The sequence below is a fragment of the Bacillus sp. V59.32b genome, from assembly GCF_003429085.1.
In the GTDB taxonomy this organism is placed as follows: domain Bacteria; phylum Bacillota; class Bacilli; order Bacillales; family DSM-1321; genus Peribacillus.
The window spans coordinates 1-57671 of sequence record NZ_QVTC01000033.1 but is presented as its reverse complement, the minus strand read 5'-3'; the positions used below and the strand labels follow the sequence as shown (position 1 = coordinate 57671).

Annotated in this window: 42 protein-coding genes, 2 pseudogenes and 1 riboswitch (1 of these 45 running past the window's edge); of the genes and pseudogenes, 13 read left to right on the top strand and 31 right to left on the bottom strand. The window is 39.5% G+C overall.

Going from position 1 to position 57671, the window contains the following annotated elements; genetic code table 11:
- The 6 genes and pseudogenes from D0463_RS08875 to D0463_RS08850 form a co-directional block, all read right to left on the bottom strand.
- Positions 1 to 5, bottom strand: the 5' portion of a protein-coding gene (locus D0463_RS08875; RefSeq protein WP_117307067.1) for an EamA family transporter. It extends 292 nt beyond the left edge of the window; the window shows 5 of its 297 coding nt (coding positions 1–5); its start codon is at positions 3 to 5; the stop codon falls past the left edge of the window.
- 20 nt (positions 6 to 25) lie between these two features.
- Positions 26 to 373, bottom strand: a complete 348-nt coding sequence (locus D0463_RS08870) for an EamA family transporter (protein ID WP_254052749.1) — start codon at positions 371 to 373, stop codon at positions 26 to 28.
- A gap of 2 nt (positions 374 to 375) precedes the next feature.
- On the bottom strand, positions 376 to 2247 hold the full coding sequence (locus D0463_RS08865; protein ID WP_117307048.1) for a DUF6020 family protein: 1872 nt from the start codon (positions 2245 to 2247) through the stop codon (positions 376 to 378).
- A 56-nt stretch (positions 2248 to 2303) separates the two neighbouring features.
- Positions 2304 to 3236, bottom strand: a complete 933-nt coding sequence (locus D0463_RS08860; RefSeq protein ID WP_117307047.1) for a glycosyltransferase family 2 protein — start codon at positions 3234 to 3236, stop codon at positions 2304 to 2306.
- Positions 3237 to 3278: 42 nt separating this feature from the next.
- Positions 3279 to 4163: a UTP--glucose-1-phosphate uridylyltransferase GalU gene (gene galU / locus D0463_RS08855; protein WP_117307046.1), complete on the bottom strand. Its 885-nt coding sequence runs from the start codon at positions 4161 to 4163 to the stop codon at positions 3279 to 3281.
- Positions 4164 to 4992: 829 nt separating this feature from the next.
- Positions 4993 to 6355 (bottom strand): annotated as a pseudogene (locus tag D0463_RS08850) (polysaccharide pyruvyl transferase family protein).
- 1177 nt (positions 6356 to 7532) lie between these two features.
- On the opposite strand from D0463_RS08850, the pseudogene D0463_RS08845 reads away from it, so the two are divergent.
- Positions 7533 to 7874: pseudogene (locus tag D0463_RS08845) on the top strand (ATP-binding protein); the annotation flags it as partial.
- A 281-nt stretch (positions 7875 to 8155) separates the two neighbouring features.
- On the opposite strand, the gene D0463_RS08840 reads toward D0463_RS08845, so the two are convergent.
- Entirely contained in the window at positions 8156 to 9238 is a 1083-nt protein-coding gene (locus D0463_RS08840; protein ID WP_117307045.1) for an acyltransferase family protein, read from the bottom strand.
- A 770-nt stretch (positions 9239 to 10008) separates the two neighbouring features.
- Positions 10009 to 12045, bottom strand: a complete 2037-nt coding sequence (locus D0463_RS08830; RefSeq protein WP_117307043.1) for an SH3 domain-containing protein — start codon at positions 12043 to 12045, stop codon at positions 10009 to 10011.
- Positions 12046 to 12284: 239 nt separating this feature from the next.
- On the opposite strand from D0463_RS08830, the gene D0463_RS08825 reads away from it, so the two are divergent.
- The 7 genes from D0463_RS08825 to D0463_RS08795 all read left to right on the top strand — a co-directional run bounded on the left by D0463_RS08825 (position 12285) and on the right by D0463_RS08795 (position 23596).
- Positions 12285 to 15311: a S8 family serine peptidase gene (locus D0463_RS08825; RefSeq protein WP_117307042.1), complete on the top strand. Its 3027-nt coding sequence runs from the start codon at positions 12285 to 12287 to the stop codon at positions 15309 to 15311.
- Between the two features lie 166 nt (positions 15312 to 15477).
- Positions 15478 to 16506, top strand: coding sequence for a C40 family peptidase (locus tag D0463_RS08820; protein WP_117307041.1), 1029 nt, complete (start codon positions 15478 to 15480; stop codon positions 16504 to 16506).
- 227 nt (positions 16507 to 16733) lie between these two features.
- On the top strand, positions 16734 to 17390 hold the full coding sequence (locus tag D0463_RS20090) for a C40 family peptidase (protein ID WP_117307040.1): 657 nt from the start codon (positions 16734 to 16736) through the stop codon (positions 17388 to 17390).
- Positions 17391 to 17622: 232 nt separating this feature from the next.
- Positions 17623 to 19803, top strand: coding sequence for a YhgE/Pip family protein (locus D0463_RS08810; protein ID WP_117307039.1), 2181 nt, complete (start codon positions 17623 to 17625; stop codon positions 19801 to 19803).
- Between the two features lie 264 nt (positions 19804 to 20067).
- Complete coding sequence (locus D0463_RS08805) at positions 20068 to 20556, top strand: zinc ribbon domain-containing protein (protein WP_160118387.1); 489 nt, start codon at positions 20068 to 20070, stop codon at positions 20554 to 20556.
- Between the two features lie 27 nt (positions 20557 to 20583).
- Positions 20584 to 22173, top strand: coding sequence for a zinc ribbon domain-containing protein (locus D0463_RS08800; protein ID WP_117307037.1), 1590 nt, complete (start codon positions 20584 to 20586; stop codon positions 22171 to 22173).
- A 1-nt stretch (position 22174) separates the two neighbouring features.
- The gene (locus tag D0463_RS08795) at positions 22175 to 23596 is read left to right on the top strand and encodes a zinc ribbon domain-containing protein (RefSeq protein WP_160118386.1); all 1422 of its coding nucleotides are present in this window, start codon (positions 22175 to 22177) and stop codon (positions 23594 to 23596) included.
- A 150-nt stretch (positions 23597 to 23746) separates the two neighbouring features.
- Here the strand turns inward: D0463_RS08795 and D0463_RS08790 are convergent, their stop codons facing one another.
- From D0463_RS08790 to D0463_RS08780, 3 genes are all read right to left on the bottom strand, one after another.
- Positions 23747 to 24886 (bottom strand): S1C family serine protease, encoded by a 1140-nt coding sequence (locus D0463_RS08790; protein ID WP_117307035.1) that lies wholly within the window; start codon positions 24884 to 24886, stop codon positions 23747 to 23749.
- Between the two features lie 178 nt (positions 24887 to 25064).
- Entirely contained in the window at positions 25065 to 26798 is a 1734-nt protein-coding gene (locus D0463_RS08785; RefSeq protein WP_117307034.1) for a phospho-sugar mutase, read from the bottom strand.
- A 97-nt stretch (positions 26799 to 26895) separates the two neighbouring features.
- Positions 26896 to 27555, bottom strand: coding sequence for a DNA alkylation repair protein (locus D0463_RS08780; RefSeq protein ID WP_117307033.1), 660 nt, complete (start codon positions 27553 to 27555; stop codon positions 26896 to 26898).
- Positions 27556 to 27985: 430 nt separating this feature from the next.
- On the opposite strand from D0463_RS08780, the gene D0463_RS08775 reads away from it, so the two are divergent.
- The gene (locus tag D0463_RS08775; RefSeq protein WP_117307032.1) at positions 27986 to 29251 is read left to right on the top strand and encodes a sensor histidine kinase; all 1266 of its coding nucleotides are present in this window, start codon (positions 27986 to 27988) and stop codon (positions 29249 to 29251) included.
- Between the two features lie 1278 nt (positions 29252 to 30529).
- Here the strand turns inward: D0463_RS08775 and D0463_RS08770 are convergent.
- The 5 genes from D0463_RS08770 to D0463_RS08745 form a co-directional block, all read right to left on the bottom strand.
- Positions 30530 to 31126 (bottom strand): helix-turn-helix domain-containing protein, encoded by a 597-nt coding sequence (locus D0463_RS08770; protein ID WP_117307031.1) that lies wholly within the window; start codon positions 31124 to 31126, stop codon positions 30530 to 30532.
- A gap of 31 nt (positions 31127 to 31157) precedes the next feature.
- A complete protein-coding gene (locus D0463_RS08765; RefSeq protein ID WP_117307030.1) occupies positions 31158 to 31388 on the bottom strand; it encodes a hypothetical protein in 231 nt (76 codons plus the stop codon).
- A complete protein-coding gene (locus D0463_RS08760) occupies positions 31388 to 31615 on the bottom strand; it encodes a hypothetical protein (protein ID WP_117307029.1) in 228 nt (75 codons plus the stop codon). Before D0463_RS08760 ends, D0463_RS08765 begins: the two co-directional genes overlap by 1 nt.
- A 123-nt stretch (positions 31616 to 31738) precedes the next feature.
- Positions 31739 to 31824, bottom strand: a riboswitch (cyclic di-GMP riboswitch).
- Between the two features lie 295 nt (positions 31825 to 32119).
- A complete protein-coding gene (locus tag D0463_RS08755; RefSeq protein WP_117307028.1) occupies positions 32120 to 33553 on the bottom strand; it encodes a PAS domain S-box protein in 1434 nt (477 codons plus the stop codon).
- Between the two features lie 510 nt (positions 33554 to 34063).
- Entirely contained in the window at positions 34064 to 36055 is a 1992-nt protein-coding gene (locus D0463_RS08745) for a penicillin-binding transpeptidase domain-containing protein (protein WP_117307026.1), read from the bottom strand.
- 316 nt (positions 36056 to 36371) lie between these two features.
- On the opposite strand from D0463_RS08745, the gene D0463_RS08740 reads away from it, so the two are divergent.
- Positions 36372 to 37481 carry an AI-2E family transporter gene (locus D0463_RS08740; protein WP_367946577.1) on the top strand — a complete coding sequence of 370 codons (1110 nt, stop codon included), beginning with the start codon at positions 36372 to 36374 and terminating at the stop codon, positions 37479 to 37481.
- A gap of 187 nt (positions 37482 to 37668) precedes the next feature.
- On the opposite strand, the gene D0463_RS08735 is transcribed toward D0463_RS08740, so the two are convergent.
- From D0463_RS08735 to D0463_RS08700, 8 genes are all read right to left on the bottom strand, one after another.
- A complete protein-coding gene (locus D0463_RS08735; protein ID WP_117307024.1) occupies positions 37669 to 38232 on the bottom strand; it encodes a GNAT family N-acetyltransferase in 564 nt (187 codons plus the stop codon).
- Between the two features lie 105 nt (positions 38233 to 38337).
- Positions 38338 to 38805: a chemotaxis protein CheW gene (locus D0463_RS08730; RefSeq protein WP_117307023.1), complete on the bottom strand. Its 468-nt coding sequence runs from the start codon at positions 38803 to 38805 to the stop codon at positions 38338 to 38340.
- A gap of 10 nt (positions 38806 to 38815) precedes the next feature.
- Complete coding sequence (locus tag D0463_RS08725) at positions 38816 to 39778, bottom strand: HD-GYP domain-containing protein (RefSeq protein WP_254052751.1); 963 nt, start codon at positions 39776 to 39778, stop codon at positions 38816 to 38818.
- 71 nt (positions 39779 to 39849) lie between these two features.
- Positions 39850 to 40572, bottom strand: coding sequence for a methyl-accepting chemotaxis protein (locus D0463_RS20395; RefSeq protein ID WP_483295727.1), 723 nt, complete (start codon positions 40570 to 40572; stop codon positions 39850 to 39852).
- A gap of 1002 nt (positions 40573 to 41574) precedes the next feature.
- Positions 41575 to 42165, bottom strand: a complete 591-nt coding sequence (locus tag D0463_RS08715) for a magnesium transporter CorA family protein (protein ID WP_117307020.1) — start codon at positions 42163 to 42165, stop codon at positions 41575 to 41577.
- Positions 42162 to 43031 (bottom strand): hypothetical protein, encoded by an 870-nt coding sequence (locus tag D0463_RS08710; protein WP_117307019.1) that lies wholly within the window; start codon positions 43029 to 43031, stop codon positions 42162 to 42164. The genes D0463_RS08715 and D0463_RS08710 overlap by 4 nt, the downstream gene beginning before the upstream one ends.
- 100 nt (positions 43032 to 43131) lie before the next feature.
- Positions 43132 to 43533 (bottom strand): type II toxin-antitoxin system death-on-curing family toxin, encoded by a 402-nt coding sequence (locus tag D0463_RS08705; RefSeq protein WP_117307018.1) that lies wholly within the window; start codon positions 43531 to 43533, stop codon positions 43132 to 43134.
- Between the two features lies 1 nt (position 43534).
- Positions 43535 to 43777: an AbrB/MazE/SpoVT family DNA-binding domain-containing protein gene (locus D0463_RS08700; protein ID WP_254052748.1), complete on the bottom strand. Its 243-nt coding sequence runs from the start codon at positions 43775 to 43777 to the stop codon at positions 43535 to 43537.
- Between the two features lie 610 nt (positions 43778 to 44387).
- Here D0463_RS08700 and D0463_RS19340 point away from each other — a divergent pair.
- From D0463_RS19340 to D0463_RS08690, 3 genes are all read left to right on the top strand, one after another.
- A complete protein-coding gene (locus D0463_RS19340; protein WP_160118385.1) occupies positions 44388 to 44534 on the top strand; it encodes a hypothetical protein in 147 nt (48 codons plus the stop codon).
- 260 nt (positions 44535 to 44794) lie between these two features.
- Positions 44795 to 46417: a hypothetical protein gene (locus D0463_RS08695; RefSeq protein WP_117307016.1), complete on the top strand. Its 1623-nt coding sequence runs from the start codon at positions 44795 to 44797 to the stop codon at positions 46415 to 46417.
- Positions 46410 to 49328 carry a DEAD/DEAH box helicase gene (locus D0463_RS08690; RefSeq protein ID WP_117307015.1) on the top strand — a complete coding sequence of 973 codons (2919 nt, stop codon included), beginning with the start codon at positions 46410 to 46412 and terminating at the stop codon, positions 49326 to 49328. Before D0463_RS08695 ends, D0463_RS08690 begins: the two co-directional genes overlap by 8 nt.
- A gap of 244 nt (positions 49329 to 49572) precedes the next feature.
- Here the strand turns inward: D0463_RS08690 and D0463_RS08685 are convergent, their stop codons facing one another.
- From D0463_RS08685 to D0463_RS08650, 7 genes are all read right to left on the bottom strand, one after another.
- On the bottom strand, positions 49573 to 50481 hold the full coding sequence (locus D0463_RS08685; RefSeq protein ID WP_117307014.1) for an ABC transporter permease: 909 nt from the start codon (positions 50479 to 50481) through the stop codon (positions 49573 to 49575).
- Between the two features lie 11 nt (positions 50482 to 50492).
- Positions 50493 to 51497, bottom strand: coding sequence for an ABC transporter permease (locus D0463_RS08680; RefSeq protein ID WP_117307013.1), 1005 nt, complete (start codon positions 51495 to 51497; stop codon positions 50493 to 50495).
- Positions 51498 to 51581: 84 nt separating this feature from the next.
- Positions 51582 to 53174 (bottom strand): ABC transporter substrate-binding protein, encoded by a 1593-nt coding sequence (locus D0463_RS08675; RefSeq protein ID WP_117307012.1) that lies wholly within the window; start codon positions 53172 to 53174, stop codon positions 51582 to 51584.
- A gap of 60 nt (positions 53175 to 53234) precedes the next feature.
- On the bottom strand, positions 53235 to 54209 hold the full coding sequence (locus tag D0463_RS08670; RefSeq protein WP_117307011.1) for an ABC transporter ATP-binding protein: 975 nt from the start codon (positions 54207 to 54209) through the stop codon (positions 53235 to 53237).
- Positions 54184 to 55194 (bottom strand): ABC transporter ATP-binding protein, encoded by a 1011-nt coding sequence (locus D0463_RS08665; protein WP_117307010.1) that lies wholly within the window; start codon positions 55192 to 55194, stop codon positions 54184 to 54186. Before D0463_RS08665 ends, D0463_RS08670 begins: the two co-directional genes overlap by 26 nt.
- A 702-nt stretch (positions 55195 to 55896) precedes the next feature.
- Positions 55897 to 56847 (bottom strand): nucleotidyl transferase AbiEii/AbiGii toxin family protein, encoded by a 951-nt coding sequence (locus D0463_RS08655; protein WP_117307008.1) that lies wholly within the window; start codon positions 56845 to 56847, stop codon positions 55897 to 55899.
- Positions 56828 to 57466, bottom strand: a complete 639-nt coding sequence (locus D0463_RS08650) for a DUF6088 family protein (protein WP_117307007.1) — start codon at positions 57464 to 57466, stop codon at positions 56828 to 56830. The genes D0463_RS08655 and D0463_RS08650 overlap by 20 nt, the downstream gene beginning before the upstream one ends.
- Positions 57467 to 57671: the final 205 nt, after the last annotated feature.

Below are 57671 nucleotides of genomic sequence, written 5' to 3'. Positions count from 1 at the left end.
GTCATGGTAATCAATAAAAACCCGATCATTTTTTCACCCGTTCTTGACTTCCACTTATTCCCAGTAGAATCGCCCCTAATACTATACAAACATTGCCCATTAACTTATTTCTTGTTATATCCTCATTTAAAAACTGAATACCAATAATTATTGCAAAGACATAACCTAAACTAAGTAATGGATGGAGAACTGAAAGGCTACCATAACGAAAAGCAATAATCATTAATATAGCTCCCACCGCGTAACAGAAAAAACCCATATAAAGTTCCCAAGAAAACAATCCTTTTGTCGCTAATTTCCACAAAGCTTGTCCTGTTGCAGTAAACAAAGCAGAAAAAACCATAAATAATATTCCGTATGATAATCTATTCATAATCATGCATCTCTTTCAAAATTATTAATTTCTCTTGTTTTTCCATACAGAATTAGAAAAGGTATGCTAAAAATGAAGCTGAAAGTATAACGAAAATCAGTTGCAGGAAGAGCTATGGCAACTGTTAGCAATAGAAATAAAGCAGGAGCAAATACAATTAAACCTTTCTTACCATTTCTTATACATGATGAAACTACAGCCAATAGTAACAGAACCATCGGAATTGCACCTTTAGCAAAATAGTTCATTTTATAATTTATTAGGTTATAAAAACTTTGATCGAATTCTTTTTTCCAATTTTCTTGTTTTGATTCACTTTTCAAATTAATAAGTGACTTACTAACTGACTTTTTATATTCACTATATGAAAGAATATCCTTAGCAGGTAAATTTCCTTCTGCTTCACTCTTGTATAATGTATAACCGTTTTCTATCACAGATTCTTTTGGATTATAGTAGAATTTGTTTAAAGACGTTTCCGAAAATAATACACGTGTTTTAAGTGGATAGTCTTCTATATCAGTAGTAGAATTCACATATACCTTATAACCTTCAGGAGAATAAAATCTCCATAATACAGAAGTTTGATCTAGATACGCCTTGACGTAAATATCAAAATTTAACTGAAGCAATTTGGCCCAATTTTTTAGATACCTTCCAAAGTCTTCGTCTATGACTTTCGGATTATATAAAGGGTCATGCTTAATTGGATTAACAATATAAGGATTATATTTTTTTTTCCAATTCTCCTCAGGTAGAATTTGATTAAAATATGACTTTAATTCAGGAGTAAATTGTCCATTGAATTTATACGTCGCTCCTATTTGTTGAGAAGGAATAGCCAAGGCTTGGTTTAACGGATTTTCAATAACATGGAAAGATTTCGCGATAACACCATTAAAAATAAAATGAATTACAAGAATACTTATCAAAGTAAATATAGTTTTCTTTCTAATGGCTTTCATAAATATTATAAGAATTACAAAAGCAGCCAATAAGGCTAGAAAGCCATTATTTCTAAGATTCATTGTAATAAAACTCGCTAATATTAATAAGACTATATTAGATTTCTTATCGAGCCATTTTCCATTAGTTCTTACAATCAAAGTAAATATCGCTGTGATCAGTAAAATAAAAGCAGCGAAAGGAATATCTTTCCACATCGTCACCATATAATATCCATTAATTGGGTAAAAAGCATATAGTAGTGATAAAGTTATCACCAAGATTTTAGGTGTTCCTAAAGATTGTAAAATGTAAAGTGAATAACCCACAATAAGAGCTACCACAATTATCTGACTAATAATAAAAGTAGCTGGGGAATTGTATATCCAAGTAGTTGCTTCTATCCACCAAGTATGAAGAATCGGATGCCAAGAATGATAAGGTTTAACTCCATGAGCCATTGACCACTGCCAGAAAGAATCATTAGTCATTTTACCAGGATAGTATGCTAAAAAATATCTTGACCAACTAATTATCGGAATAAGAGTATAAATTGTAAACCAAAAAAAATTCGGCTTAGTCACTTCTTTCTGAAATGGTTGCTGAAGTTCTGAAATTAACAAATAAAAGAAAAAAGAAATTATTAAAGTTGAAGTAATCAAGATTATCAGTTGTAATGTGTCATTTGTTAAGTGACTTTGTCCATTATATGAACTATACAACCAAAAAATTGCTAGAATTAAACTTGCAGTAATGTTAATCCACGAAAAACATAAATTCGCCCAATTTCTAAGCAATAAAAGAAAGAAGAAGAAGATAAATAATGCAATTGGCCAATTTAATGTCAATGAATCAACATAATAAAAGTTTGTACAAACGATACCAATTACGGAAAAAAGGGCAACAATAATGATATTTCTGTACTTCACAGACTATACTCCTTTATAACAACTCAAGAGCTTATTTCTTGATGCTCTATAAATTATTATATTAATTTTTTGATCTTGATTAATTCCAACATATATAACTGTTTATGTTTATGTGCAATTGTATCTAAAATCAACCCACACATAAAAAACATCATCGATAGTAGCATTAAGCCCGTTGCCAAAATTGCAGTGGGCATCCGTTCAACTAGTCCGGTTTTAAGGTAATCAAAAACAACCGGAATCCCGCTGGCTAAACCTAAAACACAAAATATTGAAGCTAAAATCCCAAAGAAAAATAGTGGTTTTGTATTTTTGCAAAGCTTTAAGATTGTCATAATTACTTTATATCCATCAGAAAAAGTATTTAGTTTAGACTCACTTCCTATAGGCCTATCCCGGTAGTCGATCTCAATTTCTTTAATTAAAAAACGATTTTCAAGTGCATGAATACTCATTTCTGTTTCAATCTCGAATCCTGGGCTCAGCACAGGCATTGTTTTTACAAAATAACGATCGAAAGCACGATATCCAGTCATAATATCGTTAATATCACTTTTATATAACCAATTGATTAATTTTCTCACTAACACGTTTCCAAAGTTATGGAAATTCCTCTTGTTTTCTTCAGTATAAGTACCGTTTGATAACCGATCACCAATTACTAGGTTTGCCTCTTGAGCAACCAAAGGGGCGAGTAATTTTGGTGCAAACTCAGCAGGGTACGTATCATCTCCATCGGCCATTATATAATAATCAGCATCTATATCATTAAACATTGATCTAACTACATTCCCTTTGCCTTGACGGGGTTCAAATTTTACAACCGCCCCGTGTTCTCGGGCAATTTCAGAAGTACGATCTTTTGAATTATTATCATACACATAAATAGTAGCCTGTGGTAACACTCTCTTAAAATCATCAATAACTTTTCCGATTGTTATCTCTTCATTATAACAAGGTAACAAAACAGCAATTCTTGGTTCAGTCATTATTAATTCCGCTCCAATTCTAATGATTCTTGCTCACTATAATTACATATGAGTACGAATATAATTGTCATACATTTCCTCTATCATTTTCAAAACATCTTGCCTTAATTCTTTATGGGCAATTGCAAATTCCATAGTTGTACGAATAAAGCCCATTTTATCACCCACGTCATAGCGTTTCCCTTCAAATTCAAATGCATAAACTAGTTGTTCTTTATTTAATCGTGCTATAGCATCTGTCAATTGAACTTCTCCACCTGAACCCGGTTCCTGTGACTCTAAATAATGAAATATTTCCGGCGTCAATAAATATCTACCTAAAATAGCCAAATTGGATGGAGCTTCATTCGGACGGGGTTTCTCAATTAATGAATTCACATTATATAAACCAGATTCCACAACGTCGCTATATGATACGATTCCATAGCGATATGTTTCTTCACTCGGCACTTTTTGTACACCTAATACAGAACTGTTTGTTTTTTCGTATTGATCAATTAATTGTTTAGTGCAAGGAGTTTCAGCTTGAACTATATCATCTCCAAGCATAACCACAAATGGTTCATTACCGATAAATGCTTTAGCTTGGAGAATCGCATCTCCAAGACCTTTTGGCTTTGATTGTCGGATATAATGTATATTGATCTTCGTTGTTTCTTCTATTAAGTGAAGTAGATCCTGTTTTCCTTTTTCAAGTAAGTTTAGTTCAAGTTCCGGCACTGAGTCGAAATGATCCTCAATTGCCCTCTTTCCCTTACCTGTAACAATAATAATATCTTCAATTCCAGAATCTATAGCTTCTTCAATAATATACTGAATCGTTGGTTTATCCACAATTGGCAACATTTCTTTAGGCATAGCTTTCGTTGCTGGCAGAAATCTCGTTCCTAATCCTGCAGCCGGAATAACTGCTTTCCGAACTTTCACTTTAAAACATCCTTTCTGCTAATTAACAATACTAAAAAATATGTCGAAAAATGATTAACTAGCTTATGCTATTATAAGTTCTATTTATATATTTGTATAGTTCCATATTCAGCTATAAATTTATCTTTTTAAATAAATTTCATATCTTAAATATTTTTAGCATTTGGTGATGGTTTTTGAATTACTGTATACAAGAACCTTTTATTTGGTGAATTGTGTGGTGTAAGTATAATTCTACCTGTTAAGGCCATTTCTACATATAGACACACAAATAAGACCAAAATGCAATGCAATTTGATCTAATATAGACTAAAACTTAAACTAAATATGTTAATATACTTATAAATGTAATGTTATTTTAAAGGAGTTATTAATAAATTTTCTTTAGTAGAAGTTACTTTAAAAGTTCCTACGGTATTTTCATTCTTGATAAATCGAGAAAAGTATTTATTGAAATCATCATCACTATCATTTTTCAATCAAAGCCACTAAGCAAATTAAAACATAAGGCTTCATTTTTAAAAAAGCATCTCATGCTGATTTTCCAACCCTTTTAGTTTTTGTAACTAAACTAATATATAGCGGTTAGATTGATTATAAAGAAAATTCATAAAACCTCCCCAATTATTGGGGAGGTTTTATGAATTTTCCAGTTAAGGGCAACAATCCGCTACAAGTATTGTTTAAGCAGGAAAATCGCTATTAACAGAAACAACATTGCAAAACATCTTCAAAAGTATTACATATTATAGGCAATCTTAGCTAAGGTTTTTTATAGGGAAAGCTGAACATGATTATGTTCAAATATATGTTAAAATCGCTTTGAACATCATTTTAAACTTAACATATTTGCAGTTTTCAGAGCCAACCGTACCGATTTTCTATTTAATGTGCCCTGGTATTTTCTAATTTTCTTGTCTTTTTCAACTAACTCCTTTTTAAGCGTTTTATTACTATTTTCTAATTGCAAATTATAATTTTCCCAACGTTGCACCATTTCTTCTAAACTGGAGCTATTGATTGGAGATATGGGAGGAAGTAACTGAATTTCCGACAACTTCTTGTCAAATGGTACTCTAGCAGGCACAAGTTGCTCTTTATAGATATGATCCAAATTATTTTTATTTAAAAATCTTATAAAGTGATCGAAATTCTTTCCTTGATTTTTGACAGGTTGTTGAAAATCAGCTTTTTTCAATTAGTTCTGTTAGAGTAGTGTCATCTGACAGGTCATTTGCCATTACATGTGTCAGTTGATGGTATTCCGCCAGTTCTCTCATTCGAGCATCTTTAGGAATTAAAATACTAGGTGTGCCAGCAATCGTCGCTGCTATATTTCCATGCAATCTGGCTCCAAAGCTCAAATCTGCTTGTCTGATAAAATCCAACCATGTCGGTACATTTAAGAAAAATCGCACTCTATTATTAATATATGTTGGATCTGATATTTTAGATGGATAATTGTTGCTGGATTCTGCTATAGAAGGGAATCCTGCGTATACTAGCTTCATCTCTTTCATCCATTGTGGAATAAAATAATGGTTCGGATATTCTTTCATGCTTCTTGAAATAAAATCTAATACATGTTTTGGAGAAAGCCGCGATGAGTTTACAGTAACCATTGATTCTCTTGTTATATTAGTTTCTCGTATATTTAATTCCCTTCCAAAGGCATACATAGAAGGGCATCCGATTACGGTGTGGTCAATTCCTTCTCGGAAACCTAATCCAGAAAGGTATTTAGAAGTAATCTCACCTCGAACACCAATCATACCAGACTTCTCTAATACAGCGCTAACAAATGCTTTGACGTCTTTATCAAAAGGAAAACCCTCATTTAACTTTGGTTCAAATGGAGCACGCAACCCTACACCAATAACAACAACAGGAATTGTAAGTTTTTTTATTAATTTAGTGTATTTTCGTAATGACGGGACAAACTCTTCACGAAAAGCATCAGCTAACGGTATGACGTATAAGTCATACTTCTCATTAATTTCACCAGCATGTTTTGGATCATAATCATAATAATCTGGTGTAAGATTAGTTCCTTCTGTCATTAATGTACGAAAAACACTGTATGCATAAACTAGATTTCCTACGTTACCTCCAATAGAGTTGTTAACCAATATATGAGGTGCATCGAATGTGTCGAAGGGAGACATACCCGATCTTATCAGAATGTTTTGCATTAAAACTTGCCCCTTTTCTTGAATTATATTATTTCGATGTTGCAGTATAATTTAATCTTTCATTCAACGGTCTAAACTAACCTAAAAAACAATAAGTCTGTTATAATAACATTTTCTCCGACTTAAAAATATACCGTTGATCCTATAACTATATCATAATCCTAATTTCATTCTAATACCTTATAACAGTATAATTATTTATACTACAATAGGCAAGACTTGTATTCACTCTTAGCTCTTAAACCCTTAGATCTTATAAATTCATCACAGTGATAGCTAACCATAAAAATGATTGTTTTAAATTATGCTTTTCCACTATTCTAATAAATTACTAAGAATATTGTTTAACAAACACTAGTGCTTTATATAGAATTTCAAGAGGGATGATTTCAATGGATAACTGAAAGAGCAAATGAAAAGTGACGTCCATCATAATTCCATAGACAGGCGTCTAAATTATAAGCGATTTTAGGGATGAAGAGAGCTGTTGAAAAACATATTTTTACTGATGAGGCATTTGAGACATCGAAACTATCGTACGGGATTGTACTGGATTATGCGCTTTAGATTAATATTACATATTAGAGTAATGGAATGCTTGAAGCAGTTATGGAGCATTGTTATGCCAATAAAATAAGTCATATTCAAAGAGAGGATGATATTGAATACACAAAGCTTGATTCGATAACAGATGTACCAATTTATAGCCCTTCTCCTCCAACAACGGCTGAGCCTAATTTAATTTTTTGTTATTATTAGGAATTAATCTACAAATCATAATTAATGTATTTAAAGGGAAAATCAGATTTCTTACATATTTATTAAACCAAATGGAACCTAAAAATGAAGTAAGAATGAGTGAAATTGCTATTTCAGTAGCGAGACGTAAATCAGGTGAGATATTATTCAGCCACTCAGAATTATTACTTAATAAATAAATAAATAAGTCCGTAGTGGAATAAATAAATTGACAAAGAATTATCTCCCCATTGTTTCAGTATTCCTTCCTTACCTCCTATTGTATTTAGTATGAGATAAGTCCCTAAAAAACCAACAGCATAATGGAATAAGTTAGTTGCTACATATGTTGGTATTTCAAATTCTTGATAACCTAAGAAACAAAAAAACATTTTATTATACAGATTTATATTTAAACTAATGAATAACATAACTAAACAACGATTTGATTCAAAATTTGAAGAGAGCACGGCTTGAAAATCGCTTAGAGAGCCGACTGAAGCATTATACAAAATATAAGCTATTAATCATCGACGAGATTGGATATTTACCAATTGATCCAGAAGATGCGAAGCTCTTTTTCCAGCTCATTGATATGCGTTATGAAAAGCGTAGTACGATCTTTACAACAAACGTAAATTTCAAAGCATGGGATGAAGTCTTTCAAGAGCCAAAGCTGGCCAATGCGATTTTAGATCGCATATTACATCACGCAACCGTCGTTACGATAGTAGGAGATTCTTATCGTTTAAAGAATCATTTAGCGAAAGAAAACGAGTGACTTTGTACATCCTTACGCAAGCGAAAGTGTACATATTTGTGTTGACATTTATAGACGTGACTATTTGCCGAAACGATGCTTTTAATTAATTTTATCCCAAATATAGTCTTCTCTAAATGCCTATTATTTTTATTTTTCCATTGTTTCAGGATTAATTATCGTTTTCTTTAGTTCATGATGATCGAAGCGTTGTGGTTATTCGTCGTCAAGGATACCTTCTGCTGTTCAAAAAAATACACCACTTCGAAGGGGTGTATAATCAAGAAATGTTTTTACTTATTTCATCTAGATAGTTTTTGTTCCCTTATTCTTCTAAATCGTAAATTCGGTAAAGTGAAAATTAAGTTTAATTTACTATAACGCAGTGATAACAAACATCCTACTATATAAGAACAGTAATATCCATAATTAGGTGGAAGATATGGTATAGAAAGCAATAAACAAATCAATCCATACCAGAAAAACGGATAAATAGAATCATCAATCTTTACCTGACTGTCTAACCAGATTAAAGCTTTCATTACAACAAACGTAAGAATTAAACTCACTACCCATACGATAATCGGTTGTTTAGTTATATGCATAAAAAGTTGGTGTCCGATAAATATATGGACAAAGAGAAACAATAAAGAGTTTTGCCCTAAGAAAATAAATTCATTCCTAAAAGGGAATTTATACTTTTCTATAGATCTGATTACTAAAAATGAGAAATAGAAAAATGTGACCCCCACAATAAAATACCCTGGACTCATGTCCCACTTATTATCGAAAGTAATACCTGTATTAAGAATCAATGCTACTTGAAAACCTAGCATAATCAGCATAGCTATCTGATTAAATTTAGGTCGCATTGAATAAAAACAATAAATACCGAGCATAAAAAATGCCAACCAGGGAAACAAAGGAAATTGTCCAGGTCTAAATAAAAATTCTTTAAATGGAAAATCCGGAATATAATATCCAAGCAAATGTATTATAAATGGTAATGGGAAAAGGATGCTTACTTTTTCAATGTTGACCCATTTCGATAAAACAACCAAAACTATACTTGATAAGCCTAATACCTGTAAAATTTCCGCCCCCCAAAACACTTCACTACCCCATCTCCCCATTGCAATTCCATTGTAGGAAAAACCCAATAAGAATAAAGCAGAATAATACAAAATGAGGACTTTCCTACTTTTTTTCTTTATTTGGAAAGTTAAAACCACGCCACTTACAGCATAAAATAAAATTGGGGCAAACCCACCAAGGAAATAAATACCCCACCAATCATACTTAGCAGTACCAGTTGTGTTGTGTGCGAATATCATTAGCAGACAAGCTAAACCTTTTAATAAATCGAGCGAATAATCCCTTTGCATTATGAACCTCCGAACATGGTTGTTTATGAATAAATTTCCAGAACAAATATTATTCTACTATATTCGACAAAAAAATACTTCATTTTTACTATAAAATATATATAAATTTCACTTTCTTTCAAAGAAAAAACGTCTAACCTTAGTGGATCTACCCCCTCCTACATTAAGACATAAAAAATACACCTACTAGGCAGGTGTTTCCTCTGTTGGCTTTTCGGTTGTCGGAATACCCTCTGGATATTTAATCTTAATAGTATCCTCATAATCCGTTGCGTATAAAACCGTTTTCGAGTGCGTTGTCTATTTGTTCTTTTGTGAAATTTAGCTGGCGAATATCCTTTGACCTCTTGGTGATAGCCTTCATCAACCGTAGCAAATGTTCTCTTTTATCAATATATATCGACCAGGCAAACCCTCTAACCATTGCGTTGTCGTAGTGTTTCAGCTATTCCAGAATCTCCTTTCAAACTCCTAAGGTTTACAGTGTTTCCATGATGAAAAACTGGTCCTCTTGAATTACTGCATCTCGCGCTTTTAAATCTTCAATTTGGGATTTTAAAGATTCGTTTTCTTCTTTCAGTACTTGCGGAATGGCGTTTAAACGAGCCAAACTCGACAGACGCGCAGCTACAAGCTGCCTGGGACGATTTTTCAGGCAGATCCACAAAGCCCATCAGAACCAAGTGAAATTGATTTAAGAAATTCCTTCCGCCAAAGAAATGAATATCAAAAAAGCTGAAACAAGCCAATGCTTGTCTCAGCTTTTTTTCTTATTGTAGTTCTCTCACAATATACTTCGAACTTACCCAACCAATCTTCCCATCGGATAGCTTAACTTGATACCAAGTCTTTGTGCTATCCATGGTTAGTGTACCATCCTTCTTCAAAATCAGATGTACATAATTGTTTAAATATAAGGTCCCAACTACTGTAGAAGAAGTATTGGCTGATTGCCTTACACTTAATTTACTAGTTGAAATGGAACGTCCCAAGTTTTTCACAGACATATATTGTTTATAAAAAACGAAATCTATACTTTTTGTCCAATATATCATCCCGCCAACATTTATCTTCACCCAAAAGTCATTTGTTTTTTCAAGCAAGGTGAATTTTGTTCCTTTTTGGATAGACTTTGTGATTGCTGTGCTTCCCCTTGAATTAGTAAGCTTCATTTCTTTATTGGCAACCGCTTGTATATCAACAGGAAATACGTCACTCCCCGATGGAAGGCTCGGAACTGCTGGGATCGTCGTATTAGGGCTAACATTTGTATAGTGCGAGCTATTATAAGACATTATTCTTCCCATATGTGCCGCTATTCCTTTACCCCAATACGGGTCACTTGCGTAATAAAAGTTCATCCCTTCACTTCTTGTATCAATTCGTGCATTACTCATACTTTTTGTACTAAAGCCAAGGTATGCCCCTTTATGTCTCCAGTTACTTGGATTGAGGTAGGTTGTTTTCATTTCTTGTGCTATATATTCGATGTTTTTATCCACGCTCGAAAAGCGGGCTGCCGAAATGTACGGGCTTGAATCGTATGCTTTAAATCCAAATAAGTTGTTTTTTCCTAGTGAAATCTGCGACGTTCCGTAAGCACTTTCGTGAATGGCGTGTGCAGCTAAGTAAAGAGCGTTAACCCCGTACTTATTTCCAGCATTGATGATCACTTGTCCCTTTCCGGTCAATATACTGGTTTTACCGGTAGACTTTACATAACTAGCAATATAGTTATTTATCTGCGTTGCTGTTACAGTTGATTTTTTGCGTAAATCAATGAATTGATAGCCTGACCTGCTGGAAAGCGGGTCGCCTGTTCTTACCTCTTGTAAGGATGAACCAGCTATATAACCTGTTTTTCCTCCGTATGATAACTTATACCACCCGTTTGATACTTTATGAGTTGGATAAAGAATTTTTCCGCTTGGAACCTCACCAACGACTGAAGAAGATGAATCAGCTGTTTTTCTTAGGCTTACTTTCGCTTTGATTAGATGTGTTTTCGCCGCAATAGCTGTTTCGGTAATGGTCGGTTTCGTGCTCACTGAACCGGCATAAATATAGTAGTTCTTTCCTTTATAAGAAGCTCGGTACCAGGTTTGCCCAATGCTATTAATTACTTTTTGCGTTGAAGTAAGTTTATAATTTATCGGAATCTTGTAGACTTCCTTTTTCTTTGTGTCTGGTGTTGAATGCAAATTACTTTGCTTTTTTGTATAATAATTTGTTCCTTTTGTCGTTGAATATCGATAATATTCTTTCAGACCACGATCTACCCAGCCAGTTTTCGTGACGTTTTTCCCTTTAGATGAATAGGTATAGGAGACTTTATACCAGTTCCCCTTTTTTTCCGCTGATGTGACACTCTTCCCTTTTGGAATCGTTATGACTTTCTTGTTTTTTGATGATGCACCAGTCCGCATCGTTAATCCCGATGTCGTCTGATAAGAAGTTTTAGCGAATTTAACGGTACTAGTACTAGCGGTTCTTATATAAGATCCACTTACCCAGCCTGTTTTCGATACTTTCTTTCCTTTGGATGTATACGTATAAGAAACTTTATACCAACTTCCTCTTTTTTCACCTGATGTTACCGTCTTCCCTTTTGGAACAGTGATCACTTTACTATATTTAGTGCTTGGACCGCTTCGTATATTTACATTTGTAGTAGATATATAGGATTTTTTGCTGAACTTGACTGTACTGCTGGCCTCAACCTGACTTGTTCCTACGGGTGATAAAACAGCAGCACTTCCTATAGCTAAACTTACAGAGAGAATGAGAATTTTTCCTGCATTTTTCATGCATACACTTCCTTTTAAAGTCCTATTTATAAGTAGATAATAGTAATTTTTTAATAATCATTTATTTACATAACACATGGTGCCTTACCGTTATTTATCGGTCTAAAAAAGATATATTTTATTACAGTAATGTTACAATTTTGTTGTGATAAAGTTACAATGAGTAATATAACTATTAAATTTTTGCTAAAAATACCGATATATTCTATAACTAATCTTAAAAAATCAGGTGATAATCGATGAAAAGATTTTATTCTATAGTGATTGTTTTCAGTTTCCTATTTATATTTGGTTCTGCCGTTAAAGCAGAAGGTCAAGATGTTAAAATTGAGCCTGACATCCCGAAACATGATACGGAAGCCCTTTTTGAAGAAGAAAAAGAGTTTGATAGCCGGGAGCTTGTTATTAAATTCCGCAATGATGCTACTAATCTTGAAAAAGAAGCAATCCTTAAAGGATTTCATGTTAAAAAAGTTGATAGTCAAAAAGTCGGAAATTATCATCTCGTTTCTGTTCCTAAAGGAACGGATCTTCAATTGTTGGCTGATAAATTTTTGAAAAATAAACAGGTCGAATATGTAGAACCGAATTATGAAATTGAATCCCAATACAAGCCTAAGGATCCTAAATATTCCAAGCAATGGTATCTGAAGAAATTGAACATGCCCAAAGCATGGGATATTTCAAAGGGGGCAGCTCACGTTACGGTTGCCGTTGTGGATGGAGGGGTGCAGACAAATCACCCGGATTTAACAGGGAAAATTGTCAAACCATACAATGCGGTGACAGGTGGAACTACTTATCCTGTTGATGACCATGGTACCCATGTAGCGGGGATCATCGCCGCGACCATAAACAAAACAGGTATATCCGGCATTTCCCCCAATGTAAAAATCATGCCCGTAAACGTTTTTGAAGGTGATTTTGCAGACAGTTTCATTATTGCAGACGGAATCACATACGCCGCAGATTCCGGAGCCGATATTATCAATTTAAGTTTGGGCAGCTATTATTACTCATCCGTAATAGACTCTGCTATAAGTTATGCAGCGTCAAAAGGTATTGTCGTTATAGCCGCAGCGGGAAATGACGATACAAATTATAAAGCCTATCCTGCTGCCAATGACCATGTATTAGGTATAAGTGCAACGACAAAATATGATAAGATCACTTGGTTCTCAAACTATGGAAAGTATATCGATTTTTCTGCTCCTGGAGAGGATATCTACTCTACCGTCTCAAGAAGTCGTTATGACTCTTATGACGGAACATCGATGGCTTCGCCTGTAGTAGCCGGTGTCACCGCGTTGATTTTATCTAAAAACCCATATTTATCGCCTTCACAGGTAACAGGAATACTTAAGAGTTCATCTGTCGATTTAGGTAAGAAAAAATGGGATCACTTTTACGGGTATGGCCGTGTGGATGCTTATAGGGCATTAAGTAAAACTCCGGCGCCGATGTCCTCTGTCAGCTCATCCAAGGCGCTAGTTGAAAACGGAAAGAATAAGGCATCGATTTCATTTACAGCTCCAAAGGGAAAAACCGTTTCTCTATATGTTCAGAACTCTAAAGGAACGGTTGTAAGAAAGCTGATCACAAATAAGGTATGGACAGGCGGCAAAGTGTCCGCTTCATGGAATGGAAAGCTCGATAACGGGGCTTATGCCGGAAGCGGAACCTATAAAATTGTCGCAAAGGTTTCCCACCCTAAAGGGACGGTTTATCGGACTTCCAGCATTAAAGTAACAGAAAAGATCAAACCTGATGTGGCTTTTTCATCGTCATCCACTGCTTATTCACCGGCAGTCAAAGCAAACCTGTCCACATCATTCCATCTTAATAAAAGCGCAAAGGTCTCAGCTGCTGTTTATGACGCAAGAGGTAAGCTGGTCCGGACAGTCTGGAGCAACAAAAGCCTTAGTGGCGGGAAACGTTATGTAGATTGGAATGGGAAGGATTCAAAAGGATATAGAGTAAAAGATGGGATTTATTATCTTAAACTCAATGTGATCGATTCCAAAAAGGTTAAAGGCAAAACGAAGTCGTATAAAGTAACGATCGATACGACCACAAATGGATCCATTTCAAATACTAGTCAGACATACAAACTGGATGGAAACAATAAATCAGCTGCAAGGATTAACCTAACAGAAAAAAGCTACCTCACTGTTACGGTATTGGATTACCAAGGCAAGGCTGTTAAACAAGTAATATCCAATAAAGCGTATAATGCCGGCACCCACACAGTATATTGGGATGGTAAAACGAGCATCAACAGCTATTCTAAAGAAGGCAATTATTCCTTCCTTGTGGAGGTTCGCGATAGCCTTGGGAATAAGAAATCTTTCAAGAGCAGTATCTTTAAAATCGAGGATTTGATCAAACCGAGGATTGCAGGGCCTAATTCGGCAGCTGTTCGATCTGAAAATCCTGCGAACATTAGCTACACTCTATTAAAAGCGGGCAACGTTGAAATTAATATTTATAAAGGTTCTGAGCTGGTTAAAACGATTATGCCGCGTACAGCAAAGCCTGCCGGCACCTTCTCGTTTACATGGAATGGGCTAGATAATAGTGATCAGCCTGTTGAAGATGGGGCCTATACGTATCAAGTCAAAGTAAGCGATCCGTATAATTCAGAAACCATTCTTGCCGGGACGATGAACGTAGCTTTAACTGTTGGAATCACGAATCCCACTTCGGTGCCTTATTATCCCGAGGAACAAATCCTAAGTGAGGTTTTCTATAAATTATCGAATCCAGCTAAAGTGACGGTCGATATCCTTGATCAAAACGGTGCACAACTAGCCAATCTTGTCACAAACGAACAGCTTGAAGCTGGCATACAAAGTTTCAAGCTGGACCGTGGCTTAGTGATTGACCCAGCTAATGACTTTCTCGTTTACCGTATAACGGCCGTCAATGCATTTGGACAGACAGCGACTTCAGATGGGAAATTGGTTAAAGATATTAAACCAAACTGGTTAACTCAAGAAATTAGATTTATTGAAGATTCCGTTAATAAAAGATTAGAAGTGGATGCGACCCTACTTGGAGATGGCGAAGCGAAATTATTGGTTTACGACAACGGACTGGATTTGTTGAATGACGGTACTGCTATTGAAAGCAAGGTATTCCCACTTGCTGATGGCTTAAATCACATCTCGGACACTAAACCATTAACTTCAAATTTACATTATAAAATCGTCTATACAAATGGATCGCAGAGTTATTCTTTCATGATAAATGAAGATAATTATTAAAAGCTTTGCCTGAGAAATGCGGCATGCAATTGCCGCATTTTTTCATGAGCGTATTACCCAATTCAATAGATTTCAAACCTACAAGTATTATTTGTAACACAAATGTAATATTTTCAAATGCCATTTTTGGTAGAATTATGTCAATAGATGATGAGGGAGTGAAGAAATGAAAAAAAATGTTACAACTTTGACTGCAGCAGCATTACTATCTACGACTCTAGTCACACCTGCCCTGGCGGATACATATACAGTGAAAAGCGGAGACAATCTCTCAAAAATAGCAAAAGCCCATTCAACTACCGTCTCAAAACTAAAAGAAGCAAATAAACTTAAATCAGATAGAATTTCCGTTAATCAAAAGTTAAATATTCCCGGAAATAATACATATAAGGAAGAAACAGTCTCCATCAAGACCGCCCAAACAAAATCGTATACAGTCGTTTCAGGAGATACGCTCATTAAGATCGCGAACAAGCATAACATTACGTTAGCTGAACTGAGCCAATGGAACAATCTAAAAGGGCACCAGATCTATCCCGGTCAAAAATTGGTCGTGTCTAAATCTACGAATTCCAATACAATTATTTTGCCTAAACCGAAGCAAGCAGCACCTGCTCCTGCTGCTGTAACAAGCTATACAGTTAAAAAAGGCGACAGTCTTTGGAAAATTGCAAACCAGACAGGCGCTTCGGTTCAGAGCATTAAAACAGCAAACAATCTGAAGTCTGATACAGTCAGAGTCGGACAAACATTAAAAATCCCGACTAGTAAAGCTCCAATAACTGTCGCTAAACCGGGCACGACTAGTGTGTCACCGAGCCAGAGAGTGAACACCGTCATTTCGGAAGCGAAAAAGCAGATTGGCGTTCCATATTCCTGGGCAGGAGCTTCACCATCTGGATTCGACTGCAGCGGATTTATCTATTATGTATACAAAAAAGCAGGCTACCAGATTTCGAGACTATCATCCTCTACTTATTACAGCTTAGGGAAAAAGGTTACAGCACCGCAGCCGGGGGATTTAGTTTATTTTAATACTTCCAGTCCCACTAATAAAAAAGTTGTCAATCATATGGGTATTTACATCGGGAATGGCCAATTTATCCACGCAAGTTCTAGTCTTGGGGTCACAATCACTCCCTTGAGCAATTCTTATTGGAAACCTAAAATCATTGGCTATAACAGATTGCCTTAACAAAAATCCGGACTTCCACCATGGAAGATCCGGTTTTTTTATAAAGAGATTTAAGTTTTATTATAGAACTTACTACCAAATCTCATAACTAGTACGCTTTACCTATGCATCCGACAAATTATTCATTTGTAATATAACTGTAACGAAAAATGTCGTTTATTGTAACATAAATGTATTAGGATAATCTTGTAAACTATTGATAGAATTTCTAGGAGGAAGTAAACGGCATGAAAAAATGGTTCACGTCTACGATTATTGCAACTGTTCTTGTGATTTTGATTGCGCCTTTTCAGGCATCTGCAAATGTTGGTGATACAACTTTAAAGCCGGGGATGAAACACGCGGAAGTGCGTCAGCTTCAAAACCTCCTAAAAGTAAAAGGCTATTTAAAAACAAATTCTTATACTACACACTATAATACCTCCACCACCAATGCCGTTAAAAAGTTTCAAAGTTCTAAGAAACTAAAAGCAACCGGCATTGCTGACAGGGCTACCTATAATAAATTAGGTGTTTATAACGTTAACAATACTAGTTTAATAAACTATGCCAAGAAACAGATCGGTGTAAAATATAAATGGGGCGGGACAACCCGGGCAGGATTTGACTGCTCAGGCTTCATCCTATATGTTTTTAAAAATTCCCAAAAGATTACCCTGCCACGTACAGCAGCACAAATGTATTCAAACGTTGGCTTAAAAACCTCCAAGCCTGCTGTGGGTGACCTAGTATTCTTTACTACTTACAAGAAGGGCGCTTCTCACGTCGGAATCTTTATCGGTAACAATCAGTTCATCAGCGCTTCTTCTTCAAAGGGTGTTAGCATCGCGAGCATGAGCAACTCTTATTGGAAGCCGCGTTACCTTGGAGCTAAAACATTATAATTAATCCTTAAAAACTTAGTCAGTTAATGGCTAAGTTTTTTTGTCTATAACGTCAAGGTGCTATCACCTAAGATAATCTAAATTCCCTAATTTTATAAAAAAAATGCTTTTATTTCAAAATTTTTTAGTAAAAAAGCAGGATTTTAGCATAACTATTCAGAATATATAGAATAGTAAAATGAATGAATCACCATTCAATCACTTTACTCAATTACGAACAAGGGGGTAACATATGAAAGGTCTTGGATTACGTACGGGCCGTCTGGGCGACAGGAAAGGATTTCTCATTGCTATTATAGCTGCTTTATTAGTACCGCTTGTGTATGCGGTAATTATCCTTACTGCCGACTGGGGGCCGTATGACAATTTAGACAGTCTGCCGGTAGCTGTGGTCAACAATGATGTAGGTGGAATGTCGGGGGAAGAAGAAATTAACGTCGGTGATGATTTAGTGGCTGATTTGAAGGAGAACAAAACCTTGGGATGGGACTTTGTTGACTCTAAAGAAGCCGAAAGAGGCATGCAAAATAATGATTATTATATGGTAATCGAAATTCCGGAAGATTTCTCACAAAAAGTAACGACGGTCATGGATGAAAATCCTGAAAAACCGGAATTGAAATTCACCCAAAACGAAGGCTTGCACTTCATGGCGGCACAGGTAACGAACAATGCCACGGAGAGAATTCGCTCACAGCTGGCTGATAAGATTACCGAAACCTATACAGAAAATGTCTTCAACAGTCTAGGTGATGTGGCTACAGGCTTTCAAGATGGTGCGGATGGTGCCGGGAAGATAAACGAGGGTGCAACTGAGCTGCATGATGGTACAGGCCAGATACTAGGATCACTTAAAGAAAAAGCTCCTGATATTGATAGGCTGGCAGACGGCACCCAAAAGCTGGCTGATGGATCTGGTGTCCTTCTGAAATCTTTGCAAGGTGGTTCCGGAAGCATTAGCAAACTTGCTGATGGGGCAGCGAGAGTGGATGACGGAGCCAACAAACTGGCTGCTGGTACAGGCCAATTAGAAGCTGGATCAGCAGAAGTCCTAGCTGGCTTAAAGAGAGCCGAAGCCGGAAGTAACAAGTTGAATGCTGGCTTCACTGACAAGCTCATACCAGGAAGTGAAGCATTAGCTAACGGAACTGTTGAAGCGGATGATGGTGCACAATACCTTAAAGGTGGTGCCCAACAGGTTGCTGATGGCATAGAAGAAATGGCGAAAGATCCTTTGTTTGCTGCATTCTTTACCCATCACCCGGATGGTATAAGACTTCGTGAAGGTAGTAAAGCAGTTGCTGCAGGTGCAGCGGATCTGGCAGTCGGCACTACTAACTTAAAAGATGGTGCTCAATCCCTATACACTGGAATATCTGGTGATGCAGCTGATGGAGCGAAGGATCTAGCATCAGGACTCGATCAATTAGTAGCCGGTCAAACAGAAATTAACGCTGGCGCAAAAGAATTAAACTCTGGGGCAAACACTCTAGCATCTGGTACAGGTCAGCTTGCAGACGGAAATGCCCAAGTAAACTCCTCATGGGGAAGGCTTACTGAAGGCGCTGCCACAATTAATGGAGGCTTAAAGGAAGTAAACACTGGTAACCAAACCGTAAAAACAGGCTGGGGCACCCTAACAGATGGCGTCACAAAAGTAGATGACGGTGTTGGACAAATTGAAAACGGTTCCAAGGAATTATCAACCGGCCTTGCTGGCGGGGCTGAAGAAACAGGAAATATTAATACTGGTGACGATAACCTCTCCCAGTTTGCATCGCCTGTTCAATTAGCCGGTGAAACGCTAAATAAATTCCCAGAATATCGTTATGCGAATGCACCTTACATCATGTCATTGGCTCTTTTCGTCGGTGTGTTGATCCTGTCTCTTCTGTTTGATCTGGCGAAACCTGCTGTTACAGCTGTTTCTCCGTTCAGATGGTACCTTGGTAAATTCGGTACAATGGCAGGTCTTGCCACTGCGCAAGCGCTGTTGGTTTCTTTCTTTGCAACGTTCTTCTTAAAATCGAATTTTGCAAACGGTTTCACGTTGGTGCTTTTCTCTGTGTTTGTTAGCTTAACATTCTTGACGATTGTGTTCTTCCTGGTAGCGTTGGCTGGAAATATCGGTCGCTTTATCGCTTTTGCATTCTTGGTGCTTCAGCTGTCCACGACAGGCTCTGCGCTTCCGATTCATATGCTTCCAGACAATCTTCAAGCTCTAAGTAAATTCTTGCCGTTGACTTATTCAATCGGCGGATTTAAATCTATTATTACGTTGGACCATTACGGAGCTTTCTGGGCAAATGTCGGCGCGCTTTTCGTTTTTCTTGCCGTATTTGCAGGATTAACATTGGCTTACGTATTATTCCGTTCTAACAAACGGGTCAATCAAACAGAAGCTGCTGCGTAATAATCATTACGTTAGACCTTCTTAGGACTTTTCCTAAGGAGGTCTTTCTATTTCCCCCTTCCTCTTTTTAAATAGTTCCCTCTTTTATGACTAAAAACCTACCTTAAATTCACTCCATGTCGAATTAGGTCCATTATTGTATATTCATTGCATTTATTTTGCAAATTTTTCAGATTTTCGCTCTCAATCCAGGAAAAATGTAATAAAATAGTCACAGGACTATTTATCCATATTTGCCAAAACAACAAACAGGAGTGTTGCATGATGAGCGATTTACAGACGAAACTCGGAGGCGGATTGAATATTCTTCAAGACGGCCTTCAGCAAGGGAAACAAAAACTGCAAAACGTACAGGAAGCAAGCCAATTGAAAAAAAATTTACAGGAAACGAGCGAACAGCGTGCCAGTCTGATGATTAAGCTAGGAGAAGAAGCGTATAAGATGGTCAGGCAGGGCTCTTTGCTTGATGATAAATTGGTACAGATGGCTTTGCCATTACTTAATTTGGATGTACAAGCATATCAGGTTCAGCAGGCTTTAGAAGACTTACATAAAGCGTCAGGAGCCGGACCAGTCTGCAAGAACTGTGGAAACCAGGTTACCGAGCTGGATAAGTTCTGTGGAAGCTGTGGCTCTCAAGTGGAAAATGAAGTAGCTGCTACTGTCGAATCGGGAGTCCAATGTGAAAAATGCAATACAAGCATTCCGAGTGGCGCCAATTTTTGCGGATGCTGTGGAACTAGCTTAGTATAATTGAATAATTGATGGAGGTATACACATATGTATTGCAGCACGTGCGGATTCGAGAATCCGACAGATAACAACTATTGTTTACAGGACGGAACAAGACTTAAACCCCAAAACTCCAGATTTTCCATGGATTTCTCAGCATCCACCTTTTGTTCGGAATGTGGAAGCAATGCATCGGCAAAGGATAATTATTGCGGAAGCTGTGGTTCTGCTTTATTAAACTACCAGAAGGCAGGATCGACGAAGGCAGCTCCTGTTAAAGGAGAACAGGCCGTTTCTTTTCCAAATTCTATCAAGAAACATTTCAAGACGGCCCTTATTTCTGCAATTGCAGGCTTGCTGCTCATATTCCTTATTAACTGGGCCCTACTTGCCGCAAACGAAGCGGCATACAAATCATTCCTAAACGATGCCTACGGAGGCAGCTTTAATATAGAAAACATGACCGACTACTTTGAAAGCACTACGGATTCAAATCTTCCGGAACCGAGAAAATTAGTCGGCGTTACCGATATGGTGATGGCTTCCCATTTGATTTCTCCTACTCTATCTACCAGCGTGGGTGAATTTATGGAAGATGAGTTCAAACGGGAATACAAGCTTTCACTTGGACTTGTCATCCATTTACTGATACCGGCGATCGCTCTATTTATTGCAGGGATTTACTTCAGAAAGAAGACTAAGGAAGCTTCTATATATTCCGTATTTTACGGGTCTCTATCTATCGCTCTTTTATATGGGGTTATTCTTTCGATTGTCTCTTTCTTCAGCGGTTTTTCTTATGAAGTTAAGACTGAAGAATTAAGCTTGGATCTTAGTACTACCTATTCCTTTTTAGCTGCATTCTTAAAAGGATTTGGAATCGCCTTCCTGTTCAGTTTGATTGGCATGCTTTTTTCGATTACTTTCAAAAAGGCTACAGCCCATCTATCAGACATGCTGTCTATCGGTGAGGCTCTACATCAAGGGATCGCTACTTTTTTCCGGAGCTTTATTATCTTTGCAGCGATTATGATGATTGCCGTATATAACGGGCTTAAAAGGCTTGAGATTTTCGCTGAAGAGTCATTGGGATCTAGCCCGCTCGGCTTGCTTTTAGAAAAATCGTTCGGCTTTATTTTGACGGCCGGTACCCAATTTGGCGTCTATGCTTGGAACTTGGCCAGTTTTGGGACATTAGCCTTCACCGGGAAAGAAGAAAACGAAGAATTCTCTTTAGCTTATTCGATTTTCTCCGGACTAAAACCAACTGGTGAGCACTCAGCTTCAGATATGTATGACATACAGATGTTTCTAGATAGTATAAACTTCGGGCTTTACACAAAGCTGGCTGTGCTTATTCTAGTGGCCCTTTTCGTCTGGTCCGGTTACCGGTTAGCCGTAAAAGGAAATGCATCCATTAAATCACTTGCCATCTATAGCCTTGTTTACTCCGTGATGTTTGGCCTGCTTACTTATTTAGCCGGATTCCATTTTTCATCAGAAAGCTTGGCAACTGAAGATTCTTATCTCTATGAAATCACATTTGGCGTAAGCGCAATGGCTACTTTTGTAAAAAGCTTGATCATTTCCTTTGTTTTTGCTTATGCCGGCACATTTATCGCGAAATGGAGACGTTAACATGAATTACTGTAAAGAATGCGGGACACAGCTTAATGACAGTCAAACTTTCTGCAGCAATTGCGGAGCACAGCAACCGGAACCGGCATCGGACGCCCCTGCTTCACCGACCCGGAACAAGAAGCGTTCCCTTTCGGGGAAGGCAAAAGCAGGAATCATTACTGCGGTGATTCTAGTTGCATCTCTGGCCGGGAGTCACTTCTACCTTTCATCCTTGACAGATCCGATGAAAACCGTCGAAGAATTCGAGAAAGCAGTGAAAGATGATGATACTAAAGCTCTTGCCAAAATAATCAATCAAGGCCAGGATAAGCACACCATTACCGAAAAGGAAGCCGCTTCCTATCTCGCCTTTCTTACCGATGATAATGATTTCAACGATATCAGCAAAGAGCTTAAAAGGCAGGCTTACGAGATTGATGGATACAAAGTAACGGAAGCGGTCAAAGATGGTTATAATAACAAGCTAGTAAGTGTCAAAAAGGAAGATAAGAAAAAGTGGTTGCTGTATGATGATTACTTCCTTGAATTTTACCCAATCGAATTAGTTGTCTCTTCTAATCTTGAAGACACGGAAGTCTCGCTAGCCGGAAAGAAAACAAAGACACTGAAGGAAGAAGACGAAGATGAGAACTTAGGTTATATCTTCCCTGGGGAGCATATCTTGAAAGCCGTATATAAAGGAGAGTATGCCGAGCTTACATCAGAGGATGAATTGGATTTTTCCGATGCATATGAGAATGAACTGGTGGTTGATATAGAGATTGATAGCACCTCTCTTTATCTATACTCGAATGATGATGATGCTGTTCTGTTCGTAAACGGGAAAAGCACCGGTGAAAAGATTGCCGACATGGATAGCTTCGGTCCTGTCGCAACAGATGGTTCGATTAAGCTCCATGCCGAGAGGAAAGTTGATGGCAAGACAGAAAAAACCGAGGTATTTAAAGTAAATGATGATTCCGATGTAGAATTGCTTTTTGAAGAAGAAGAAACCGCCGAAGTAGCTTCCACTTTCAGCGATCTTTTCGAGCAACAGGGAGCGTTTGGAGACAATGAAATCGGTGAGTTTATGGACAAACACTTCACAGATCAGGTTGCAGCGATCAATGCCCGGGACTTCTCATTGGGAGCATCAACCATCGATCCAAAAGGCCCTTCCTACGAAGAGACCCGAAAGTATATCGACACCCTTGAGAAAAAAGGGATTACTGAGGAATATCATGGACTAAGTTCCATTGATTCAGAAGAGGTTGATGGCGGCTACAACGTCACAACTGAGGAAAGTTATATCATCCATTATGATGACGGAACTTCCAAATATAAAAAATTCCGCTCTAAATTTTTCTTAACGTTAACGGAGGATGGTTTGAAGGTTAACAAGCTGCTTGATACGGAAGAAATAGAGAGTAATAATTTGTAGAATAATGAGGCTGCCATTTAGGCGGCCTCTTCTGTTTTTTGGGTTTGGATAATAAAACAGGTTGGTTGGATAATATATTATTTTTATAAAAGAAAGAAGCCAGATTGTCCCGCGATTAAGACGGTTCAATCGGCTTCTTTCTACTAGATATTAATAATTGGAACTATCAGATTCAGTTCCCTCTATGGGATTTCCATTCTGATCGTATTCTTCCTCAAGTGGAATATCCTCTTCTGGATTCTCCCCTTCTAACATAGGATCTTCTTCATAGGTTTCTTCAGTCTCTTCCTCATAATTATATTCATCCTCAGGGATCGTTTCGCTATCTTCCTCCGGATAATATTCTTCATAGCTCTCTTCTTCTTCATAGCTCTCTTCTTCGTAATATCCTTCATCCTCGGAATAAGACTCATCATAGCTTTCGTCCCAGTCTTCTTCATATTCAGAATAGGCGTCTTCTGGAATATCCCAAAGGTCACTTGCATCGTAGAAGTCTTCATACTCCTGTACGTCTTCCCACTTCATCGGGTTTTTGATCCAGGAATCAATAAGTGATACAACCTGCTGCATCGGGATAGAAAAACCAAGTGCTGTTTGATTGATATAAGAAGCGCTATTAATGGCGATTACTTCGCCTGTCTCCTTATCAATCAAAGGCCCGCCGCTGCTGCCCGGATAAATGGGAGCAGTCGTTTGGTATACATCATCATAAACAAAAGGAGAGATGTCGAAATCTCTTTTTAAACCGCTGATAATCCCCGTCGAAACCGAATCTTTCAATCCGTTCGGACTGCCGAAGGTGATCACCTCATCGCCCTTCACTGCCTGATTTTTGGCAGTCGGCAAAGGTTTCTTTCCTTCTAACGCCGGCACATGAATGACCGCTACGTCCATTTCATCGCCAATTCCAATCACCGTGCCTGAAAGAATTTCATCGTCGATAGTTTGTACCTGTACATCCTTGTAGCCCGAAACTACATGGGCATTCGTTACAATATGCCCCTTGTTATTATAAAGAAAGGCAGAGCCGAGAGAGGAATCTGTTAAAACCTGAAATACTTTATCCTCTGAAAATTGGATAATATCTTTTAAGCTTCTCTGCTTCTTTACTTGTACGGGTGCAGCAGCTTCCTTTTCCACCACCTGCACTGTTTTCACCGTCTCCACTTCTTTTACTACCGTTTGAGGAGCTGGCTTTTCCAATTTATACTCCCAGACCAACCATCCTGCAACTAAAACGGCTGCTGTTGCGAAAACAGCGAAAAATTTAGATGTAAATACAGATTTCACAAGTTTATGCCCCTTTGTTTATATACTGGTTACTCCATTAATATCGACCGATCTTTTGACATTTCAATAAACAGGAGATTCATTTTTATATTTCGACATAAACCAGCATAATCCTGCATAAGGTTAACTGCAGGAACAAAAAAAGGTAAAAATCTTAACGATTTTCACCTTTTTTATCCTATGATAAAATTCGATCTATGTTCTCCATAAACTCTTCTGCCACCGTATCCAGCTTTTCGCGGGCTGTCTCCATCGTATCCCCCTGGACACCGAAGTAGAATTTGATCTTCGGCTCTGTTCCTGATGGGCGGAGACAAATCCAGGTGCCGTCCTCAAGGAAGTATTTCAGCACATTCGATTTTGGCAGCTCAATCGTTTCTTCTTCGTTTGTTAAGAGAGAAAATTTAGTGCTGTTTTGATAATCCTCTTGGACGACTACTTTTCTTGAAGCAAGTTCTTTAGGTGGGTTTTCCCTGAATTCATTCAGGATCCCTTGAATTTGGCGGTTGCCTTCAATTCCCTTTAAGGTAAGAGAACGTAAGCCTTCCAGATAAAAGCCGTACCTTTCGAAGACAGAAAGCAAGCCTTCATAGAGGGTCATGCCTCTTTTCTTATAATAAGCACAGACTTCCACAGCCAAAAGAGCTGCCTGAATCGCATCTTTATCCCTGGCGAAGCCTTTGGCAAGATAGCCATAGCTTTCTTCATAGCCAAAAAGGAATGTGTGGCTCCCTGTCCGGTCATATTCATTCATTTTTTCGGCGATGAATTTGAATCCGGTTAAGACATCTTCTGTTTTCAGGCCGAAACGGCTGGCGATCGTTCTTCCCAACTCTGAGGTGACGATCGTTTTTAAAACGATTCCATTTGAAGGGAGTGTTCCTTTGTCCTGCTTCTGCGTCAAAAGATAGTCCAGGATTAAGGCCCCGGTTTGATTGCCGGTCAAGACGACGTATTCACCTGCATCGTTTTTGACGGCGATTCCGAGCCGGTCTGCATCTGGGTCGGTAGCGATCAGGAGGTCGGCGGACACTTCATTTCCAAGGCGAATCGCCAATTCAAACGCGGCATGCTCTTCCGGATTCGGAGAAGCAACGGTCGAAAAATTCGGGTCCGGCAGCTCTTGTTCTTTCACCACATGAACTTTCTCGTATCCTAAATCGCTAAGGGCGCGGCGCACTGATTGATTAGCCGTTCCATGCAGCGGTGTGAAGACGATTTCTAGATCCACTTCTTTCGGGAGATCAGGATTTTCAGAAATCGAGAGTAATTGCTTATTATATTCGTCATCTATTTCTTTTCCGATAATTTCAATGAGTCCATTTTTCTTTAAAATTTCTTCCTCTTCCACTTGGAGCAGCAGTTCATTTTCAATTTCGTTCACGTATTCGATCACTTGGTCAGCAGACCCAGGAGGAAGTTGTCCACCGTCAGGGCCGTATACTTTGTATCCATTATATTCTGGCGGATTATGGCTGGCAGTGATGACGATGCCAGAATAGGCATTAAGCTGTCTTACTGCAAAAGAAAGCTCAGGTGTGGGACGGAGTTCGTCGAACAAATACACCTTTATCCCCCCGGTTGCAAGCATTTTCGCAGCTTCTAGCGCAAATTCAGGAGATTTGTGACGAGAATCATAAGCGATTGCCACCCCGCGTTTCTTTGCGTCTTCTCCAAATGAGCTGATATAGGCGGCGAGTCCCGCTGTCGCTTTTCGGATTGTATAGAGGTTCATCCGGTTTGTTCCGACGCCGATTTCGCCTCTCATCCCGCCTGTTCCGAACTCTAGATTTTTATAAAACGCTTCCTCCAGCTTGCTTTCGTCCCCTTTCATTTCTTCCATAAGAGAGCGTAATTCTTCATCCAGCTCCTGATGATTATCCCATGATGAATACGTGTCTTTCCAATTCATTCAATCCGCTCCTTTTTCCTTGCTTTATATATATAAAAGATACCATATTTTTTGTAGTAAATAATAAGATATTAATCGACTAAAAACAACAGAAAAGTCATAAATATTTGCTGCCTTCACGAACGCTCAAATTCGCCAGCTGGTTGGCTGCGATAAATCTTCTGACGGATTCGGGATTTGTTTTTGAGTACTCCCTTAAGGTCCAGCCAATCGCTTTTTGGATGAAAAACTCCTTGCTTTCATTATTTCGCAAAATGTATGTATAAAGGAGTTCTTCATTTGTTTTTTCTTTATATTTCAACTGAAAAAGGATCGATGTTCTTCGAAGCCAAAGATTATCGCTGATGCTCCAATCTTCAATTTCTTCATGGATCACTTCCGGATGATCCGCGGCAATTTTGCCCACCGGCTTTTGGGCAAGCATATCAACGGTATCCCACCATGATTTTTCAGTGATAAGATCTTTTACTAACAGCAGATCATTTTTCTGGAGCTTTTTAAGTGATTTTTCTACGTAATCCATTGCCGCATATTGATACTCCCTTTCATCCTGTTTCCAGAGTTCGGTGACAAATTCCGGTTGAAAGTCTTCTTTTAGTATTCGGCTTTCCTGATAAAACTCCTTCATTAGCTCTTTTCTTTGCGGTGTTTTGATCCCGAGAAATGGAAATAAGTCTTTCATATATTTTTGCATTGGCTTCGCCTGTTCTTTATTTCGATGGCTCTCAAATTTATTAATTAATCGGTTGATTATCAAATCAATTCACTCCTTGATATTTGCAAGATAATTTTCTCTCTACTTGATTCAATAACCGTTTATGGCAGCAACCAGTTAAAAAGTCTTTGGACCTAACTCTAAAAAAGGAATTTATCCTTTTCATGTCGAATTATATATTAATTTAGCAAATGAGGAAAAAATCGGGACTTTGCGTTCATTTACTTTGGGGTACTATAGGTTCACGATATGAAATAAGAATCTTTCGATTATCATGAAGTTTGTGAGCTCAAGTTTAGGAGACCCTACCCACACATGTAAAAAATTATGGGTCTCGCCATTATGTGTTGACCGGGTTTTTCACAAATTTAATCTGGCTTTCTCTCTTTTAGAGCATAGACAGGGGTCATTTCCGCTTCATGTAGCAGCGGGGAGTTAGAGGGCCCTATACATATATTGGAGGTAGTCAAATTTGGAAATAACCAAGCATTTTTTATTTAACCTGTCTTTATTAATGATTCTGTTATTTTTTTGTTTGGTGTGTTCTGAAAGATCTAGCGAAAAGTCTTTCCCAAAGCTGCGGACGGCTCTTTGTTTTATCGCCTCTTTAGTGATTTGCATGATGTTTTCTTATGAACTTAGCAGCGAGCTTCGCCTGGATTTGCGGAATTTACCGGTAGTAATTGGCGGTCTCTATTTAGGAATCGGTCCTCTTCTCGCGGTAGTGACCATCGCTATTCGCGGGCTTTTCGGGATGGACATTGGATTCTTGACGAATATCCCTTTATATGGAGTTCTACTCTTTTTGTTATGGCGAATCCATCCCTGGTTTTGGCGGCAAACTCCCAAGTGGCGTATCTTGATTTCAATTTTTTTAGCAACCTTCATTAATTTTGTCACGATGGCGGGGTTGAAATACGTTTATCCATCTGTTTTAGGATGGGATGTGTGGATTGCCTACTTAATTGTTCCGCCTCTTGGCGTCGCGATTATTGCCTATTGTATCGAATTTGCGAGGAAAAATATCGTGATACGCCAACATCTGGTTAAATCCAAGAAATTAGAAGCCGTCGAGCAAATGGGTGCCGCTATTTCCCATGAGATCCGAAATCCTTTAACCGCTGCGATGGGGTTTGTGCAATTGCTGCAGGAGGATGACCTTGAACCGAAGCAGCGCTCTACCTATCTATCGCTCGTAAAAGGTGAATTGCAATCCGCCGAGCGGGTTATCCAGGATTATTTAACCTTTTCCAAACCTTCGCTCCATAAGATGGAGGAACTGAATGTCTCGACTGAAATTCATCAAGTCTTAACAATTCTGCAGCCTTTAACTAACCGGGATTCTATTGAAGTTTCCACTAAGTTTTCTGCGATTGGGCTCATACAAGGAGACCGGCAAAAATTTCATCAATGCTTTCTAAATCTAATTAAGAATGCCATCGAATCCATGCCGAACGGTGGTTTTTTAGTCATAGAAACGAAATCTACCTCCTCCCAGGTAACCATCTCCGTAAAGGATACGGGGGTAGGGATGACAAGAGAACAGATAGACCGATTGGGGGAGCCTTATTATTCCACCAAAGAGGCAAAGGGTACAGGACTGGGCATGATGGTCGTCCACAGCATTGTACGGGCGATGAACGGCACCATCCGTGTACAAAGTGAACCAGGGACAGGCACAACATTCGATGTATCATTCCCGCCATACCTTCCCTCGATGAAGAATGAGAAGTTTTGAAACATGACAAGACAACAGACACCATCCAGTTTTTGGATGGTGCCTGTTTTGCGATTATAGTTAAATATCAACTTGGGGCTATCGCTCATAAATTTGGATAATCGCTCATATATTTGGTTAATCGCTCATATACTCGGATAATCGCTCATATATCCGGATTACCGCTCATATATTTCGATAACCGCTCATATATTTGATTAATCGCTCATATATTCGGATAATCCCTCATATATTTGATTAATCGCTCACATATTCGGATAATCGCTCATATATCCGGATTACCGCTCATATATTTGATAACCGCTCATATATTTCGATAACCGCTCATATTTTCGGATAATCGCTCATATATCCGGATAATCGCTCATATTTTCGGATAATCGCTCATATTTTCGGATTACCGCTCATATATTTGATTAATCGCTCATATATTTCGATTACCGCTCATATATCCGGATTACCGCTCATATATCCGGATTACCGCTCATATATTTGATAGCTGCTCATATATTCTGATTACCGCTCATATATTTGATTAATCGCTCATATTTTCGGATAATCGCTCATATATCCGGATTACCGCTCATATATTTCGATAACCGCTCATATATTTGATTAATCGCTCATATATCCGGATTACCGCCCATATATTTGGATTACCGCTCATATACTCGGATAACCGCTCATATATTCGGTTAATCGCTCATATATCCGGATTACCGCTCATATATTTGATAGCTGCTCATATATTCTGATTACCGCTCATATATTCTGATTACCGCTCATATCTTTCGATAGCCGCTCATATTTTCGGTTAATCGCTCATATATCCGGATTACCGCTCATAAATGAAGTCTAACCCCTCAAAAATTCAGACAATCCATCAAAAAACAAAATGTTTCCTATCAATTAGAATTTTTTCATTCCCCAAGCAGGATTACTTAAGTAAATAAAGAATTTTAAGCCCCTTACGACTATTTTCATCTCATTCACCAATACTGAATTCAGGTAACCATTACGCATACCTACCTGCATAGTCTCAAAAGGATTCTTCATTCTCTGGAATCTAGATCAACAGGAACAAAAAAGTAGGATCATCTCCATAAAGAAAACATGCCGATTGTGTAGTAGTATTATCCCGGAAATTGCCGTTTTCTACATTCTCGCAAAGAAAAGGAAGGACAATCATTAGGATGTCCTTCCTTTTCATACCTTGAATATACGGATAAAACCTGTAAAAAATATGGACGGCGCCTGACACCTACTAGCGATGTTCACTTAACTATGTTGTGCAATGCTGTAAGTGTTTTCGATGAGGCGCTTGTATTTTCTTTCTACGCTTACGGATGAACGGTCTAGTCTTTCGCCGACGGCGGCGTAGGATTCACCTGACGAGATGAGTTGTATGACTAAGCGTTCTTCTAGGGTTGACCAGTTTTTATAATTGTTTTTGCTGCCGTTCTTTCTTTCTTTCATTCTTTCGGTCCTGCACCAGGCGGGCTCGGGCGGGATCGATTGATATTTGATTTTGGAAAATGTGATTCGCTCTCTGTTTTCCGCGGCCCAATCCCAAAAATCATCGGGATCAATCAGATACCATTTCTTTATGTTTCTTGTCGTTTTCTTTGTGCACTTTAGACCGTGATTAAGAATCCAATGTCTTACGGTTTTCGCGTCCACCTGCAGCAATTGTGATAATTGATAGGTCGTTAATAAACCGGTTGAGGCTTTTGTATTAGACAGCCCCAACTTCTTAAGCATTTGGAGAACAGAGTCTTCCGTCCGCCCTAATTTATCAGCCATTGTCGAAATCTTTAATTGCCCAACATTCTCTCTCAGGTAATTTCTTTCCTCATTTGTCCAATATCTTCTCATTTAAGACAAACACCCCTTTAATAAGAACCTCTTACACCGTGTCAGAATTAAATGTCACTTCACAGAAGTGATTCAAATGATTTACAATGAATTGCTGATGCGATCCGATGAAACTTTGCAAGCTATCTGGAATGAATGGATCCATACATTCTAAGGTTATAGGATCAAGCGATACCCTCAAAAGCGCTTTTTCATCCTTATCCATGCATCTCACCGAAATTTTCGTTTGTTTGCTGATGATATCGATTAATTCGTATCTCATTAGTATGCCAACTCTTTTTCTAGAATTCTATTATAGGCGAGGGATAAGTTTTCCAAGCATTCTACGCGAAGCTTTTCGTCACAAATAAAGTCATATTTAAGTTCATCTTCCATTCTTGAATAAATAATCGTGATGTCCTCATCTCCCAGCTTTTCTAACTGGTGATTTCCTGCATAATTCAAAATTTCCCTTTCAAAAAACTCTACAGTGCCAAACAAAACAGTCAACACAGTCTCCACCTCTCGGAAAAAAATTTTAAAAATGTGACTCCCAATTGGTTCCCGATAAATAAAAAAGGCAATTCTAAAAAAACAGAATTGCCAAAAAATTAAAATACGCTCGTTATATTTTTTGGCAACCCGGCTATCATAGTGCATTGCACCTTAGACCCGTGGCTTTGCGTCCTTATTTTTCAACAAGTTTGCCTTTTTCACATTTTTATTACCATTATAATACAACTAATTTACTAATAATTCAACATGTTTCGTCAAATTTTTTACATTTTCTTGGTTTTTTTTGATATTTTATGTTTTTTTTCATGTAATTTGACCCAATAATCAAAAAAAAACGGAAAAGAATTTCTTAAAATAGTCTAATAAGTTCATAAAAAAAAGAATCCGAAAATCGGAATCTTTATGGCTAATAGTTATATAGGTATTTAGCTTCACAAGCGAGAAGGTGTAAATTTCCCTATGTAGATCCCTATGCTTCTTCCGACGGCTGCAAGCTTTTTATCTCCGGTCTTCAAACAACGGCAGGAGAATGATAACGGTAGTTCCCTCATTTTCTTTGCTTTTTATATGTAAGTTGCCACCATGATTTTTGATAATTTTATTGCATATCATTAGTCCTAAACCGGTTCCTTTTTCCTTTGTGCTGAAAAAAGGTTCGCCGATTTTGGATAAACGCTCCTCCGGAATACCTACTCCTTCATCTTGAACGCTAACCAATGCAAAATTTCTGTCTTTTTTTACAGTGACTCTGATATTTCCACCGTCTGGCATAGCCTCGATAGAGTTCTTTATGACATTAATAACCACTTGTTTGATCTTATCAATTTCGCAACTTATTGTCAGTTCTGGTTGTTCATAACTTATATCAATGGCAATATTAGAAAGCACTGCTTCAGAGTTAAGGAGAACGACGACACTTTTGACAACATTTACGAGATTGACTTGTTCGAAGTTATTCGATTCAGGTTTCGCCAACACCAGCAAATCATTCACGATTCCTTCTATTCGTTCTAATTCCGTTAAAATAACCTCACCATAATGGCTCGACTTATCCTCCGTTAAAAATTGGGCAAACCCTTTGATGGCGGTTAACGGATTACGGATTTCATGAGCGATTCCGGCTGCCAATTGGCCTACGATGGACAGTTTTTCGGCATTTTGCAATTGTTCTTCCGTTTTCTTTTGCCCGGTTATATCTTTGATGATGATTTGAAAGATTTTTCGGTTTTTAAAAACGGTGGGTATGAGCTGAATTTCTACTTTCCTCACTTCTCCATCGATCCGGGTCAGGTTTTTTTCGAAATTGATGTTCTGTTTAGCAGTAAGAAAGCTGTTTAAAACGGTATGGTCAGAAGGAGAAATATAGTCATATAATGACGTTCCTACAATTTCGTTGCTGCTTGTAAAACCTAGCAGTTTCTTTCCCTCATCATTGATATACGTCCAGACTCCAGATTCGGTTAGCATCCCGATTGTATCCTTTGAGAACTCTACTAATAATCGATATTTTTCCTGAGTCTCCAGAATTTCTTCCTCTGTTATCATTTGCTCGGTAATGTCCCGGGATATGCATACCAGTTGGTCATTATTGATACTAGAGCAGTTCATCTCCAGCCAAATATAATCCCCTTCTTTTCGTCGGAAACGGAATCTTTTTCTTTCGTCGCTGTTATGGATGTATTCCTTGAATTTTTTCTTCAGTTCTTCTTGATCATTAGGATGACAATATTCAAAGAGGCTATTTTTATGCAATTCATGTTGGGCATATCCAAGCATAGAAGTGGCCGAAGGAGAAACGTAAGTAAACGTACCATTTTTATTATGTATGGAAATTAAATCTCTAGAGTAATTGAGGGCCAAATGTAGATTAGTATCCTCGTTTTCATCAATAAATATATTTAAAGAGTTCTCGTTACCCGTTGTGAACTGCAAGTGACTTTCCTCCTTGTTCCTAAATCAATTTATCATCATTTATGTATACTTTAAAAAGTTGTCGAATGGTAAAAAGTCCTATTTCCATTATCAAGAAAAAAGCTATTATTATCAATGTTTTTTTTACAAAAAATCCATATGAAATTTATGTAAGGCATATGGAAATGAAGGTTCTTCACCAAAAAATGTGGTTTAAGTTTTTGATTATCCGTTGATTTCCGCTCCAGGCGCTCGCTTTCCGCGGGCAGCCCGGGAGCCTCCTCGGCAAAGGGCATGCCTCCGGGGTCTCCCCTGGCCTGTTTTTCCCGCAGGACGTTGAATCATCATCCATGCATAGGCACCGCACGAGAAAATGCGTATGCATTTTCGAGGAGTCTCGCATATCCTCGCCAATCAACTTTATAGCAAATTAACTGAGATATTACGTTAATCATTATTAAACCACCAGTTATGGTGATGAACCGAATGAAAGGCGTCATCCAATTTATGGATGACGCCTTTGAACCTTCTCTATTTTAAATGCTTTTCTAGTACTGGTTTCGCCTTTTCTACGACATAAGGGGAGCCACCCTTGTCTTCGACGTTTTCCATCATCCATGCCATTAGCAGGCGTGGATTTTCGGTGTTATAAACGGCAAACCAGCCGTTCTCGGCCCCTTTTTCAGCTTTGGTTCTCTTCATTTCCGCGGTTCCAGTCTTTCCGGCAAGCGGAATACCAAGCTCACTTGCGGAGTGCGGTGTGCCATATGGGTCTGTGATGACTTTTTCCAGCATGTCTGAGACCTGCGTTGCTTGGTCGGCAGAGATTGCGTTCTCTATCCACACTTTCTTTTCCGTTTTATCGCCAATGATTAACGATGGAGCGAGTACGTTCCCTTCATTCTGAAAGGCCGTGTAAGCCGTTGCAACGTGCAGTGTGCTCATTTGTGTCTGTCCCTGCCCGTAGCCGCTGTCCGCAAGGCGTCCCTCACTTTCGATTTTGCCTATTTTCGAAGACTTGATTGGGTAATCAAACGGCATTTCCTCTTCATAGCCGAAACTCTTAAGTCCGTCTGAGAATTTATCGGTTCCCAACTCAAGCGCGCGTTGTGCAAAGTAGATGTTGTCCGAATAGATAAGCGCATCCGACATATTAACAGGCTTTCCGGGGTCTTTCACCCTAGTAATGGAATGGTCCTTCCAATTCTCCTTGCTCCACTGTTTTCCGGAAACCTTCATTGTCTTCGCTGGATCTACCCCGTTTTTCAGCGAAATCGCTGCGGTCAACGGCTTTATTGTCGAACCGGGTGCATATACCGAGCTAAAGCGGTTTAGCAGTGGTTTATCCGGATTATCTTCGAGTTGTTTCCGTTCTTCGTTTGAAATGCCAAGCACAAATTTGTTCGGGTCGAACGACGGACTGCTAACGAGCGCCAACGTTTCACCGGTTAGTGGGTGTATCGCTGCGGCAGACCCGGTATCATTTTTATATTGGGCAAAAATATCCTTCTGCAATTCGGCGTCTATCGTGAGCATGATGGTTTCGCCTTCCTCGGCCGGCGTTTCGGCGACAACCTTGTCCTGCCCATTTTCTCCCTTAATGAAAATTTTCGCACCTGATTTCCCTTTTAACTGGTCCTCAAGGATCTGTTCAAGGCCTCGCTTTCCAATTACATCGCTTGCGCTGTAGCCTTTTCCTTTCCGCTTTTCCAGTTCTTCCGCTGAAATGGCTCCTACATACCCGATCAGATGAGCCGTAATTTCTTTATATGGATATACACGTTCGGCAACATCTGATATCGCTACAGAAGGAATCGCTTTCAGTTTATCCAGCAGGGCAGTTTGTGCCGGGTCGACTTTTTTAATCGGCACACTCATATGCGGCTGTACCCATGATTGGTTTAGCTTCTTCTCAATTTCTTCGTTAGACATATTTAACAGACTGCCAACCTGTGAAATAATGCCAGCTTCCTCATCGGCCATTTTTTCAGGCACTATCGAAACCTCGGCAACACTTCCGTTCATGGCCAGCCCTCGTTCAAGACGGTCAATAATCTCGCCGCGAACCGCGGGGTCGGTCGTCATCCCAATTTCATCGTTTTCCTTCATTCCCGCAAAGATATAACCGGGATTCCAATTAATATACCAATTCGTTTGATCATCGCGCTCCTCTTTTACAAGCTTGGCCTGCTGATCAAAGCTGACAGCCCCGGCGAGCGTGTCCATTTTCACCGAAAAAGGCAGGGTCGCCGTTTCATCATGATTCTCAGGATCTTCCGGTTTCTTATATGTCACCTTTAGGTTGTTTACCTCAATGTCCTTGTAGATTTTTTCATAACGTTCCGTGAAATCTTTTTTACTCAATGTTTCCTTCGCATCCGTTGACAGATAATCATACATTTGGTCAAATTTTTGTTCATTCCAGAGCTTTGTGTACGCGGTGAGCCGGTCCTCCGGTGCAGGCTCTTTCTCACACCCGGCTATCACCAGCAGTATACTGAAAAGCAAAAGCAGCTTCTTCATTCTCTATCTCCCTCTTTTTTTCTATGAATTTACCAAAATGGCAGAATCTATTTGTTGGGGTAAATTAACTCAAATGGGCGAATAGTCCCTTCTACCATTATATACAGTCCGGTTAAAAAATGAAATATTGGACACTTGGAGTGTTGAAGGACAATGTGGGGCAGTTTTTTTTGTGGAGGATATCCTCTCATGCGGATTGTGAATGGGAAATCCATGTAGGTATAATTTTCGCGATACAGGGGTATAGAGAGATAATTCTTATATACATGAAAACGTTTATCCTTCTTTCTTTCTACACAAAAACTCTCCAAACGAGGTGTCAGTCTTGCCAAATACAAAATATTTCCGAATCGGGTATAGCCTTATTATTATCTTAATCATCATATTACTGGCTACTAAGGTAGATTTCATATTCAGGCCTTTCGTTATCTTTTTCCAGACTCTTTTTCCTCCTTTCTTGATTTCGGGTGTACTTTATTATCTCTTAAGGCCGATCGTGTTCTTCCTGCATGACAGAAAGGTGCCGAAGTCGTTGTCGATTATTCTGATTTATTTGTTGTTCATCGGAATCGGCACTCTGGTAGTGTTTCTCGTGGGTCCTGAATTGCAAAATCAATTCAGGAGCTTGATAGACAATTTGCCTGCCATCGTGGATAGTCTAAGAGGGCAGATACTTGACCTCAGAGAAAGCCCATGGTTTTCTAGATTTCAGGAAAACGAATATCTCACCTTTGAAGAAGTCAGCGCAAGCGTGAGTGATTATCTTAGATCACACGTTCCCGAAATCGGAAGCAATCTCGGAAATTTCATTGGAGTCATTACAAGTATTGTTACCGTGATCGTGACGGTCCCCTTCATCGTTTTCTATCTTTTGAAGGATAGTGAAGGTGCTTCAAATGGAGTTCTGAAATTCCTTCCTTACTTTCAGGCAGAGGAAGCCAAGGTAGTCGTAAAAGATATGGATGAAGCGTTAAGCTCCTATATCCAAGGACAGGCAATCGTTTCTTTTGTCGTCGGGGTCATGATGTACATCGGGTATTTAATCATCGGCATTGATTATTCGCTCATCCTGGCAATCATCGCGATGCTTACCAATGTCATCCCGTTTATCGGTCCTTTCATTGCCATTATTCCGGCCATCATCATTGCACTCATCACATCACCTTTCATGGCCATTAAGGTGATCATCGTCGCTATCGTCGTCCAGCAAATTGACGGGAATTTTACGTCTCCTTACATCATGGGCAGGAAGCTTGACCTGCATCCTCTCACCATCATCCTGTTGTTACTCGTGGCCGGAAGCATGGGTGGACTGCTCGGGATGATCATCGCCGTGCCATTTTACGCCATTTTAAAAGTAATAATCAGCCATGCATACAGGCTTTATCGACTTCATAAGGATAAGGATAAGATTTTGGAGATATAAGATTTTTATTATTGTGGTGGAGGTCCGGTTTTGTTGCGGGTTTCCTCTGTTTTGTTGCGAGAATCCTGTTTTTGTTGCCGGGCCACTGTTTTGTTGCGGGAATTCTGTTTTTGTTGCCGGGTTACTGTTTTGAGCAAAAATCTTACTTCCAGCAGGTATACGGATTCTCATGTTTTTTTGGGATTTCTCACTCATTTCTTTTACTAAGTCTCCATTCGTTCGCCAGCATTCCATACACAACATGATCCACATAATGGTCATATAACCGTTCGGCTTGCCGGATTTGTCCTTCTTTTGTGAATCCTAATTTTTCTGGGATAGCTTTGCTTTTTTTATTTTCCGGGGCGGCCCTGATTTCAATGCGGTTCAGGCCAAGCTCTGTAAATCCATAGTTTACAAATTCTTTGCAAGCCCTTGTCATAATCCCCTTACCTTGAAATGGTTCTCCGAGCCAATATCCGATCACGCCGATCTTATATTGTTTATGAATATCGTTATAATTAATTATTCCGGCGATGGATCCTTTATATAGGATGCCAGCGGATTTAAGAAATCCACCGGTTTCGATTACTCCATTTAAATGGTCGTGAATGAATTCTCCTGAATCATTGACATCCTGAATATAATCGACCCAGCCCAGCCATTCGCGTAGATGATCTCTTGAGCCGTCAATCAGCCTGTAGAGTTCCTCTGCATCCTTTTCATTCAGCAACCTCAAGGAAAGATCTTGATCTATATGATGTAAAAACATGTGGGCCGCCCCCTTTTCCATAACTTTATGAGAAGCGAGCGGAATTCATACTTATCCTTGAATCAAAAAAAGCGACACCACTTTGAAAGTGATGCCACCCTTTTACTAGTTTACCGTTTGACGGCTTTGCTCGATGATTTCATCGATTCCGTCGATATTTTGAAGCATCTCGATTGGGTTTAGGAGATTGATTAGCGTGTCGTTCGCTCTGACTACTCCGATTAGGTAAGAGGCGTTTTGACTGAATAATCCGTCTATCTCCTTGACTTCACTCTCCGGTACATCGAGAATTTCTTTTGCTTCGTTTACCATCATTCCGACTTGGGAGCCGTTGATATCGATTAAGATGATAATGCCGTCTTCGTTCGTTTCTAACGTGCGGTTAAACAAAATTTGGGACATATCGAGTACCGGTACAACTGCATCGCGTATGGTTGTCAGTCCTTTTACATACTTTGGCATCTGGGGGAAATCGGAAAGATCGATTACTTTCTCAATCGAAATGACGAAGGAAACCGGTACTCCAAAATCTTGATTGCCTATGCGAAAAACAATATACTTTAAAGAATTCATAATTAACCTCCTAATTGATTTTTTTATACTTTGTTAAAGGTGAAATAATTTCCAGCTGATCATAAACTGCAACAAACGCGTCCACGATCTCAGGCCGATACATGGTTCCTCGATTGCGGACGATTTCTTCGAGTGCCTCTTCCTTGCTTAGGCTTGGGCAGTATACCCGATTTGAAACCATTGCATCATAGGCATCCACTACGGAGACAATTGAAGCACCCAAGCTGATCTCTTCCCCTTTCAGGCCATATGGATACCCTTTTCCATCCCATCTCTCATGATGCTGTTCCACGATAAGACTTGCTTTTGTTAAATAATCAAAACCCGTTTCCCGCAGTAGCTCTGCCCCATACAAAGGATGCTTTTTCATGACTTTCCATTCGGCTGAGGTTAACTTCCCCGGCTTTTGTAAAATTTTCAAAGGAATTTTGACTTTCCCGATATCGTGTAAAAAGGCACCGTATGTAAGGGTGATCAGTTCGTCACTGGGAAGACCCAGCTTGTCTCCAACTAAATCAGATAGCCGTTGGATTCTTGAACAGTGGTTTAATGTATACCCGTCCTTTTCTTCTATATCGGCAGCAAGCTGATGAATTTTCATCCCTTTGGCTACATAAATTTCTTCGAATATCGGTTCGGATGTTACAATTAAAAATTCACAATTTGTAATGGCCTTGAATCTGATAGGGGAGAACGACGGGATGTTTGTCGTCGTATCTCCTCCATTAATGGTCATTTTTTCATGTCCGATATGAATTTCAAGAGATCCTTTTAATGACGTTATTGATCTTAGAAAATCAGGGTTGGTTGCCCAGTCGGGGCTGTTGCTGAATATATCACCTTTCCCCAGCTTGAAATGGATCACTTCCACACCGTTTACAGAAGACTGTAATGTAATTTCTGTGTTGAGTATTAGTACTTTTTTTATTTTCTGTTGTTCGTTTGGGGCAGTCATTAATTCCATTGGTTTCATCACAGTTATTACATCCTCCCTTATTAAACAATGCTGTCTCCATCACCTAAGTAGTTATTTTTATTTTTTAATCAATCGTTTGATTGAAAACTATCACGAATTTGATTGGCGCTTCCGGATAGCTCTTTCATATGGTTGGCAATTTGGATATTATCATCGCTGATCGTTTCGATGGTTGCGCTCATCTCTTCAAGGCCGGAAGAAGCTTCTTCGATGATCGCGGCTAATTCATTGGTGGAAACCTCGACCTCCGATGACTTGCCCCTTACATCCTTGACTAGGCTTTCAAAGTTGCCAAATTTATTGTTCAATCCTTCCACGGTCTGATTCAATTCAGTGAAGTAATCCGAGACTTCCTTCGTCACTTGTACGCTTTCCGTAAATTTGTTAGCGCTTTGGGTCATCTTGTCGAGGGCAATAGAATTCGTTTCATTCACTTCGACCAGGTTCTGGGCAATGTTTTCCGTCGTTTGCTTGGTTGTTTCCGCCAGCTTCCGAATTTCTTCCGCCACGACGGAGAAGCCTTTTCCTGCCTCACCCGCCCTGGCAGCCTCAATACTTGCGTTGAGCGCAAGTAAATTCGTTTGGGCTGTAATGTCTTTAATTGTATCCGCTAATTCATTGGTTTCGTAGATCTTGCTTGTAAGATGTTCAAAGGTTGAACTTAAATCTGTGATCAGTTGATTCAGATCATTCATTTCCGTTTGCAGGTGGTTAACCTTTTCTTCGCCATTCCGGGCAATGGTGTTTGTTTTTTCTGTTTCCTGGAACAACTCGCCCGTTACTTCTTCCATTTGGTTCATGGCAGCAACACTGGAATGCGCATGGTCGGCAATCATCGTCACTTGTTCACTTTGGGTCTGGCTGCCCGCTGCCACCTCGGTTATCGCCGTTTTGATTTCCCCCTGTGCATCGGAGTTATGCTGGATTTGGCTGTTGATGTTATTAATCCTTCCGACTATCGAGGTTACTTCACGCTCCAGCAATTCTTTTTGCTCCTGTTTCTCGACAGTGCTCTTTTCAGCATCTAATAATAAAGTTTCCACCCGTTTCTCTTGACCTTGATTGAGTTTTATTAAAATCCAAAGCGAGACAGCAGTTAAAACAAATGTTAATATGCCTCCTGAAAATGCCTCCTTCGCTGCTTGGCCATCTGCTAATAAGAAGTTGGTAATCGTAGCAACCAGACCTAAACCTGAACCTAAGAGAAAAACGGAAGGATTGAACTGGATAACGGCATAGACTTGAATGAAGGCTATGATTTGATAGTTTTGCACGCTTCCTCCATCCAGGGCAATAAGCAGTAATTGAAATGCGTATATTACAAGAATGCTTATATAAGGAAATAGAATTTCTTTCTTTAAGATATATTGAAATAATGCAAATAAGACAGCGAACGATAGAATTTCAGCACCGTATATGCTGCTTGCCAACAGATCTCCTGTTGAAAGGCTATAGATAATTCCGACTACCAGAGAGAATAAAAAAGAATAGAACATAATTAAATTTTTCTGCCGTAACGTTTTGTGATTCATTTCTTTGATTTCATTCATAAATGATTCCTCTTTTCTTTTTGTTATTACTTATATCGGCAGGGATCATTTTTAATTAATATATTTTTAATTAAAATATTTTTAATTAAAGTTATTTTTCATTAAACCTCGTTTTAAATAAGTTATAGGAATATTATACTAGTTATATCGACCTATTTTATTGATATTTAATATTAAATATTAACTTTTTTTGTAAACACTAAAAAAAGACCCCATGCAGCATTGTGCATAGGACCCTGGCATCTAAAATATCTTATTTTTTTTGCTGCGCTGTTCTTTAATCCACTTCTCTAACGCTACAACTCCTAATATCGCCGAAATGACAATTCCTGATAAGGCTACAAACAAAGAAATGTATTCAAAAAAGCTATAGTCGGGAATTTTGCTCCAGCGGATTTTTCCTTTCCAGTCTTCTATGACCAGGTTCATTCCGTAAATCCCTGATACGACTGTATAAATAGTCAAGATTTGCAGCAAATAATTGTTTCGGTTTGTCGTTAACTTATCTTGATTCTGATATAGGCCCGAGAGCGTTTTAACTACATCCTCATAAAGGCGGTCAATTTCAAATACTTCCTTTAAAATATGCGTGATCTCTTTCCCGGATGTCGTGCTATTTACTTCCGGGAACAAATATTTCGCAGAAAACTCCGTGATCATAATAATTAAGAGTTCTGTCTGTGATTGGTCTTTTTCAATATCGATTCTTGAATGTTCATGCGTCAGCTTCAAAAGCACAATTTTATAGTAGAAGAACAGCAGCAGCTCATAGTAATGCTGACCGTACATTTCGCTCGCAAGCGCCTCTTCAAGTTTTCCGGACGCTTTGGTCACACAGGCGAAATGGTACTCGCTTGCGACAAAATAAGTTTCATCCCCCCAGCGATCATAGACGTTTTTTTGTAATGCCGGTCAATGTATGCGGGGTTCAACGCACCCACGTATGGTTTGCCGTCCAAGTCATAACCGTTCAGTTGGCTCGCACGATATAAATCAGTTTTTGTAATGGAGCTGTCTTCATCCAAAGAAATGTGTCCAACTACGTACATTCGCTCGTCTATAAAAAAAGGCAGGCTGCCAAAATAAGTAGCATTAGACTCTTGCTGATCAATGAAATCTGTCAAATTTGGGATTAGCTCATTGAAGATAAAATCCTTCACTTTTGTATAAGATCCATTTGCACAACCGATTTTCGTGCTTTCTTCATCTTCGACAATCGGCTCTAATACGCGAAAGGTGTCAGCAAAATAAAGAACATCATTGTAATCCAGTTCTTCAGGCAATGTAACACGAATGTTCATCATCCCAATATGGAACGGACACAACATAATGTCAATTGAGTTAATTGTAAAGTCGGTTTGCAGGTGTGGTGATTGAAAACTCGACTCCAGCTCCAGGTTTTTCGTAAAACGTCGAATGCCTTCTTTGGACTGAATATTCCTGGGAAACAAAATCGGTTCAATATTCGGAAGGAAAAATTTTTCAAGTGTACGATGGGAAACCTTGATGCCTCCATAGAAAGCGTCCTGCTGTTCCATGTCCTTCAGGTCAAAAAATCCAAAACCGTCTTCCAGCAGTCTGCTTGTAAACTCCTTCGTCTTGCTATTCTCCATCATAAAAGGAAAAATAAACTGAAGCATCGACCGTCTCGTTTTCAAGTCTTGTGTCATCTCTTTATTTTTCTCTTGAAAATCAGCCATGCCCATTCCTCCCGCACTTCTTTATCTCTATAAATGGTACCCAACCAACTGGTTTTTCAAACGAGGGCGGAAATGTAGGGGTTTGAAAAAAAGAGACCTGTTATGGCCTCTTTTGAATATATGTTTCAATCCAATCACAAACTTCATCGAAGCTCACTGGTGATTCTTTATCGGCCACCATTCGTACTGTAAAATCCTCTGCTTGTTTCGGATGAACTTTTAAATGAAATCCATTTAATCCAAGAAACATATATAATCCTGCAAACGCTGTTCTTTTATTCGCATTATGGAAGGCATGGTTCTTAGCCACGCTTTCATATAATGCCGCTGCTTTTTCTATAATGGTAGGATAAGCATCCTCGCCAAATGCACTCTGCTTTGGACGATTAACCGCACTTTCTAATAACTTATAATCTTTTACACCCATCATTTCCCCAGGAGTGTATAGATTAATCTGGTGTGAATTAAGAAAGATTACGTGTTCCGCAGATAAATAATGCATATTATCTCTTAGCTAATCCTTTGAATGTTTCATCATACTCATTTATCATATCATTCATTAGATCAAGAAAATTGTTATCAATGCCTTTCGGAAGGGGAACTTTCCGAGCCTTTTCAATTTTTACCGCTCCTTGTTCAAAATGGAATGAAACTTGATCGCCCTGTTTTACATTTAAGTGCTCTAAAACCTCTGCTGGAAAAGTAACACCTAAGCTGTTTCCTACCTTTGTGACCTTTCTTTCCACTTGTTTAACCCCCGTTATCGTCATATTATCACTCCTATCTTTATCATATGCTTTAAAATTTATAACAGTAATAACAAATTTTATTCCATTTTACGTTATAACATATTATAACACGTTATAAATAAATTTAGGAGATAATAGACAATAAAAAAATTCCTCAAGCATATGTTTGCCTGAGGACCATCGAGAGCACATCTACTATGCTCCCCCATTTGGGTACTAGAAACAGAGGTTTCCAGAAATTAAGAAAATGTTTGAAATGGCTTTCAAGCACCGTCTTAACATGACACATAACCATCCATTATATCGAAAAGATTTTTCTTTCCCGATATTAGTTCTATTTAATCACTATTTCTAATTTAAAATAAAATTCGATTTTAGAGCATATTAAGCGAATAAGGACGATGAACGTTCATTTTCTTTAAAAAGGCTATATCTCAAGGAACAAAATATAACTATAAGTATATTTTTTCAACGCATAACTTAATCTTGAATTTCGAAATATTTAAAGGAAATTGTCAAGATGAAAAAAAATTTATTAATTTAGGTTTCTTTTGATTCAAAGTGGGTATTTAGAAAGAAAAAGCATAACTTCAAAGGAGAGACAGACTTGAGTCGAGTAAATCCCAAACCTGCCGAACAGCTTTCAAACAGCTTGGCAAAACCATTGCTTAATCCAAAGCAAGCAGGAATGAGCCAACGAAAGCGAATGAAAGAATGCCTTAAGAAAATGAAGAAAAAGAAATTAAAATCATAATCACCCATGACGAATCGATGTCGTTATGGGTTTTTTGTTTCTTATTTTATGAATGACCTTATATTACACTGTGTCCGGAGATCTAACTTAGTGAGAACTTATATGGAAAATAGCCAGTGAATTCGTTCCTTCCTTAGGAATGATTTTTTTGCATGAAATAATGTTGTTTTTCAGAAAACCCGGTCGCTCCCTTCAAATTCCCATGCAAAATGAAGTATAATAATAAGATGTAAAAAAATCGGACATGCGGAGGCTGAATGATGAAGAGTGAGTTGATGTTTTTTGCTGAACAGCTGGCAGATATGTTACATCCGGGAGAGGAAGAAAATCTCGCCGTAGTTCTAAAAGGAATGATGCTCTACCGTCAGGAGCTAGTGTACCGGAAGCAGGAATCAGAAGATAAGATTACTGCTTTTGTCCAGGATGTAGTTCCAGTAAAGGTCGAGTTGGATTTGGATATGGCCCCTCTCAGCACTTGCAGCTGTAAAGCAGAGTTTTTTTGCCGCCACCGGATGGCTGTTTTCTTTTCCTCCTATGCCAATATTGCGAGTGTGAGCGATTGGGTTCAGAGCTGGAGGGAAAACAGACGTCCTGCTGCCCAGCCGAAAACAACACTTCCTATCCAGAGAGCAAGTGATATTCTGAAGGGAAATTCAAGTTCGGTGCTGGAAAAGAGCTATCCTGCCTGGAAAGAATTCTTTACTTCAGCCTATGCAGAAATCGTTGACGCAAATTTGAACCTCCCCCCTTACTTAATTGATGAAAAAATCAGATTGTATTTAAAAAAAGTCAGGTCTAAATCTCCCTTGGAAAGAGAATGGAAAAGTCTCTATTCATTTGTAGCTGACCTTACGACCTTGCTGCTTGCTTTGGAAACAATTAAAGAAAACATGACAAAGTCAAACGTTGCAAGGATTTTTTATTCGCTCGCAGATGACCTAGCAGAGGATGTGCATGCTTCTGTCCAGCATGTCAGCAGGCAGGCTCGTCCATTCGCTTTCGATCCGTTTTTGGAGGCTATCAGAAAAGAAGTAATCGGTCTGCTTGATGGTCTGGATGCATTGGAATATGAAAAGACTGATGTTTACCGGTCGATATGGAGCTATCTTTTGACCAATTCAGCCTGGAGGCAACAAGAGCTTGAGCGTGTACAGGAAAGGCTTGACTCCAAAACACTTCATCCCATCGAAGAACAGACCTATACGATCGCAGCGATCCATCTTAGTATTCTGGCTAATCGGGATAAGGAGGCCACATTACTACTCGACAAGCTTAAGGCTGATGCCTGCCCTTATGTATTTTACTGGCTAAGATTACTGTCAGACCTTGATATGGACCATCGCGCCGCTCCTTTCATTGATTTTCTGAATGCGAATGTTGGTAGCTTTCTAAAGGGGTTGGACGATTACTATAAAGGCAACGACTTTGTGAGAACCTTTTCCGGTCCGGTGAGCCATTACTGCTATAAGATGAAGCGGATGGATGTGCTTGAACGGTTCTACCGTGAATGCCTCCCATACAGCTACTGGAATTATGCTAACTTCCTGTTCGAGCAGGAGCAGTACAAAAAATGGGTGGAGATGCATATTTACAGCAATATCAGTATTGATGTGATTGGAACGGAGAATTTGAAAAAAATAGCGGCACACGACCCAGCTTTAGTTTTACCGCTGTATTACCATGCCGTCCAACAGACGGTCAGCATGAAAAATCGCTCTGCCTACAAACAGACGGTTCGTTATTTAAAAAAAATGCGAACTCTTTATAAAAAAATGAAAAAAGAAGAGGTGTTCCTCGAATACATGCAGTATGTAACGGAATCGACAAAACGATTGCGTGCATTTCAAGAAGAATTGCAAAGGGGTAAGCTGATCGATGCTTAATCTTAATAGAGGAAAATTCAAGGTCAACACCACTGCGTTGGAGAATGGTTCATACGCGATCTCAGTGGTGGATGAGGAAAATCAATATATAAATACGGAGTATATCCGCAAGCTGCTTTTCACTTGGGATGAGGCGAGCTTTTACGGAACCCGTTTGGATACGGATAGTATCGAAGGTATGCCGGTATTTATTCTCGATGCCTGGGGGCTGCTTAATTTATTTGCGACAGAAGGCTTTAATTCTTTCATAAATTGGGAGTGGTCGGAGCTATCTTCCCTTTGTTTGTCAGCCGCACCAATCCTCCATGAAACCATTATCGGCGGAATACCGATGCCTGATTTTAAAAGCCTGCAAGGCGGGCATGTAGCCTGGAAGCTCCCGGCAGAAGTGGAGGAGGAGTTTTCTTCTTCTTTCTGGGATGAAAGGATTCAAACAGATGATCATGCTGACGAGGATATGACGGTTAGAACGTTCGTTAGTAATTGGTATAACGAGTCGGCTAATGTATTTCTGGAACGCTATTCACCGGTGAAAGAGAATTGGCTAAGTGCTGTAAGGGCGCTGAGGGAAACTCGTCTTTCGCCTGAAGAGCTAGAGGCCTTTTTTGACCGGGACAGCTGGCTCGCATGGCTTGGGATCACCGAAGATGCCAAGCCATTCACAATCGGGCTCCGTCTATCTGAACCGATAGGCGGAGAAGGGCCATGGAATCTGCAAATCATTCTTCGTTCAAAAAAAGACGAAACGGAAATTATCACACTTCCTGAAAAAAGGCTGCCGCGCGGATGGAATAAATATAGCAGCGAAATCAATAAAATGGTGAAACGGTGGCTTACTGTGGTCCCTTGGCTTAAAGACAAAGGTGGTTCATTCAAGGGTGAGCTTTCAGAATCCGAGGCATGGGAGTTTTTGACGGAAGCGAGCGAGAAGCTGATGTTTCTCGGTGCTGAAATTCTGCTTCCTTCCTGGTGGTTGGCGCTTAGGGAGTCCTCCTTGAAAATCAAGGCTAAAGTGAAAAGCCAATCTACTCGCGGCCCTTCCTATGTCGGACTGCAGGCACTGATGGACTTCGACTGGAGATTTTCCATAAACGGCGAGGATCTGTCTGAAGATGAATTCCAACAGCTCGTCGAGGATAAACGAAGGCTCGTCTACATCCGCGGTCAATGGGTAAAGCTTGACCCGTCATTTATTAAGCAGATTCAGGATCTGATGGATGAGGCTAACAAAAAAGGATTGCAATTGAATGATTTGCTCCGACAGGAATTTCTCGGCGAAGTTGAAGATGAAGCCGAAAATGATGATGACGAAGACATGCTGAAAATCCAATTTGAACTGAACCGAGATTTAAAGAAGATGATCGGCAGGCTCCGGGAAACCAAAAATATCGCAATCCTGGAAACGCCCGAGGCACTTCATGGTGATTTACGCCCTTATCAGTCATTGGGCATGAGCTGGCTATTATTTTTACGGGAAAACGGCTTTGGCGCCTGTCTTGCTGATGATATGGGGCTTGGAAAAACGGTGCAGATGATTGCTTATCTGCTGCATGTTAAAGAACAGCAAAAGCTGGTCGGGACTATTGAAGAAAATAAGCAAGACCGTAACGACGAACTTGCGGATGGTTCAGCGATACCGGCTGTTCAGGCCTCGCTCATCGTCTGTCCGACTTCTGTCCTCGGCAACTGGCAGCGCGAGCTTGAACGCTTTGCACCCGATTTGAAGGTCCACCTTCACTACAGCTCGAACCGTGCCAAAGGAGAAATGTTCACACATCTTGTCGCAGATTATGATGTGGTGCTCACCTCTTACGGCCTGTCGCATCAGGATCACGACGAATTGACGTCGGTACACTGGAACAGTATTATTTTGGATGAAGCGCAAAATATTAAAAACTCTCAAACCAAGCAGTCTCGCGCCGTACGTAAATTGAAGGGTGGGCATCATGTTGCCCTTACAGGAACGCCAATGGAAAACCGTCTAAGTGAATTGTGGGCCATTTTTGACTTTATTAATAAAGGATATCTCGGCACACTTGGCCAATTCCAGGAAAAGTACGTTACAAGCATTGAACGTGAAGAGCAGAAAGGGAAAATCAAAGAGCTGCAAAGCTTGATTCAGCCGTTCCTGCTCAGGAGGACGAAACGGGATAAAGAAGTCGCTTTAAACCTGCCGGATAAACAGGAGCAAAAGGAATTTGTCCCACTGACCGCCGAGCAGGCATCGCTTTATGAACAGTTAATCAAAGATACGTTTGCCAACATCGAACAGTTATCCGCGTTCGAACGAAAAGGCATGATTCTACAGATGCTCGGAAAATTAAAGCAGCTTTGTAACCATCCTGCCCTTTATCTAAAAGAAGACCGGTCTGACATCCGCGAGGCACCGAAACGCTCCGGAAAGCTTGAGAAACTTGCTGAGCTCGTGGACGCCGTGCGGGAGCAAGATGAAAGCTGCCTAATATTCACTCAATATATCGGAATGGGCAATATGATGAAGGAATTGCTGGAAAGACGGTACGGCTTTGAGGTTCCTTTCTTAAATGGCAGCTCTGGGAAAAAACAACGTGATGACATGATAACCAGCTTCCAAAACGGTGAATTCCCAATTTTCATCCTGTCCTTGAAAGCAGGAGGAACGGGCCTTAATCTCACCGCCGCTAACCACGTGATCCACTTCGACCGCTGGTGGAACCCCGCCGTTGAGAATCAAGCAACTGACCGGGCCTACCGAATCGGGCAGAATCGTTTCGTTCACGTTCATAAACTCATCTGTACGGGAACGCTCGAAGAAAAAATTGACGCCATGCTTGATAAAAAACAAGCATTAAATGACGAAATTATCTCAAGTGATAATTGGATCACTGAACTTTCCACAGATGAAATTAAAGAACTGGTTGCACTTCAATGAGGATTGCGGTGATATATTTCCTGTTTCGGTGATATATCTCTAATTTCGATGATATATCCTGATTTTCGTTGATATATCTGGTTTCGAGCATATATCTCAATTATCGGGCATATACCCCAAATATCGAGCATATCTTCCTTTCTTAGGTGATATCTCGAATTTCAGGCATATCTAAAAGGCAGCTTCCGTTTCTCCGGGAGCTGCCTTTTTTCAAAATTTATCCGCTGCCTCAGCAAGGATACTCTTAATTTTTCATTCGTGGATCGAGTGCGTCACGCAGACCGTCACCCATTAAGTTGAAGCCTAGTACCGTAAGCATGATCGCAAGGCCTGGAAATAAGACGGTCCATGGAGCTTGGAGAATGAATGCACGTGAGTCAGCCAGCATTTTTCCCCATTCCGGAGTGGGAGCTTGTGCACCCATTCCGAGGAATCCAAGTGCCGCACATTCGATGATGGCTGTTGCAATCGCCAGTGTACCCTGAACGATGATCGGCGCCAAACTATTAGGAAGAATATGATGGATTAAAATCCGTGAATCCTTCATGCCGATTGCCTTTGCGGCCGTGATATATTCTTCTTCTTTCACGCTTAATACGCGCGAACGGAGCAGGCGACCAAAGGTTGGAACGTTAATAATCGCAATGGCTATAAGAGCATTTTGCAAGGACGGACCCAATGCCGCGACTACTGCGATCGCCAGTAAAATACTTGGAAATGCCAGAATTATATCAAAGATCCGCGATATAATTGTATCCACCCATCTTCCATAATAGCCGGCAACAATTCCAAGAAATGAACCTACGATTACTGAGCCTGCTACCGAAACGAAACCTACCCAAAGGGAAATCCTGGCTCCATAGATGACTCGGCTGAAAATGTCCCGTCCGAATTCATCCGTCCCGAACCAGTGCTCGCCAGACGGAGCCAGGTGTTTGTTGGACAGTTCTTGTTTCGCCACATCATAAGGAGCGATTAAAGGGGCAAGTATTGCTAGTAAGATAAAAAATGCAACGATCGATAATCCAACAATCGCCAGCTTATTCTTTTTAAAGTTTTTCCATGCCTCTTTCCATGGTGACACGGCTTTTTCCTCTGCCGTCTGTACATGCTGAGGCAATAAGGGGGGTATGTTACTTGCAGTTTCTGCCATGATCTTCCCTCCTATTTATACTTGATTCTCGGATCGATTGCCGCATAAAGCAGGTCCACGACCAGATTAATCAAGACAAAGATTGTAGCGATTACAAGAATTCCCGATTGAATGACCGGGTAGTCTCGAGAGCCAATTGCATCATAAATATATGTACCAATGCCCGGCCATCCGAAAATGGTTTCTGTCAAAATCGCACCGCCAAGTAATAGTCCGGTTTGAAGTCCAATTACTGTCACTACCGGAATGAGCGCATTTTTTAAAGAATGTTTGTAGACAACCCAGAACATTCTCATTCCTTTTGCACGGGCAGTCCTGATAAAATCAGAACGCATAACCTCAAGCATTGATGAACGTGTCATCCTGGCGATGATTGCCATTGGTATCGTCCCAAGTGCAAATCCAGGTAAAATTAAATGTTTGATGACTTCCATGAATTGATCGAACCTGCCGGCCATAAGTGTATCAATCAAGTAAAGTCCTGTAATCGCTTCTACCGGATCACGTATATTATCTCTGCCTGTAGTCGGTAATAAATCCAACTGTATCGACACAACATATTGTTCCATTAATCCTAGCCAAAAAACAGGCATCGAAACTCCAATCAAAGCAAGAACCATGGCAATATAATCAAACCAGGAGTTCTGGAACCAGGCGGAAATGATCCCTGCATTCACGCCGATTACAACGGCAAACAGCATCGCCACCAGTGCTAATTCTATTGTGGCTGCTAGATATGGCCAGATTTCCTCTGAAATAGGAGAACCCGTTTTTAATGAGATTCCTAAATCCCCTCTAATAATACCACCTAGATACTCTACAAACTGTGTATACCAAGGCCTGTCCAGGCCAAGTTGAGCCGTAAGAGCGGCTATGGCTTCCTTAGTAGCCTGTTGTCCTAACATGATCTGTGCCGGATTCCCTGGAATCGCGCGGATCATCATGAAAACGATGAACGCCATACCGAGCAAAACCGGGATCAGCGCACCTAAACGCCGTACCGTGTATGAAAACATAGTGTCACCTGCTTCTTATTTGTTCTAAGCTTTCATAAAAAACGGGGAGTATGCACGAATCCATACTCCCCAGTTGTACTAAAATTAATCCAATGTCACATCCTGGAATGATTGTGAGCCTTTTGGATGTGGGACGAACCCTTTAATTTTACTAGTACCCGCCAGCAATGGTGTTGAGTGTACAAGTGGAACCCATGGTGCATCTTCATGGATGATCTGCTGTGCTTGTTTATATAATTCATTTCGTTTTGCTTCATCAGGAGTCGTTTGTGCATCAATCAACAGCTTATGGACTTCATCATTGCTGTATCGTGAATAGTTATTAGACCCGATGCTATCTTTGTCAAGCAATGTGTAAAGGAAGTTGTCTGCATCACCGTTATCTCCTGTCCATCCTAGCATGAACATTGGCGCTTCACCGGCCTGAACCTTTTCAAGGTAAGCACCCCACTCAAATGTAACGATTTTTGCATCTATGTTTACTTCTTTTAAGCTATATTGAATTGCTTCTGCCACTTTTTGTCCGTCAGGCATGTATGGACGTGGTACTGGCATTGCCCAGAGATCCATTTTGAATCCTTTTTCAAGTCCTGCTTCTTTAAGTAATGCTTTTGCTTTTTCTACATCGTATTCATATCCCTCTACGCTGTCATCGTATCCACCAATAGAAGGTGGCATTGGATTCTTCGCAGGCTCTGCTGTTCCTTCATAAAAGTTTTTGATAATATCATCTTTGTTTACCAGGTGGTTAATGGCCTGCCGTACTTCTTTTTTATTGAACGGTTCTTTTTCTACATTAAAGCCCAGATAGCCAACGTTCATGGATGGACGCTCGAACAATTGAAGTTTGTCATCCTCGGTAACCTTGCTCATATCGCTTGGGTTCATGCCGTCTATTAAGTCGATCTCACCTTTAATCAATGCATTAAGACGTGCAGAATTATCTTTAATAACCTTAAATGTTACTCCGCTAAGCTTCGGCAATTCTTTGTCCCAATAGCTATCATTTTTTACTACTTTAATCGTATCACCAGGTTTCCAGTCTTCAAATTTGAATGGACCAGTACCTACAGGCTGTTTGTCGATTGAATCAAATTTCGAAGGGCTCGCAATTGCGAAAGGGCTCATCGCAAGGTTCTTAAGGAATGGAGCTTGTGGACGTACCAGTGTGAATTCAACTGTCTTTTCGTCTACAGCTTTTACCTCTTTAATGACGTGTCCTTCTTCTCCTTCAAACCCTCCGAACATGGATGCATAATAAGCAAATTTCGCCTCATCCTTGCTCTTTGCCCAGCGTTCGAAGTTCTTGACGACAGCGTCTGCATTGAAGTCTTCACCATCATGGAATTTGACCCCTTCACGCAGGGTAAATGTGTATGTCAATCCGTCATCAGAGATATCCCACTTTTCAGCAAGGCCTTCTTTAACATCTGTGCTGTCTTTTTCAAAGTCTACAAGAGTTTCATACATTTGTTCTGTGACAATATAAGATTCTCCATCTGTTACGATAGCCGGGTCAAGCGATACAGCATCACCGCCTTTTCCGTAAATCATAACCCCTCCGCCTTTTTCGCTGCTTCCGCCTTCTTCAGAAGATCCTCCACCGCAACCAGCAAGAACTAGAGAAAGCGCAAGCACACAGCTTAAAAACAGCCATAAAGACTTTTTCTTCTTCATATTTCTGACCCCCATTAATCTTTTTTAAATTAACTTATGCCAATCTATATATACGCCTTGTCATTCATATAAATGACAAGCTGCGTAATGGCCTGGTTCAATTTCTTTCATGATCGGCTTTACCGATGTACAAACATCCATTGCATGCGGGCATCTTGTATGGAAAGCGCATCCTTTTGGCGGATTGGCCGGGCTTGGTACATCGCCCTGCAAAATGATCCGTTCCTTTTGATACTCTATATCCGGAATCGGAACGGCAGACAGGAGTGCCTGGGTGTACGGATGCTTTGGGCTTTCATAAAGCGCCTCACTATCGGAAAGCTCGACGATATTCCCGAGATACATAACGCCGACACGGTCACTAATATGGCGCACCACCCCAAGGTCATGCGCGATGAAAAGATAAGTTAAATCAAATTCCTTCTGAAGATCATCCATCAGGTTCAGAACCTGTGACTGGATCGAAACATCGAGGGCTGATACCGGTTCGTCCGCGATAATGAGCTTTGGATTAACGGCCAGGGCCCTTGCGATCCCAATTCGCTGTCGCTGTCCGCCACTGAATTGGTGCGGATATCTCTTGGCGTGCCAGCTGCTTAGACCGACAATCTCGAGCAGCTCCTTCACACGCTTTTTGCGCTCCGCTTTGCTCTTTACACCGTGGACAATCAGAGGCTCTTCCAATATCTTCTCGACAGTATGCCGCGGGTTAAGCGATGCGAAGGGGTCCTGAAAGACCATTTGCATTTCCCGGCGCATTTTCCTCATTTCTTCGGAAGACAGTTCGGTAATGTCTTGTCCTTCAAAATAAACCTTACCATCACTTGGTTCCAAAAGGCGGAGCAGCATTCTGCCAGTCGTTGATTTGCCACAGCCGCTCTCCCCGACCAAACCTAATGTTTCACCTTTATTGATGTAGAAGGAAATCCCGTCTACCGCTTTTACTTCCCCGACGGTTTTCCCGAGCAGCCCTCCCTTTATCGGAAAGTGCTTTTTAAGGTTTTCTACCTTAACTAATGGTAATGGCTGAGTCATGTGCGTTAGCTCCTTTCCCATCTTCATAGAGCCAGCATCTGACCTGTTGCCCATTTTCAAGCGGGGTAAGAGGAGGAGTCTCGCTCAGACATTGCTCCATTGCATGTTCACAGCGTGGAGCAAATTGACAGCCAAGCTTGAGCGATCCCGGTTTCGGTACATTCCCAGGTATCGAATATAGACGCTCCACTTTCTTTCTCATATCTGGCACGGATTTAATCAAGCCGACCGTATACGGATGCTTCGGGTTTTGGAAAATCGTTTTAACATCGCCTTCCTCAACTATCTTACCGGCGTACATAACAGCAATCCGTTCACACATTTCAGAAACTACCCCAAGATCATGTGTGATCATCATGATTGCCGTATCCGTTTCTTTATTTAACTTTTTCATTAGTTCCAATATCTGAGCCTGTATGGTTACATCGAGCGCTGTTGTCGGCTCGTCCGCAATCAAAAGCTTTGGCTCACAGATCATCGCCATTGCGATCATGACCCGTTGACGCATTCCACCTGACAGCTGATGCGGATATTCTTTCACCAGTTCCTCTGCCCGCGGTAGCCCAACCAGCTTCAGCATTTCAACGGCCCGAGCCATTGCTTTCTTTTTATTCCACTTTTTATGTATGCGTAAGGATTCAATCAGCTGCTCTCCAATTGTAAAAACAGGATTTAAGCTTGTCATTGGCTCCTGGAAGATCATTGCTATTTCATTTCCGCGAATTTGGCGCATTCTTGCTTCGGATGCATCCGCAAGATTTTCCCCTTTAAAAAGGATTTCCCCTTCCACCTTGCTTGTTCCCGAAGGTAATAGTCCCATAATGGATAGCGAAGTGACACTTTTTCCGCAGCCGGATTCTCCTACGATACCGAGGACTTCTCCTGGCTTTATATGAAAATCAATATTGTTCACAACCGGTAATTCACCATCATCTGTTAAGAAACTAGTCCGTAATTCCTTCACTTCGATAATAGAACCGCTCATAGACTTCACTCCTCTCTTGGTGATGATTTCCTGATTCTTCAGAGGTTAACTTGAATTATGCCATTTCTATAGGCATTTATCAATAAAATTCTGAAAATAATTTTAATACTGAATTATTTTATTAGTATGTCTTTCATTCTATTTCTTTTGCATTAGTTTTAGAAATAAAATGGCTGCCAGAGGGCAGCCGATAGAATATTGCTATATTAATTTTTCTTTAGGGTCACAGAAACACTGAAATGCATAACTCCGAGCAAAGTTCCCACAAACAAGATGAACGATAGTGGAATGATATGAAATCTCTCAACTAATTTCACTGAAACTATCGTTAATACAAGTGCGTGGATTGCTAGAATAATCATCCATGTCCTAATCTTTTGGAGTCCATCATCAAGTAGACTGATAATGCTGCTAGCCAGCATGAAAGAGGCCGGGACAAAAATAAACACACTTATTAAATCGTTAAAAAGCAGAAACATATCCTCTTTTGGATGGGGCAGGTTTGATACATAAACTAAAAACAGACTTATTAAACTACTGACCCATAACCAAACTTTATATTTCAATAGCATCACCTTAGTTGTTATTTAGAATTTCAGGGACCAGTTCCCAGAAATACAACGCTCTCTTTGCACATCCAAACACCATATAGGACTTGAGCATCACAGGAGACTCATTACTATGGTAGATGTCCGAGAGCAATTATAATAACTTAATGGTAAGTGGGATCAGGCCACTGTTAATTATGGCTTTGAGACTATCTATGACATCATCGTAGTTAATTATATCTTCCTCTTTATGCATAAGCTGAACAGTAATAGTTTCATAGTCATCTCTATAAAGTTTCTTGTCTATAATTTCATTCAGCTTGTCCACCATTTTATAGCCGTTTTGTGCTGATACATTCCTGTTTTGATTTGTAGAACGTTCTTTTGCTACAGCGTTAAAAAGGCTTTCAAAACTTTCCTGTTCCAATTTATGACCGATTTCTTTCCATATCATATGTAGATCATATAAATGCCTTGAATTTCTATCAATCGTTCCCACTTCTACATAATCTAATATTGCAAAAATCTTATCTACAAATGTTCGGTCTAACTTTTGAACACTTATTTCAAATTCCGCTAGTTCATACTTTTCTATAATTTCGGTTTCTCCAGCTTCAATGAAGTAATCTAATATGTAGTTGCTTACCATTTTCTTTTCGCAAGGAAAGGTTTTATATGCCACAAATGTTTCAACCATCAAATGATTCTTCATTGCACCGGTAGGTTCTATTAGATTAGGATACCTAACCTCATATATATTATGTATCCTTCTCGATCCTATTTTATCCTTGTTGGTTAATTCCAATTTAGCATCATCGATTGCCGCAATGATTCCGGCCTTCAATTTCTCCATTTCTCCTTGAGTTGGATTAGCATTTTCTTTAAAATTGATATCAATGTCCTCAGAAAAACGATTAATTAATTTGAAGCACTTAGATAAAGAAGTGCCCCCTTTGAACACAATATTGGGGGCCCTGTTAACAATCTGTTGTAGAAGCACCGAAACAAAATAATCTTTTTCAACTTGTTCTTCGGGAATAAGCTTTTCTTGAGCAACAAGAGCAATTGTTTCATTAAAAGCTTGCTCATCTTCGTGTAATTTCATTATATAGCCCACTCGCTATAAATTGCCTAAACGCTTTTGGATAAATACTTAAATAGCGATCCAATTCTTTACTATCAATTTTTACATTCTTTATATAGTTTGAAATATTAGGAATTGCTTTTTCAAACGGTACATCACTAACTTTATGAAAGTTGTTTATTAACTCCAAGACCTGCAAAATTTTATAGTTACTTTCCGTAATATCTGTTTTGGCTTTGCGTAAAGCAACCCTTCGTTTGTTGTAATCAACGTACCTTAGATTTGAAGTTTCTTTTTCCGTAACAATCTCAACTAGACCGGGCACTTGTGTAGTTAATCTTAAGCTGTTAGCAAAATCCAATCCAGTAACATACCCAATTCTTTCGTGTTTTTTAACCAAATATCGATTTTTGATAATTTTATTAATACTTAAAGCACTTTTCTTTAAAATCGAATCCGGATTTGGTATAAAATAAATTCCGTCTTTAAATGAACATCTTTGGATTTTATTATCATCGGTTAATCGCTTTAATTGTTGACGTAACGTATTGGAGTTTATTGTTAGTTCATTAGTTAAATCCTCGGAGAAAATGGGTTCATCATAGCCAAATTGGTTTACCAAATAATTATAAAAATCCATCTCTAACACCTCCGTTTTTATATTGTAACGCATTTATACTCAAAAAGTAAAAATCCGTTACAAATTATATTTTTATTTTCTCTATAATACTTACTTTGGAGACAATCCGAACATTTCCAATAACATATTAGACTCAATTTTTTTTTAATTGGCTCTGTTAAATTCCATTGTTGATTTTCAAATGGTCATGGAATCTACTCGCTTT

Bases quoted from the DNA above. Each gene is read 5' to 3' on its own strand.
- D0463_RS08870 (WP_254052749.1), bottom strand. From the start codon at position 373: ATGAATAGATTATCATACGGAATATTATTTATGGTTTTTTCTGCTTTG.
- D0463_RS08860 (WP_117307047.1), bottom strand. From the start codon at position 3,236: ATGACTGAACCAAGAATTGCTGTTTTGTTACCTTGTTATAATGAAGAG.
- D0463_RS08840 (WP_117307045.1), bottom strand. From the start codon at position 9,238: ATGCAAAGGGATTATTCGCTCGATTTATTAAAAGGTTTAGCTTGTCTG.
- D0463_RS08830 (WP_117307043.1), bottom strand. From the start codon at position 12,045: ATGAAAAATGCAGGAAAAATTCTCATTCTCTCTGTAAGTTTAGCTATA.
- D0463_RS08825 (WP_117307042.1), top strand. From the start codon at position 12,285: ATGAAAAGATTTTATTCTATAGTGATTGTTTTCAGTTTCCTATTTATA.
- D0463_RS08820 (WP_117307041.1), top strand. From the start codon at position 15,478: ATGAAAAAAAATGTTACAACTTTGACTGCAGCAGCATTACTATCTACG.
- D0463_RS20090 (WP_117307040.1), top strand. From the start codon at position 16,734: ATGAAAAAATGGTTCACGTCTACGATTATTGCAACTGTTCTTGTGATT.
- D0463_RS08810 (WP_117307039.1), top strand. From the start codon at position 17,623: ATGAAAGGTCTTGGATTACGTACGGGCCGTCTGGGCGACAGGAAAGGA.
- D0463_RS08805 (WP_160118387.1), top strand. From the start codon at position 20,068: ATGAGCGATTTACAGACGAAACTCGGAGGCGGATTGAATATTCTTCAA.
- D0463_RS08800 (WP_117307037.1), top strand. From the start codon at position 20,584: ATGTATTGCAGCACGTGCGGATTCGAGAATCCGACAGATAACAACTAT.
- D0463_RS08795 (WP_160118386.1), top strand. From the start codon at position 22,175: ATGAATTACTGTAAAGAATGCGGGACACAGCTTAATGACAGTCAAACT.
- D0463_RS08785 (WP_117307034.1), bottom strand. From the start codon at position 26,798: ATGAATTGGAAAGACACGTATTCATCATGGGATAATCATCAGGAGCTG.
- D0463_RS08770 (WP_117307031.1), bottom strand. From the start codon at position 31,126: ATGAGAAGATATTGGACAAATGAGGAAAGAAATTACCTGAGAGAGAAT.
- D0463_RS08765 (WP_117307030.1), bottom strand. From the start codon at position 31,388: ATGAGATACGAATTAATCGATATCATCAGCAAACAAACGAAAATTTCG.
- D0463_RS08745 (WP_117307026.1), bottom strand. From the start codon at position 36,055: ATGAAGAAGCTGCTTTTGCTTTTCAGTATACTGCTGGTGATAGCCGGG.
- D0463_RS08735 (WP_117307024.1), bottom strand. From the start codon at position 38,232: ATGTTTTTACATCATATAGATCAAGATCTTTCCTTGAGGTTGCTGAAT.
- D0463_RS08730 (WP_117307023.1), bottom strand. From the start codon at position 38,805: ATGAATTCTTTAAAGTATATTGTTTTTCGCATAGGCAATCAAGATTTT.
- D0463_RS08725 (WP_254052751.1), bottom strand. From the start codon at position 39,778: ATGAAACCAATGGAATTAATGACTGCCCCAAACGAACAACAGAAAATA.
- D0463_RS20395 (WP_483295727.1), bottom strand. From the start codon at position 40,572: ATGGAAGAAGTAACGGGCGAGTTGTTCCAGGAAACAGAAAAAACAAAC.
- D0463_RS08710 (WP_117307019.1), bottom strand. From the start codon at position 43,031: ATGGCTGATTTTCAAGAGAAAAATAAAGAGATGACACAAGACTTGAAA.
- D0463_RS08705 (WP_117307018.1), bottom strand. From the start codon at position 43,533: ATGCATTATTTATCTGCGGAACACGTAATCTTTCTTAATTCACACCAG.
- D0463_RS08695 (WP_117307016.1), top strand. From the start codon at position 44,795: ATGAAGAGTGAGTTGATGTTTTTTGCTGAACAGCTGGCAGATATGTTA.
- D0463_RS08690 (WP_117307015.1), top strand. From the start codon at position 46,410: ATGCTTAATCTTAATAGAGGAAAATTCAAGGTCAACACCACTGCGTTG.
- D0463_RS08685 (WP_117307014.1), bottom strand. From the start codon at position 50,481: ATGGCAGAAACTGCAAGTAACATACCCCCCTTATTGCCTCAGCATGTA.
- D0463_RS08680 (WP_117307013.1), bottom strand. From the start codon at position 51,497: ATGTTTTCATACACGGTACGGCGTTTAGGTGCGCTGATCCCGGTTTTG.
- D0463_RS08675 (WP_117307012.1), bottom strand. From the start codon at position 53,174: ATGAAGAAGAAAAAGTCTTTATGGCTGTTTTTAAGCTGTGTGCTTGCG.
- D0463_RS08670 (WP_117307011.1), bottom strand. From the start codon at position 54,209: ATGACTCAGCCATTACCATTAGTTAAGGTAGAAAACCTTAAAAAGCAC.
- D0463_RS08665 (WP_117307010.1), bottom strand. From the start codon at position 55,194: ATGAGCGGTTCTATTATCGAAGTGAAGGAATTACGGACTAGTTTCTTA.
- D0463_RS08655 (WP_117307008.1), bottom strand. From the start codon at position 56,847: ATGAAATTACACGAAGATGAGCAAGCTTTTAATGAAACAATTGCTCTT.
- D0463_RS08650 (WP_117307007.1), bottom strand. From the start codon at position 57,466: ATGGATTTTTATAATTATTTGGTAAACCAATTTGGCTATGATGAACCC.